This is a genomic window from Cellulomonas sp. P4_A2 (assembly GCF_056402515.1).
Genome location: NZ_JBFUHG010000006.1, coordinates 1 through 55,699, shown reverse-complemented (window position 1 = coordinate 55,699; position 55,699 = coordinate 1). Strand labels below are relative to the sequence as shown.

Annotated in this window: 54 protein-coding genes, 4 tRNA genes and 2 pseudogenes (1 of these 60 cut by a window edge); 24 read left to right on the top strand and 36 right to left on the bottom strand. The window is 73.1% G+C overall.

The features are described from left to right. Together AC1DUE_RS08050 and AC1DUE_RS08045 are read left to right on the top strand one after the other, a co-directional pair. A protein-coding gene (locus tag AC1DUE_RS08050; protein ID WP_477038882.1) for a prolyl oligopeptidase family serine peptidase crosses the window boundary here: on the top strand, positions 1 to 1,656 show its 3' portion. Its footprint begins 489 nt before the window's first position; the window shows 1,656 of its 2,145 coding nt (coding positions 490-2,145); its start codon lies off the left edge, out of view; its stop codon occupies positions 1,654 to 1,656. Beyond that, the gene (locus tag AC1DUE_RS08045) at positions 1,653 to 2,720 is read left to right on the top strand and encodes a mechanosensitive ion channel family protein (RefSeq protein ID WP_477038881.1); all 1,068 of its coding nucleotides are present in this window, start codon (positions 1,653 to 1,655) and stop codon (positions 2,718 to 2,720) included. Before AC1DUE_RS08050 ends, AC1DUE_RS08045 begins: the two co-directional genes overlap by 4 nt. Before the next feature lie 3 nt (positions 2,721 to 2,723). On the opposite strand, the gene AC1DUE_RS08040 is transcribed toward AC1DUE_RS08045, so the two are convergent. Next, complete coding sequence (locus AC1DUE_RS08040; protein ID WP_477038880.1) at positions 2,724 to 3,185, bottom strand: PTS sugar transporter subunit IIA; 462 nt, start codon at positions 3,183 to 3,185, stop codon at positions 2,724 to 2,726. Between the two features lie 23 nt (positions 3,186 to 3,208). After that, positions 3,209 to 3,439: a PTS sugar transporter subunit IIB gene (locus tag AC1DUE_RS08035; RefSeq protein WP_477038879.1), complete on the bottom strand. Its 231-nt coding sequence runs from the start codon at positions 3,437 to 3,439 to the stop codon at positions 3,209 to 3,211. Positions 3,440 to 3,609: 170 nt separating this feature from the next. Between AC1DUE_RS08035 and ptsP the strand changes: the two genes are divergently transcribed. The 5 genes and pseudogenes from ptsP to AC1DUE_RS08010 all read left to right on the top strand — a co-directional run bounded on the left by ptsP (position 3,610) and on the right by AC1DUE_RS08010 (position 9,053). Next, positions 3,610 to 5,301: a phosphoenolpyruvate--protein phosphotransferase gene (ptsP, locus tag AC1DUE_RS08030; RefSeq protein ID WP_477038957.1), complete on the top strand. Its 1,692-nt coding sequence runs from the start codon at positions 3,610 to 3,612 to the stop codon at positions 5,299 to 5,301. Positions 5,302 to 5,324: 23 nt separating this feature from the next. Then, positions 5,325 to 5,708, top strand: coding sequence for a globin (locus AC1DUE_RS08025; protein WP_477038878.1), 384 nt, complete (start codon positions 5,325 to 5,327; stop codon positions 5,706 to 5,708). Next, on the top strand, positions 5,708 to 6,565 hold the full coding sequence (locus AC1DUE_RS08020; RefSeq protein WP_477038877.1) for an acyl-CoA thioesterase: 858 nt from the start codon (positions 5,708 to 5,710) through the stop codon (positions 6,563 to 6,565). The genes AC1DUE_RS08025 and AC1DUE_RS08020 overlap by 1 nt, the downstream gene beginning before the upstream one ends. A 56-nt stretch (positions 6,566 to 6,621) precedes the next feature. Then, positions 6,622 to 7,422 (top strand): annotated as a pseudogene (locus AC1DUE_RS08015) (DNA topoisomerase IB); the annotation flags it as partial. A 95-nt stretch (positions 7,423 to 7,517) separates the two neighbouring features. Further along, positions 7,518 to 9,053, top strand: coding sequence for an SDR family oxidoreductase (locus AC1DUE_RS08010; RefSeq protein WP_477038956.1), 1,536 nt, complete (start codon positions 7,518 to 7,520; stop codon positions 9,051 to 9,053). Here the strand turns inward: AC1DUE_RS08010 and AC1DUE_RS08005 are convergent. The 8 genes and pseudogenes from AC1DUE_RS08005 to AC1DUE_RS07970 form a co-directional block, all read right to left on the bottom strand. After that, positions 9,050 to 9,529 carry an acyl-CoA thioesterase gene (locus AC1DUE_RS08005; RefSeq protein ID WP_477038876.1) on the bottom strand — a complete coding sequence of 160 codons (480 nt, stop codon included), beginning with the start codon at positions 9,527 to 9,529 and terminating at the stop codon, positions 9,050 to 9,052. The genes AC1DUE_RS08010 and AC1DUE_RS08005 overlap by 4 nt on opposite strands. Before the next feature lie 9 nt (positions 9,530 to 9,538). Then, positions 9,539 to 11,164: a GTPase gene (locus tag AC1DUE_RS08000; RefSeq protein WP_477038875.1), complete on the bottom strand. Its 1,626-nt coding sequence runs from the start codon at positions 11,162 to 11,164 to the stop codon at positions 9,539 to 9,541. Beyond that, entirely contained in the window at positions 11,140 to 12,951 is a 1,812-nt protein-coding gene (locus AC1DUE_RS07995) for a GTPase family protein (protein ID WP_477038874.1), read from the bottom strand. The genes AC1DUE_RS08000 and AC1DUE_RS07995 overlap by 25 nt, the downstream gene beginning before the upstream one ends. Positions 12,952 to 13,131: 180 nt before the next feature. Then, positions 13,132 to 14,814: an energy-dependent translational throttle protein EttA gene (ettA, locus tag AC1DUE_RS07990; RefSeq protein WP_477038873.1), complete on the bottom strand. Its 1,683-nt coding sequence runs from the start codon at positions 14,812 to 14,814 to the stop codon at positions 13,132 to 13,134. 171 nt (positions 14,815 to 14,985) lie between these two features. Next, positions 14,986 to 15,504, bottom strand: a complete 519-nt coding sequence (locus AC1DUE_RS07985; RefSeq protein ID WP_477038872.1) for a single-stranded DNA-binding protein — start codon at positions 15,502 to 15,504, stop codon at positions 14,986 to 14,988. Positions 15,505 to 15,635: 131 nt separating this feature from the next. Continuing rightward, on the bottom strand, positions 15,636 to 17,093 hold the full coding sequence (locus AC1DUE_RS07980; protein WP_477038871.1) for a GTPase: 1,458 nt from the start codon (positions 17,091 to 17,093) through the stop codon (positions 15,636 to 15,638). Then, positions 17,090 to 17,701 carry a hypothetical protein gene (locus AC1DUE_RS07975; RefSeq protein ID WP_477038962.1) on the bottom strand — a complete coding sequence of 204 codons (612 nt, stop codon included), beginning with the start codon at positions 17,699 to 17,701 and terminating at the stop codon, positions 17,090 to 17,092. The genes AC1DUE_RS07980 and AC1DUE_RS07975 overlap by 4 nt, the downstream gene beginning before the upstream one ends. A 553-nt stretch (positions 17,702 to 18,254) precedes the next feature. Then, a pseudogene (locus AC1DUE_RS07970) lies at positions 18,255 to 18,464 on the bottom strand (hypothetical protein); the annotation flags it as partial. 81 nt (positions 18,465 to 18,545) lie between these two features. Here AC1DUE_RS07970 and AC1DUE_RS07965 point away from each other — a divergent pair. Beyond that, entirely contained in the window at positions 18,546 to 18,905 is a 360-nt protein-coding gene (locus AC1DUE_RS07965) for a hypothetical protein (RefSeq protein WP_477038961.1), read from the top strand. A gap of 27 nt (positions 18,906 to 18,932) precedes the next feature. Further along, positions 18,933 to 19,005: transfer RNA gene (locus AC1DUE_RS07960), tRNA-Arg, on the top strand. A 32-nt stretch (positions 19,006 to 19,037) separates the two neighbouring features. On the opposite strand, the gene AC1DUE_RS07955 is transcribed toward AC1DUE_RS07960, so the two are convergent. Further along, complete coding sequence (locus AC1DUE_RS07955) at positions 19,038 to 20,069, bottom strand: TIGR03885 family FMN-dependent LLM class oxidoreductase (protein ID WP_477038870.1); 1,032 nt, start codon at positions 20,067 to 20,069, stop codon at positions 19,038 to 19,040. Between the two features lie 57 nt (positions 20,070 to 20,126). After that, the gene (locus tag AC1DUE_RS07950; protein WP_477038869.1) at positions 20,127 to 21,038 is read right to left on the bottom strand and encodes a helix-turn-helix transcriptional regulator; all 912 of its coding nucleotides are present in this window, start codon (positions 21,036 to 21,038) and stop codon (positions 20,127 to 20,129) included. A 181-nt stretch (positions 21,039 to 21,219) separates the two neighbouring features. Between AC1DUE_RS07950 and AC1DUE_RS07945 the strand changes: the two genes are divergently transcribed. Then, on the top strand, positions 21,220 to 23,919 hold the full coding sequence (locus AC1DUE_RS07945) for a glycoside hydrolase family 3 protein (protein WP_477038868.1): 2,700 nt from the start codon (positions 21,220 to 21,222) through the stop codon (positions 23,917 to 23,919). Positions 23,920 to 23,925: 6 nt separating this feature from the next. On the opposite strand, the gene sigJ is transcribed toward AC1DUE_RS07945, so the two are convergent. After that, positions 23,926 to 24,774: an RNA polymerase sigma factor SigJ gene (gene sigJ / locus AC1DUE_RS07940; RefSeq protein ID WP_477038867.1), complete on the bottom strand. Its 849-nt coding sequence runs from the start codon at positions 24,772 to 24,774 to the stop codon at positions 23,926 to 23,928. 99 nt (positions 24,775 to 24,873) lie between these two features. On the opposite strand from sigJ, the gene AC1DUE_RS07935 reads away from it, so the two are divergent. Then, positions 24,874 to 25,503, top strand: a complete 630-nt coding sequence (locus tag AC1DUE_RS07935) for an LUD domain-containing protein (RefSeq protein WP_477038866.1) — start codon at positions 24,874 to 24,876, stop codon at positions 25,501 to 25,503. Here the strand turns inward: AC1DUE_RS07935 and AC1DUE_RS07930 are convergent. After that, the gene (locus AC1DUE_RS07930; protein ID WP_477038865.1) at positions 25,439 to 26,776 is read right to left on the bottom strand and encodes an APC family permease; all 1,338 of its coding nucleotides are present in this window, start codon (positions 26,774 to 26,776) and stop codon (positions 25,439 to 25,441) included. The genes AC1DUE_RS07935 and AC1DUE_RS07930 overlap by 65 nt on opposite strands. 192 nt (positions 26,777 to 26,968) lie before the next feature. On the opposite strand from AC1DUE_RS07930, the gene AC1DUE_RS07925 reads away from it, so the two are divergent. The 4 genes from AC1DUE_RS07925 (at position 26,969) to AC1DUE_RS07910 (ending at position 30,556) form a co-directional block, all read left to right on the top strand. Beyond that, positions 26,969 to 27,157, top strand: coding sequence for a hypothetical protein (locus AC1DUE_RS07925; protein ID WP_477038864.1), 189 nt, complete (start codon positions 26,969 to 26,971; stop codon positions 27,155 to 27,157). Between the two features lie 140 nt (positions 27,158 to 27,297). Next, positions 27,298 to 27,552 (top strand): hypothetical protein, encoded by a 255-nt coding sequence (locus AC1DUE_RS07920; protein WP_477038863.1) that lies wholly within the window; start codon positions 27,298 to 27,300, stop codon positions 27,550 to 27,552. 69 nt (positions 27,553 to 27,621) lie between these two features. Next, positions 27,622 to 28,293 (top strand): oligoribonuclease, encoded by a 672-nt coding sequence (gene orn / locus AC1DUE_RS07915; protein WP_477038862.1) that lies wholly within the window; start codon positions 27,622 to 27,624, stop codon positions 28,291 to 28,293. 13 nt (positions 28,294 to 28,306) lie between these two features. Next, entirely contained in the window at positions 28,307 to 30,556 is a 2,250-nt protein-coding gene (locus AC1DUE_RS07910) for an FUSC family protein (RefSeq protein WP_477038861.1), read from the top strand. Here AC1DUE_RS07910 and AC1DUE_RS07905 read toward each other — a convergent pair. The 3 genes from AC1DUE_RS07905 to AC1DUE_RS07895 all read right to left on the bottom strand — a co-directional run bounded on the left by AC1DUE_RS07905 (position 30,535) and on the right by AC1DUE_RS07895 (position 32,681). Beyond that, positions 30,535 to 30,610: transfer RNA gene (locus AC1DUE_RS07905), tRNA-His, on the bottom strand. The two genes, AC1DUE_RS07910 and AC1DUE_RS07905, sit on opposite strands and share 22 nt — an antisense overlap. A 104-nt stretch (positions 30,611 to 30,714) precedes the next feature. Then, on the bottom strand, positions 30,715 to 31,638 hold the full coding sequence (locus AC1DUE_RS07900; protein ID WP_477038860.1) for an ATP-grasp domain-containing protein: 924 nt from the start codon (positions 31,636 to 31,638) through the stop codon (positions 30,715 to 30,717). Further along, positions 31,635 to 32,681 carry an ABC transporter ATP-binding protein gene (locus AC1DUE_RS07895; RefSeq protein ID WP_477038859.1) on the bottom strand — a complete coding sequence of 349 codons (1,047 nt, stop codon included), beginning with the start codon at positions 32,679 to 32,681 and terminating at the stop codon, positions 31,635 to 31,637. The genes AC1DUE_RS07900 and AC1DUE_RS07895 overlap by 4 nt, the downstream gene beginning before the upstream one ends. A 145-nt stretch (positions 32,682 to 32,826) precedes the next feature. On the opposite strand from AC1DUE_RS07895, the gene AC1DUE_RS07890 reads away from it, so the two are divergent. The 3 genes from AC1DUE_RS07890 to AC1DUE_RS07880 all read left to right on the top strand — a co-directional run bounded on the left by AC1DUE_RS07890 (position 32,827) and on the right by AC1DUE_RS07880 (position 35,345). Beyond that, a complete protein-coding gene (locus AC1DUE_RS07890; protein ID WP_477038858.1) occupies positions 32,827 to 33,501 on the top strand; it encodes an ABC transporter permease in 675 nt (224 codons plus the stop codon). A gap of 1 nt (position 33,502) precedes the next feature. After that, entirely contained in the window at positions 33,503 to 34,270 is a 768-nt protein-coding gene (locus tag AC1DUE_RS07885) for an ABC transporter permease (RefSeq protein ID WP_477038857.1), read from the top strand. Between the two features lie 76 nt (positions 34,271 to 34,346). Beyond that, positions 34,347 to 35,345 (top strand): glycine betaine ABC transporter substrate-binding protein, encoded by a 999-nt coding sequence (locus tag AC1DUE_RS07880; protein WP_477038856.1) that lies wholly within the window; start codon positions 34,347 to 34,349, stop codon positions 35,343 to 35,345. A 49-nt stretch (positions 35,346 to 35,394) separates the two neighbouring features. Here the strand turns inward: AC1DUE_RS07880 and AC1DUE_RS07875 are convergent, their stop codons facing one another. Then, positions 35,395 to 36,855, bottom strand: coding sequence for a dihydrolipoyl dehydrogenase family protein (locus AC1DUE_RS07875; RefSeq protein WP_477038855.1), 1,461 nt, complete (start codon positions 36,853 to 36,855; stop codon positions 35,395 to 35,397). Positions 36,856 to 37,198: 343 nt separating this feature from the next. Here AC1DUE_RS07875 and AC1DUE_RS07870 point away from each other — a divergent pair, with 343 nt between their 5' ends. Beyond that, a complete protein-coding gene (locus tag AC1DUE_RS07870; RefSeq protein ID WP_477038854.1) occupies positions 37,199 to 37,489 on the top strand; it encodes a hypothetical protein in 291 nt (96 codons plus the stop codon). A gap of 66 nt (positions 37,490 to 37,555) precedes the next feature. On the opposite strand, the gene AC1DUE_RS07865 is transcribed toward AC1DUE_RS07870, so the two are convergent. Both AC1DUE_RS07865 and AC1DUE_RS07860 read right to left on the bottom strand, forming a co-directional pair. Beyond that, positions 37,556 to 37,631, bottom strand: a tRNA-Lys gene (locus AC1DUE_RS07865). A 65-nt stretch (positions 37,632 to 37,696) separates the two neighbouring features. Beyond that, positions 37,697 to 37,909 carry a hypothetical protein gene (locus AC1DUE_RS07860; protein ID WP_477038853.1) on the bottom strand — a complete coding sequence of 71 codons (213 nt, stop codon included), beginning with the start codon at positions 37,907 to 37,909 and terminating at the stop codon, positions 37,697 to 37,699. 154 nt (positions 37,910 to 38,063) lie between these two features. Between AC1DUE_RS07860 and bcp the strand changes: the two genes are divergently transcribed. Then, positions 38,064 to 38,531 (top strand): thioredoxin-dependent thiol peroxidase, encoded by a 468-nt coding sequence (gene bcp, locus AC1DUE_RS07855; protein ID WP_477038852.1) that lies wholly within the window; start codon positions 38,064 to 38,066, stop codon positions 38,529 to 38,531. 45 nt (positions 38,532 to 38,576) lie between these two features. Next, positions 38,577 to 38,659 (top strand) — tRNA-Leu (locus AC1DUE_RS07850). Positions 38,660 to 38,736: 77 nt separating this feature from the next. Here the strand turns inward: AC1DUE_RS07850 and AC1DUE_RS07845 are convergent. Further along, complete coding sequence (locus tag AC1DUE_RS07845; RefSeq protein WP_477038851.1) at positions 38,737 to 39,105, bottom strand: thioredoxin family protein; 369 nt, start codon at positions 39,103 to 39,105, stop codon at positions 38,737 to 38,739. Positions 39,106 to 39,248: 143 nt separating this feature from the next. On the opposite strand from AC1DUE_RS07845, the gene AC1DUE_RS07840 reads away from it, so the two are divergent. After that, positions 39,249 to 39,803, top strand: a complete 555-nt coding sequence (locus tag AC1DUE_RS07840; RefSeq protein ID WP_477038850.1) for an NUDIX hydrolase family protein — start codon at positions 39,249 to 39,251, stop codon at positions 39,801 to 39,803. An 11-nt stretch (positions 39,804 to 39,814) separates the two neighbouring features. Next, complete coding sequence (locus AC1DUE_RS07835) at positions 39,815 to 40,441, top strand: Pr6Pr family membrane protein (RefSeq protein WP_477038849.1); 627 nt, start codon at positions 39,815 to 39,817, stop codon at positions 40,439 to 40,441. Here AC1DUE_RS07835 and AC1DUE_RS07830 read toward each other — a convergent pair. Genes AC1DUE_RS07830 through clpS form a run of 7 tightly spaced genes read right to left on the bottom strand, consistent with a single transcriptional unit; the run spans position 40,428 to position 46,193 of the window. After that, positions 40,428 to 42,119, bottom strand: coding sequence for an ABC-F family ATP-binding cassette domain-containing protein (locus AC1DUE_RS07830; protein WP_477038848.1), 1,692 nt, complete (start codon positions 42,117 to 42,119; stop codon positions 40,428 to 40,430). The two genes, AC1DUE_RS07835 and AC1DUE_RS07830, sit on opposite strands and share 14 nt — an antisense overlap. Before the next feature lie 36 nt (positions 42,120 to 42,155). After that, positions 42,156 to 42,776, bottom strand: coding sequence for an RdgB/HAM1 family non-canonical purine NTP pyrophosphatase (rdgB, locus tag AC1DUE_RS07825; protein WP_477038847.1), 621 nt, complete (start codon positions 42,774 to 42,776; stop codon positions 42,156 to 42,158). Further along, entirely contained in the window at positions 42,773 to 43,567 is a 795-nt protein-coding gene (gene rph, locus AC1DUE_RS07820; protein WP_477038846.1) for a ribonuclease PH, read from the bottom strand. The genes rdgB and rph overlap by 4 nt, the downstream gene beginning before the upstream one ends. Before the next feature lie 52 nt (positions 43,568 to 43,619). After that, positions 43,620 to 44,396, bottom strand: coding sequence for an MBL fold metallo-hydrolase (locus tag AC1DUE_RS07815; protein WP_477038845.1), 777 nt, complete (start codon positions 44,394 to 44,396; stop codon positions 43,620 to 43,622). Further along, on the bottom strand, positions 44,393 to 45,208 hold the full coding sequence (gene murI, locus AC1DUE_RS07810) for a glutamate racemase (RefSeq protein WP_477038844.1): 816 nt from the start codon (positions 45,206 to 45,208) through the stop codon (positions 44,393 to 44,395). Before murI ends, AC1DUE_RS07815 begins: the two co-directional genes overlap by 4 nt. Before the next feature lie 17 nt (positions 45,209 to 45,225). Next, on the bottom strand, positions 45,226 to 45,900 hold the full coding sequence (locus AC1DUE_RS07805; RefSeq protein WP_477038955.1) for a DUF2017 domain-containing protein: 675 nt from the start codon (positions 45,898 to 45,900) through the stop codon (positions 45,226 to 45,228). Continuing rightward, positions 45,900 to 46,193 (bottom strand): ATP-dependent Clp protease adapter ClpS, encoded by a 294-nt coding sequence (clpS, locus tag AC1DUE_RS07800; RefSeq protein ID WP_477038843.1) that lies wholly within the window; start codon positions 46,191 to 46,193, stop codon positions 45,900 to 45,902. Before clpS ends, AC1DUE_RS07805 begins: the two co-directional genes overlap by 1 nt. A 62-nt stretch (positions 46,194 to 46,255) precedes the next feature. Between clpS and AC1DUE_RS07795 the strand changes: the two genes are divergently transcribed. Continuing rightward, positions 46,256 to 47,593: a nicotinate phosphoribosyltransferase gene (locus AC1DUE_RS07795; RefSeq protein WP_477038842.1), complete on the top strand. Its 1,338-nt coding sequence runs from the start codon at positions 46,256 to 46,258 to the stop codon at positions 47,591 to 47,593. Between the two features lie 56 nt (positions 47,594 to 47,649). Here the strand turns inward: AC1DUE_RS07795 and AC1DUE_RS07790 are convergent, their stop codons facing one another. From AC1DUE_RS07790 to AC1DUE_RS07755, 8 genes are all read right to left on the bottom strand, one after another. Then, positions 47,650 to 47,802, bottom strand: coding sequence for a hypothetical protein (locus AC1DUE_RS07790; RefSeq protein WP_477038841.1), 153 nt, complete (start codon positions 47,800 to 47,802; stop codon positions 47,650 to 47,652). 236 nt (positions 47,803 to 48,038) lie between these two features. Next, on the bottom strand, positions 48,039 to 49,856 hold the full coding sequence (locus AC1DUE_RS07785) for a DEAD/DEAH box helicase (protein WP_477038840.1): 1,818 nt from the start codon (positions 49,854 to 49,856) through the stop codon (positions 48,039 to 48,041). After that, on the bottom strand, positions 49,853 to 50,284 hold the full coding sequence (locus tag AC1DUE_RS07780) for a DUF3039 domain-containing protein (RefSeq protein ID WP_477038839.1): 432 nt from the start codon (positions 50,282 to 50,284) through the stop codon (positions 49,853 to 49,855). Before AC1DUE_RS07780 ends, AC1DUE_RS07785 begins: the two co-directional genes overlap by 4 nt. Before the next feature lie 84 nt (positions 50,285 to 50,368). Further along, a complete protein-coding gene (gene nagB / locus AC1DUE_RS07775; RefSeq protein ID WP_477038838.1) occupies positions 50,369 to 51,151 on the bottom strand; it encodes a glucosamine-6-phosphate deaminase in 783 nt (260 codons plus the stop codon). Then, positions 51,151 to 52,143, bottom strand: coding sequence for an ROK family protein (locus AC1DUE_RS07770; protein WP_477038837.1), 993 nt, complete (start codon positions 52,141 to 52,143; stop codon positions 51,151 to 51,153). The genes nagB and AC1DUE_RS07770 overlap by 1 nt, the downstream gene beginning before the upstream one ends. A 1-nt stretch (position 52,144) precedes the next feature. Further along, a complete protein-coding gene (locus AC1DUE_RS07765; RefSeq protein ID WP_477038836.1) occupies positions 52,145 to 53,080 on the bottom strand; it encodes a carbohydrate ABC transporter permease in 936 nt (311 codons plus the stop codon). After that, on the bottom strand, positions 53,077 to 54,018 hold the full coding sequence (locus tag AC1DUE_RS07760; protein WP_477038835.1) for a carbohydrate ABC transporter permease: 942 nt from the start codon (positions 54,016 to 54,018) through the stop codon (positions 53,077 to 53,079). The genes AC1DUE_RS07765 and AC1DUE_RS07760 overlap by 4 nt, the downstream gene beginning before the upstream one ends. Before the next feature lie 242 nt (positions 54,019 to 54,260). Then, on the bottom strand, positions 54,261 to 55,595 hold the full coding sequence (locus tag AC1DUE_RS07755; RefSeq protein ID WP_477038834.1) for an extracellular solute-binding protein: 1,335 nt from the start codon (positions 55,593 to 55,595) through the stop codon (positions 54,261 to 54,263). Positions 55,596 to 55,699 lie beyond the last annotated feature (104 nt).

Below are 55,699 nucleotides of genomic sequence, written 5' to 3'. Positions count from 1 at the left end.
GCGACCGGCGACGTCGTCGACGGCCCGATCGACCGTGCCCGCTACTCCCCGGTGGCCTGGCTGCCGGGCGGCGAGGCGTTCTTCTACGTGCGCCGCCTGGCTCCCGAGCTGCTCCCGGCCGACGAGGCCCAGTACCACCGCCGGGTCTGGCTGCACCGGGTGGGCACGCCGGCGGAGCAGGACGTCGAGGTGTTCGGCGACGGCCTCGACCACACCAACTACTACGGCGCCTCGGTGTCGCGCGACGGCCGCTGGCTGATCATCTCGGCGTCCGCGGGCACCGCCCCTCGCACCGACGTGTGGATCGCGGACCTGTCGACGTCGCCCCTGGACGCGCCGGCGTTCGTCGACGTCGCGGTCGGCCTGGACGCGGAGACCGGTGCCTGGGTGGCCCGAGACGGCCGGCTCTACGTGCACACCAACCTCGACGCACCGCGCGGACGTCTCGCAGTCACCGACCCGACGAGGCCCGGGGTCGAGCACTGGACGACGCTGCTCGCCGAGGACCCGACCGCGGTCCTGGAGGACGTCGCGTTCGCGGACGGCGGCGGGGACGACCGGACACCGACCGCCCTGCTCGCCTCGTGGCGCCGGCACGCGGTCTCCGAGGTGTCCGTGCACGACCCGGCCAGCGGCGAGCTGCTGGACACCGTCCCGCTGCCGGGGCTCGGGTCGATCTCGGGCCTGGTCACGCGGCCCGAGGGCGGTCAGGACGTCTGGTTCTCCTACGCGGACCACACCTCCCCGTCGAGCGTCCACGTGCTCGATGCCGCCACGCGGCGCACGACCCTGTGGGCGGCTCCTCCCGGGCTCGTCGCCGACCTGCCGGACGTCGTCGCGCAGCAGATCGACGTGGTCAGCAAGGACGGCACGGTCGTGCGCGCGTTCGTCGTCGCCCTCGAGGACTCCCTCGACGCGACCGGTGTTCCGACGAAGCCCGCCCCCACGATCCTGTACGGCTACGGCGGCTTCCAGATCTCGCTCGACCCCGCCTACTCCGCGTCGACGCTCGCGTGGGTCGAGGCCGGCGGCGTCTACGTCGTCGCCAACCTGCGCGGCGGCGGCGAGGAGGGAGAGCAGTGGCACCGCGACGGCATGCGGGGCAACAAGCAGAACGTGTACGACGACTTCCACGCCGTCGGTGAGCACCTCGTCGCTAACGGTTGGACGACGCCCGAGCAGCTCGCGTGCTGGGGCGGGTCGAACGGCGGCCTGCTGGTCGGCGCCGCGGTGACCCAGCGACCCGATCTCTTCGCCGCGGCGGTGTGCTCGGCTCCCCTGCTCGACATGGTCCGCTACCAGCTGTTCGGCCTCGGCGTCACGTGGACCGAGGAGTACGGCGACGCCGAGGACCCGACCGAGCTCGGCTGGCTGCTCGGCTACTCGCCGTACCACCGCGTGGTCGACGGCACCGACTACCCGGCCACGCTGTTCACCGTGTTCGAGGGCGACACGCGCGTCGACCCGCTGCACGCGCGCAAGCTGGCGGCGGCACTCCAGGCGGCGACCAGCGGTGACGCCTCGACCCGGCCGATCCTGCTGCGCCGCGAGACCGGCGTCGGGCACGGCGGCCGGTCGTTGTCCCGCAGCATCGGGCTGTCGGTGGAGCAGCTGCAGTTCGCCGCAGACCGCACGGGCCTGTGGGTCCGCGCGTGATCACCGCGGACCCGTCCCCGAGCCCCACCTCGCTGATCGACTCCAGCAAGGCACCGCAGACCTGGCAGGAGTGGTTCGTCGGCATCCCCCTGCGCATCATCCTCATCGTCGGCATCAGCTCGATCGCGCTGTGGCTGATCCGCCGATCGATCCGTGGGATCACCAACCGCGTCGCCGACGGCACGCCGTGGCTGGAGCGGGGCATGCTCAAGCCGCTCGGCGACAGCGCGGTCGGCGCCGTGCTCGACAAGGCCAACCCGCTGGCCAACGCGCGGCGGGCCCAGCGCGCCCGCACGATCGGCTCGGTGCTGCGCTCGACCGCCACGATCGTCGTCGGCGGCACCGCGTTCTTCATGATCCTGGACGCGCTGGGCATCAGCCTCGCGCCGTTCATCGCCTCGGTCGGCGTCATCGGGGTTGCGCTCGGCTTCGGCGCGCAGAGCCTGGTGAAGGACTTCCTCACCGGCCTGTTCATGCTCCTCGAGGACCAGTACGGCGTCGGCGACGTCATCGACGTGGGACCGGCCAACGGCACCGTCGAGGCCGTCACGCTGCGCATCACCAAGATCCGCGACGCCGACGGCACCCTCTGGTACGTCCCGAACGGCACGATGCTGCGGGTCGGCAACAAGACGCAGGGCTGGGCGACGGCGGTCGTCGAGATCGACGTCGACTACTTCGCCGACCTCGACCAGGTCCGGTCCCTGCTGGCGGAGGCCGCGGCTCGCGTCGCGGCCGACCCCGTGACCGGCTCGCACATCCTCGGCGAGCCGACGATCACCGGGATCGAGAAGCTCAGCGCCGACGCCGTCACGTTGCGCCTCAAGGTCAAGACGTCGCCCGCGCAGCAGTGGGAGGTCGCCCGCGAGCTACGGATCGCGGCCCGCCAGGTGCTGGAGCAGGCGGACGTGCCGCKGGCCGGCCMGCGGGACCTGATGGCGACGCACCGGGCACTCGTGGCCGAGCGCGACGACGTCCCCGATCCCCACGACACGCCGCTGGACGACATGGTCAACGAGCGCGACGCTCGCAGGGCGGCCTCGGCGGCCCCGTCGGAGGAGTGAGCCTCAAGCCCAGTCGAGCAGCGGGTCCCCGGCGCGCACGGTTCCGCCCTCGGGCACCAGGACGGTCAGCAGGTCCGGGTCGGCCTGCAGGGCGACGACCGGGCAGATGGTGGCCAGCTCGGCGGCGTGCACGTCGACCGGCGACCACGTGATCAGGTGGTCGCCCGCGCGCACGGTCTGGCCGCCCTCGACGTGCAGCGTGAACCCGGAGCCGGCGAGGCCGACCGTGTCGATGCCGAGGTGGACCAGGACGGTGCGCCCCTCGTCCAGCTCGAGCGCGAACGCGTGCGGGTGCAGCGCGCCGATCACGCCGTCGGCCGGGGCGACGACGGTCTGGGTCTGGGTGCGCAGCGGCTCGATCGCCAGACCGGGACCGACCATGCCCTCCGCGAACACCGGGTCGGGCACGGCGGTGACCGGCAGCACGACGCCGGTCAGGGGGCTGACGAGCCGCAGCGTAGCCATCGTCGGGGATACCCGACCGTGGGTCAGCGCAGGGAGTCGAGCTCGGCGGCGAGGTTGTCGGCCTCCGGGCCGACGATCACCTGGACGATGCGGCCCGAGCGCACGACACCGAACGCGCCGCTGGCCTTGAGCGCGCCCTCGTCGACGAGGTGCGCGTCAGTGACCTCGACGCGCAGGCGGGTGATGCAGGGCTCGAGGTCCAGGACGTTCGAGTTACCACCCAGCGCTGCGAGGATCTGCTCTGCCTTGCTCATGGAACTCCTCAGCTCGCGGGCGCGTGCCATTACGCGCGCGACGCCAAGACTAACCCCGCCCACGCGCGACCACGGCCGAAGGGCCCTGGACGGCGCGGCCCGCTGGCGTTCAGGGTCGTGGAAGCCGCACACTGCGTCAGGACGACGAGGAGGTCACGCCGGTGAGTGCCGTGCACGCTGAACACCCCACGGTCATCACCGGCATCGGGGTGAGCCCTGGGCGCGTGGTCGCGCCCGCCGTCCTGATGCCGGACCCGGTCGCGGAGCCACCGTCGGGTCGGCGCCTTCCGCCCGGCACGGACTACGCGGCCGAGGCGACCCGCATCAGCGCCGCGTCCGAGGTGGTGCGCGCCGCGCTCGACGCCGCCGCCGACCTCGCCGAGGGCGAGAGCGCCGACCTGCTGCACGCGACCGCGGCCATCGCTGCCGACCCGAGCCTCGTCGAGGACGCCGAGCAGCGCGTCGTCAACGACCGGCTGGTGCCGGAGCGTGCCGTGTGGGAGGCCGCCGAGGCGGTCGCCGAGCAGTTCGAGGCGCTCGGTGGCTACTTCGCCGAGCGGACGCAGGACATCGCCGACGTCCGCGACCGGCTCGTCGCACACCTGACCGGGCGCCCGGCGCCCGGTGTGCCCGCGCACGAGGAGCCCTTCGTGCTCGTCGCGGCCGACCTCGCCCCGGCGATCGTCGCGACCCTGGACACCGCGCGCGTGCTGGCGATCGTGACCGGGACGGGCGGTCCCACGTCGCACACCGCGATCCTGGCCCGCGCCCGCGGCATCCCGACGGTCGTCGCCGCCAGGGGCGCCGAGGCCGTGGTGCACGCCGAGGGCCTCGTGCTCGTCGACGGGTCCGCGGGCACCGTCACCGTCGACCCCACCGACGAGCAGGTCCGCGCCGCGCGAGCGCTCGGCACGCAGGTCCGCACGTTCGACGGCCACGGCCGGACGTCCGACGGGCACGCCGTGGCGCTGCTGGCCAACGTGGGCGACCCGTCCGACGCCGAGCCGGCCGCGGCCGCGGGCGCCGAGGGCGTGGGACTGTTCCGCACCGAGTTCGGGTTCCTCGGTCGCACCGAGGCCCCGACGATCGAGGAGCAGGTCACCGCCTACCGTCGCGTCCTGGCCGCGTTCCCCGGCCGCAAGGTCGTCGTCCGCACGCTCGACGCGGGTGCCGACAAGCCGCTGCCGTTCCTCACCGACGAGCCGGAGGTCAACCCCGCGCTCGGCGTGCGCGGCCTGCGCACCGCGGTGCGGCACCCCGAGGTGCTCGAGGACCAGCTCACGGCGATCGCCCGCGCAGCCGAGGCCGAGCAGGCCGACGTCTGGGTCATGGCCCCGATGGTGTCGACGGTCGACGAGGCCGAGCAGTTCGTCGCGTCCTGCGCCAAGCACGGGCTCGACGTGGCCGGCGTGATGATCGAGGTCCCGAGCGCGGCCCTGCTGTCCGGGCCGATCCTGGCCCACGCGGCGTTCGCGAGCATCGGCACCAACGACCTCACGCAGTACACGATGGCGGCCGACCGGCTCCTGGGCGCGGTCGCCGAGCTCTCCGACCCGTGGCAGCCCGCCGTGCTGCACCTCGTCGCGACGGCCTGTGCCGGTGGCGCGCAGCAGGGTCGCCCGGTCGGCGTCTGCGGCGAGGCGGCGGCCAGCCCGGCGCTCGCCGCGGTGCTCGTCGGGCTCGGGGTGTCGTCGCTGTCGATGACACCGCGCGCCCTGCCCGACGTCGCCGCGCTGCTCGCCGCCACGTCGCTCGACGAGTGCCGACGACTCGCACAGCTCGCACTCACCGCCTCGACCGCGGCCGACGCGCGAGCCGTCGTGCGTGCGCAGCTGCCCGTCCTGGAGGACCTGGGCCTGTAACCCAGCATGTGAGGATGGGGCCCGTGAGACCCGACTCCTTCTATGCCGCGGTGGGCGGGCACGAGACGTTCGTCCGGCTGGTCGACGAGTTCTACCGGGGCGTGGCCGACGACCCGGTGCTGCGGCCGATGTACCCCGAGGAGGACCTGGGGCCGGCCGCCGAGCGGCTGACGATGTTCCTCGAGCAGTACTGGGGTGGACCGACCACCTACTCCGACCAGCGCGGGCATCCCCGGCTGCGGATGCGGCACGCGCCGTTCAAGGTGAACCCGGACGCCCGCGACCGCTGGCTCCTGCACATGCGCGCCGCCGTGGACACCCTCGACCTGGCCCCCCTGCACAAGGCCGAGCTCTGGGACTACCTCGAGCGTGCCGCGCACTCGATGCTCAACACCTTCGAGGACTGATGACGACAGACCCCATGAGGCCCGTGCTCGACATCCTGCGGCTCGAGGCGACCGGGACCGACGTCTTCACCGGGTCGTCGCTCCCCCAGCCGAGCGGTCGCGTGTTCGGCGGCCAGGTGCTCGCGCAGGCGCTGCTCGCCGCGGGCGCGACGGTCCCCGACGGCCGGCTCCCGCACTCGCTGCACGGGTACTTCCTGCGCGCGGGCGACGTCGCCGAGCCCATCACGTTCGCGGTCGAACGGCTGCGCGACGGCCGGTCGTTCACCGCCCGCCGGACCCACGCGCTGCAGGACGGATCGGCGATCCTGTCGATGATCACCTCGTTCCAGGAGTCGCAGCCGGGCATCGACTACTCCGACCCGATGCCCGAGGGGATCCCCGCGCCCGAGGACGTACCCTCCGCGCTGGACGTGCTCGGCGCGATCGACCACCCCGTCGCCAAGTTCTGGACGCAGGAGGCCGCGTTCGACGTGCGGCACGTGAACGGGCAGATCTACCTGGGCCCCGCGGCGGACGTGACCGGGCAGCAGTCGGTGTGGTTCCGGTCACGCGGCCCGCTGCCGGACGACCAGCTCCTGCACCGCGCGCTGCTCGCGTACGCGTGCGACCAGGTGATGCTCGAGCCGATCCTGCGGCGCTCGGGAAAGTCCTGGGTCACGCCCGGCCTGTCGATCGCGTCGCTCGACCACGCCATGTGGTGGCACCGCGATGTACGAGTCGATGACTGGCTGTTGTACGTGCAGTCGTCGCCGAGCGCGCAGGGCGGTCGCGGGCTGGGCGCGGCCCGCGTGTTCACCCGCGACGGCACCCTCGTCGCGTCCGTCGCCCAGGAGGGCATGGTCCGCTTCCCGGACTGATAGCCATCGCCGCGCTCGGCGAGCGCGACCGCCCGGGTCGGGCGACACTGCCTCGCATGGTCCGCCTGCGTCGTGTCCGCATCGACTCCCCCGGCTGGTCGCGACGCCGCGCCGGTCGAGGATTCGTCTACCTCGATGTCTCGCGGGAGCGGATCGCCGACGAGGACGAGCTCGAGCGGATCCTCTCGCTCGCGATCCCGCCGGCCTGGCGCGAGGTGTGGATCAGCCCCTGGCCGAACGGCCACATCCAGGCGGCCGGCCTGGACGACGCCGCGCGACGCCAGTACGTCTACCACCAGCAGTGGCGGGTTCGTCGCGACCGCCTCAAGCACGACCGGGTGCTGGAGATCGCCGCCCGGCTGCCCGCCGCGCGTCGTCGGGTCCGCCGGGACCTGCAGCTCGAGGGGATGCCGCGGGAGAAGGTCCTGGCGCTCGCCTTCCGGCTGCTCGACCTCGCCTACCTGCGCGTCGGTGGCGAGGGCTACGCGGCACGGCACGGGTCGTACGGGCTCGCGACGCTGCTGCGCTCGCACGTCTCGGCCAGCGACGACCGCGTGCACCTGCGCTTCCCCGCCAAGTCGGGCCAGATCAGGGACACGGTCGTCGAGGACGACGACGTCGCGACCGTGATCCGCTCGCTCAAGCGGCGCTCCGACGACGGTGACGAGCTGCTGGCGTGGCGCGAGGGCGACACCTGGCACGACGTCACGAGCGTCGACGTCGGCGCCTACGTCAAGGAGCTGCTCGGGCCCGATGCGACGCCCAAGGACTTCCGGACGTGGCACGCGACGGTGCTCGCCGCGCGAGGCCTCGCCGACGCGGGGCCCGCCCCCTCGTCGGAGCGCGCCCGCAGGCGGGTGGTCACGCAGGTGGTGCGGGACGTGGCCGACGAGCTCGGCAACACCCCGGCCGTGTGCCGCGCCTCGTACATCGACCCGCGGGTCATCGACCTCTGGGAGCACGGCCAGGCGATCACGCCGACGCGTTCGCAGGTGGTGGCCGAGCGCGAGACCCGCCGCTGGTCGCCGTCACCGGCGTCACGGGGTACGTCGGGGGCCGGCTGGTGCCCGAGCTCCTGGCGGCGGGCTACCGGGTGCGGGCGATCGCGCGGAACCCCGACCGGTTGCGGGGCCGGCCCTGGTACGACCAGGTGGAGCTCGCGCGCGCCGACGCGTCCGACCTCGCCCAGATCCGCGAGGCGCTGGCCGGCACCGATGTCGCGTACTACCTGATCCACTCGCTCGGCTCGGGCCGCAGCTTCGAGTCGACGGACCGCCGCACCGCGCTGACGTTCGCGCAGGCGGCCCGCGAGGGCGGGGTCCGTCGGCTCGTCTACCTCGGCGGGCTCTACCCCGAGGGCGAGGACCTCTCGCCGCACCTCGCGTCCCGCACCGAGGTCGGCGAGATCCTGCTCGCGTCCGGCGTGCCGACGACCGTGCTGCGCGCCGCCGTCATCCTCGGGTCGGGCTCGGCGTCGTTCGAGATGATGCGCTACCTCACCGAACGGCTCCCGGCGATGACGGTGCCGCGCTGGGTGGACAACCGGATCCAGCCGATCGCGATCCGCGACGTCCTGCGCTACCTGGTCGGCTCGGCAGCGATGCCTGCCGACGTCAGCCGCGGCTTCGACATCGGCGGACCCGATGTCCTGACCTACCGCCAGATGATGCAGCGCTACGCGTCGGCCGCCGGGCTGCGGCCGCGCATCATCGTCGGGGTCAAGGTCCTCACGCCCCGGCTGTCGAGCCTGTGGGTCTCGCTCGTGACGCCGGTGCCGTCCGGGCTCGCCCGGCCCCTGGTGGAGTCGCTCGTGCACGAGGTGGTGTGCGACGAGCACGACATCGCCGAGCACGTGCCCGACCCGCCGGGCGGCCTCATCGGCTTCGACCGCGCGGTCCGGCTCGCGCTGCGCCGCGTGCACGACGCGGCGGTCAGCACGCGGTGGTCGTCGGCGGCCGTCCCGGGCGCCCCGAGCGACCCGCTGCCCAGCGACCCGGACTGGGCAGGCGGGTCCCTGTACGTCGACGAGCGACGGATCGAGGTCGACGCCTCACCGGAGGCGCTGTGGCGGGTGCTCGAGGCCGTCGGCGGCGAGCGCGGCTGGTACTCGTGGGGGCTCGCGTGGCGCATCCGCGGCCTGGCCGACCGGCTCGTCGGCGGCCCGGGTCTGCGGCGCGGTCGTCGCGACCCCATGAGCCTGCTCGTCGACGACGCCGTCGACTTCTGGCGGGTGGAGGCGATCGAGGAGGGCGTGCTCCTGCGCCTGCGCGCCGAGATGCGCGTGCCCGGGCTGGCCTGGTTGGAGCTCCGCGTGGAGTCGAGCCGGCCCACCGTGTTCGCGCAGCGGGCGCTGTTCCACCCCAAGGGGCTGCTCGGGCAGCTCTACTGGTGGTCGGTCTACCCGTTCCACGGGATCGTGTTCGGGGGGATGCAGCGCAACATCGCACGCGCCGCCGAGGCCGCGGAGCGTTCTCGGATCAAGGACTAGCCGCGACGGCGGATCGCCACGGGCTCCTCGACGTACGGCTCCCAGGCGGCGCGCTCGTCGGGCCCGATCCGCATCGGCTTGCCGGTCGCGGTGCTGACGAGCACGACCGTGGTCGCGGCGCGCGCGTAGACGACGGGCGGCTCGCCGTCGACCAGCGGGTCGCGCATCTCGTAGCACACGTCCAGGCTCGCCCCGCCGAGGTGGCCCAGCCACATCTCGACGACGACCGGCGTGCGGCGGTAGCTCAGCGGGCGCAGGTACTCGATCTCCTGCCGGGCGACCAGGGTCGACATCTGCGCGGCCGGTCCCGCGTCGAGCACGGCGGTCGGCCAGGGGGCCAGGTCGCCGGCGGGTGCCCGCCAGAAGGCCGTGATGCGCGCCTCTTCGAGGAGCGTGAGCATCGCGGCGTTGTTCACGTGCTGGTACGCGTCGAGGTCGGACCAACGCAGCAGGACGGGGATCTCGAGGCGCGCCATCCCCCGATCCTAGGAGGCCGCCCTGAGCGCGGCGGCACGGCACCGGGCCAGCGCGTCCAGCTCGGCGGCGACGGGCCCGACCACGTGCTCGTCGACCGCCGCGACGACGGACCTCTCCAGGCGACGGCGCACGCCGGCCGCGCGACGACGACCCGCCAGCCGACCGACGAGGCGGCCGAGCCCCGCGACGAGCAGACCGGCCAGCACGCCGCCGACCAGCAGGAGCGTCGGCACCGGGATGCCCCAGCGCATCGGCGTCTCGGGCTGCGGCAGCTTCAGCAGCCCCATCCCGGCGAGCAGCAGGAGCCACACGAGCCCCGCACCGGCGACGACCAGCAGGATCCACTGCAGGAACGCCAGCGCGCGCCACGACCACGGCGTCCGGGACCTGGTGACGGGGACACGGACCACCGTGCGGTCGAGGACGTCGTCGAGGTCGACGGAGGCGGCGCGCGACCGTGCGGCGAGCACCCAGGCGTCCGGGGCGCCCGCGGTCGCGGCGTCGACGTAGCCGCGCAGCGCGATCACGGCGGCGGCCCGGGCGCCGGCCGCGGGCGGCTGGCGCGAGGACCGGACGAGATCGTCGGGAGCGCTGGCTCGACCGAGCCCGAGCCGGCGCAGCGGGTCGGGCCGCAGCTGCGCCACCCAGCGCGTGACGGGCCATCCGGTCGCCGCCCGGGCCGACCGGCGCGTCGACCGACGGACCGCGTCGGTGACCTCGTCGATACCCGCGGCCGTCCCCCACGCCTGCACGAGGGCGCCGCGCGCGGCCGCCTCCCGGCGCGGGTTCGGCGGCGCACCGCACGCGGTCACGAGCGTCTGCGCGGCGGCCCGCGCGTCCGCCGTCAGGCGCTGGGTCGCCGCGAGCCGTCGACGTGCGGCCTCCGCCAGCAGCTCACGCAGCTCGGCGATGCCGTCGCCCGTCGCCGCGCTGGCGGCCAGCACCGTCGCGCCGCCGAGCCCGTCCTCGACCGCCAGCCGGCGCAGGTCCGCGAGCATCGCGCGCTGCTCGTCCGGGGTCAGCCGGTCCGCCTGGTTCAGCACCAGGACGACGACGCTCGCGTGCTCGCGCAACCCGCGCAGGTACCGCGTGTGCAGCGCCGCGTCCGCGTACTTCTGCGGGTCGACCACCCAGACGAGCAGGTCGACCCGGTCGTAGAGGCGTTCCGCGACGGCGCGGTGCTCCGTGACCACCGAGTCGTGGTCGGGCAGGTCGAGCAGCACCAGACCCGTGGCCGACTCCCGCAGGGCCGGGCTCGCGGCGACGTGTCGCTGCCCGACGTCGAGCCAGTCGAGCAGCTCGTCGACGCCGTCCGCGGACGGTTCGGACCGTGCCGGTACGACGAGCGCGACCGGCTCCCCGGTGGTCGGGCGCGTGACGCCTGGGACCGCGATCGGCGCGTCGGCCAGCGCGTTGAGCAGCGACGACTTGCCCGACCCCGTCGCACCGGCCAGCGCGACCACCGTGTGCTCGCCGGACAGGGCGAGCCGTCGCCCGGCGCGGTCGACGACCTCCTGCGCCCGCGCGAGCGCGTCGTCGGGCAGGCGGCCGCGCGCGAGACCGACGGCCTCGTCCAGCGCGGCCACCCGGGCCCGCGGATCGATCCCGCTCACCCGCGCCGCCAGCGGTTCCACCAGCGCACCGGCGTCACGTCCTGCGCAGGCGGCTCGGCCCGACGCGCCCCGACCCCGCGCAGGCTGCCCCGGCCGCCGCGGGTCTCGACGACCGACCAGCTCACGCGCGCCGCCAGCGCCTCCGTCACGCGCTCGACCGAGGCGCGCAGGTCGGAGCCGTCCTGCGACGCCGCGCCGGTCGCGTCGAGCTGCCGCGTGAACCGCGCCGCCTCCTCGTCGAGCAGCGACTGGGCACGCGCCGCGAGCCGCTCGTGCGCCTCACGCGTCAACCGCCGGACGGCCTCGTCGCCGAACACCGCCTCGAGCACCCGCTGCGCGAGGATCGCGGCACCGGCGGCGATGCCGACCTCCGCGCCGGTCAGTCCGCCGGTGGTCGAGAACACCGCGACCATCAGCACCGCGCCGAGCCCGTTCACGCCGTAGGACAGGGCGCGAGCCGTGGTCCGCCGGCCGGCGCCCTCGCTCTCGACGAGGGCGAGCACGTCGCCCTGCCAGCCGCGCACCTGCTCCGCCGTCCGCGAGCGCAGGTCCGCGGACGCCCGGCTGAGGGCGAGGCCGTCGAGCAGGGCTGCGCCGGCGGGGTCGTTGCGCCAGGTGGCGTGCGCGGACTCGGCGGCCTCTTCCGCGGCGTCCTGGATGACCGCCGAGAGCCCGTGCGCCACCGCCTCGACGAGGGCCGGCTCGGGCGTCCGCCGACCGCGCACGAAGCCGACGACCTTGTCGCGCAGCCGCGAGACCCCCTGCTCGAGCGACCGGAACAGCTCGCTCGTCCCGACCACGTCCTGCCAGCGCGCCAGCACCTCGCCGCGCAGCAGGGACCCGTCCGAGGTCGCGTGGGCCACCTGCTCCGCGGCCCCGGCGTACGCACGCTCGATGCCCGCCCGCAGGCGCCCGTCCGCGGCTCGCTGCTCGTCAGCCGCGGTCGCGAGGTCCAGCGTGCGCCGGGCGACGTCCGCGACGGCTCCGTCCCAGGTGGCCGCGAGCGCAGCGGACCGCGTGCCCGGCTCGGTCGCCGTCGCGGTGAGGAAGTCGGCGATCGGCCCGACCGCCGCCTCGGGCAGCAGGCCGTCCTCCAGCGACGTCTCGGGCACGAGCAGCACCTGCGCGGCGGCCAGCCCGGCCTCGTCGAGCATGCGCCGCAGGTCGTCGCCGACCGCCTGCTCGGTGCCCTCGTCCACGCGGTCGAGCACGATCGCCAGGTGCGTCCCCCGGCGGGCCGCGTCCGCCAGCAGCTCCCACGGGACCGCGTCCGCGTACCGCGCGGCGGTCGTGACGAACAGCCACACGTCGGCCGCCGCGAGCAGCTGGGCGGCGAGGACGCGGTTGGCCTCCTCGACCGAGTCGACGTCCGGGGCGTCCAGCAGCGCCAGGCCACCAGGCAGCACCTCGGACGCGACGAGCCGGAGCCCGGCACCCGCCTCCCCGCCGGCGACCCGCGCCAACGACGGCAGCACGCGGTCCGTGCTGAACCAGCGGGCATCCAGGGGGTGGTGGACGAGCACCGGCGAGCGCGTGGTCGGCCGCAGCACGCCCGGGGCGCTCACCTGCGCACCGACCAGCGAGTTCACGATCGTCGACTTGCCCGCGCCGGTCGATCCGCCGACGACCACCAGGACCGGGGCGTCGGGGTCGCGCAGGCGCGGCAGGAGGTAGTCGTCGAGCTGGTCGAGCACGCGGGTGCGGTCGGCCCGGCCGGTCTCCGCCGTGGCGGTCTCCAGCGGCAGCCGGACGTCTGCGACGCGTCCGCGCAGGGTCAGCAGGGCGTCGGCGAGCTCGTCGTGCGCCATCGCCCCGCCTCCTGCCTCGTCGTCGACCCCACACGCCCAGCTCGTCGCGACCCGCGCCGGCGTCAGGATCCCCGATCGGTCGTCGGGACCCCGACTCTGTCGTGCCGCGCCCCTGCGCGCTACCCGGCGGGTGCGACGACGGCCCGCCCGACACGTGGTCGGACGGGCCGTCGTGGGCCGTCAGTCGCGGCGCAGCTTGCGGTAGGTCACGCGGTGCGGGCGGGCGGCGTCCGCACCGAGCCGCTCGACCTTGTTCTCCTCGTAGGAGGCGAAGTTGCCCTCGAACCAGTACCAGTTGGCCGGGTCGTCCTCCGTGCCCTCGTAGGCCAGGATGTGCGTCGCCACCCGGTCGAGGAACCACCGGTCGTGGGAGACCACGACGGCGCAGCCCGGGAACTCGAGCAGCGCGTTCTCCAGGGAGCCGAGCGTCTCGACGTCCAGGTCGTTGGTGGGCTCGTCGAGCAGCAGCAGGTTGCCGCCCTGCTTGAGCGTGAGCGCGAGGTTGAGACGGTTGCGCTCACCACCCGAGAGCACGCCTGCCGGCTTCTGCTGGTCCGGGCCCTTGAAGCCGAACGCGGCGACGTAGGCGCGCGAGGGCATCTCGACGTTGCCGACCTTGAGGAAGTCCAGCCCGTCGGAGACGACCTCGAAGAGCGTCTTCTTGGGGTCGATCCCGCCGCGCGACTGGTCCACGTAGCTGATCGAGACGGTCTCGCCGACCTTGAGGTCGCCGCCGTCCAGCGGCTCGAGGCCGACGATCGTCTTGAAGAGCGTCGTCTTGCCGACGCCGTTCGGGCCGATGACGCCGACGATGCCGTTGCGGGGCAGCGTGAAGCTCAGGCCGTCGATGAGCACGCGCCCGTCGAAGCCCTTCTGCAGGTTGGCGGCCTCCAGGACGATCGCTCCCAGTCGCGGACCCGGCGGGATCTGGATCTCCTCGAAGTCCAGCTTCCTGGTGCGGTCCGCCTCGGCGGCCATCTCCTCGTAGCGGGCCAGTCGCGACTTCGACTTGGTCTGGCGGCCCTTGGCGTTCGACCGCACCCACTCCAGCTCCTCCTTGAGGCGCTTGGCGAGCTTGACGTCCTTCTTGCCCTGGACGGCCAGGCGCTCGCCCTTCTTCTCCAGGTAGGTGGAGTAGTTGCCCTCGTAGGGGTACAGGCGGCCGCGGTCGACCTCGCAGATCCACTCCGCGACGTGGTCGAGGAAGTACCGGTCGTGGGTGACGGCGAGGATGGCGCCGGGGTAGTCCTTCAGGTGCGCCTCGAGCCAGAGCACGCTCTCCGCGTCGAGGTGGTTGGTGGGCTCGTCGAGGAGCAGCAGGTCGGGCTTCTCCAGGAGCAGCTTGCACAGGGCCACGCGGCGGCGCTCGCCACCGGACAGCACGGTGACGTCGGCGTCCGGCGGCGGGCAGCGCAGCGCGTCCATGGCCTGCTCGAGCTGAGCGTCCAGGTCCCACGCGTCGGCGGCGTCGATGGCCTCCTGCAGCACGCCCATCTCGGCGAGGAGCGCGTCGAAGTCGGCGTCGGGCTCGCCCATCAGCACGGAGATCTCGTTGTAGCGGTCGAGCTTGCCCTTGATCTCGGCGACGCCCTCCTCGACGTTGCCGAGGACCGTCTTGGCCTCGTTCAGCGGCGGCTCCTGCTGCAGGATGCCGACCGTGTAGCCCGGGCTGAGGCGCGCCTCTCCGTTGGACGGCTGGTCCAGCCCGGCCATGATCTTCAGGATCGTCGACTTGCCCGCGCCGTTCGGTCCGACGACGCCGATCTTGGCGCCGGGCAGGAAGTTCAGGGTGACGTCGTCGAGGATCACCTTGTCGCCGTGCGCCTTGCGCGTCTTGTACATGGAGTAGATGAACTCAGCCACTGGCTCTTCGTCCGCCTCGGGTGCTCGTGGAGGTGCCCGCCTCGGCCGGGGGCCGACGACTCTGACACTGCTGACCGGCCCCCGCGACGCGATCGGCCGCGCGACTGCCGTGAGCAGTACCCGCGCGGTCCGACCTGCGTCGTCGGGTTGCCGGTGCCCCAGCCTAGGCGATCACCGCACCCCGGCCAGTGCCGGGAGCGTGTCCTCGTCGGCCACGTCGCCGGCCGGCACGAGGTTCGCGTCGGTCTCCTGGTCGACCAGCTCCTCGAGACCGCTGACGTCGGCGGGCTCCTTCGCCTCGTCGGACCCGGCCGCCGACCCGCTCGTCGTCCGCGCGAAGTGGCTGCTGCCGAAGGCCAGGTCGTGGCCGAGCGAGGTGGCCTCCAGGACGAGGGACGTGCGGGGTCCGTTCTCGGAGATCCACTCCTCGGTGGAGAGCCGACCCTGCACGATCACGGGGTCTCCCTTGCGCAGCGAGCGCGCGACGTTGACCGCGGTGGTCCGCCAGACCTTCACGTTGAACCACTCCGTCTGGCCGTCCTTCCACGCGCCGGTCTGCTTGTCGAACCAGCGGCGAGTGCTGCCGAGCCGGAACGTGCTGAACGGGGTGCCGCCGTCGTTCTCGTGGAAGTTGCGCACCTCCGTGCCGATCCAGCCGACCACGGTCAGGTCCAGGGACTGTGTGCTCATCGATGCCTCCAGTGCCGGGCGCCCCGACGGGTGCGGGGCTCGTCCGGCCAGCCTCGACGCGCGACACGGTGCACGGGCACCCGGATACCGGATCCGTGCGACGAGGGCTGAGCCAGGGGGCTGTGGACGGGTCAGCCGCGCGCGGACGCGAGGAGCTCGCGGACCTTGCGGTGCTCGGCGAGCACCTGCTCGGTCGGTACGGCAAGCCGGGCGCGCGAGACGCTCTCGAGCGCCGCTCGACCGTCGCGCAGGACCTGCTCCGAGCGTCGTCGCGCCGCGGCCGAGCGTGCGGCCCGGCCGGCGAAGAGGGCGACGACGGCTCCGACGAGGGCGACGACGGCGGCCACCGGCGCCCAGGTGTTGGCGTCGCCGTCACCCATCGCCGAGCCGACCGCCACCGACCCGAGCACGAGCGCCGCGCCCGCGAGCACGATCGCCAGCACCCCGAGCCCGAGCGCCAGCCCCGACCGGCGCGCGGTGACGCTCAGCTCGGAGATCGCGTCCGCGACCGCGAGCCGCAGCTCGGCCGTCGAGGCGACCCGTGAGCCGATGTCCTGCGCCCACCGCTTGGGCAGCCCGTTCGTGACCGTCTCGAGCCACATCCCGCGGGCCAGGGCGACGGCGTCCTCCTGCACCGCCCCGAAGCCCTCGGCCGGGGCGGTCCCACCGCGGACCGCGGTCGCGACCGAGCTCGCCACCGACGACAGGCCCACCGAGCGCGCGAGCGTGTCGACCGTCTCGCCGAGGGACAGCGTGGCGGGCTCCCGCGTCGCGACCTGCGTCTGGAGGGTGGTGACGGCATCGTTCAGCTCGGCCCCCGCGTGCCTCGCGGCGAGCGACTGCGAGGCCACGACACCCGCGAGCGCCTCCCGCAGGCCCCTGACGCCCTCGCCGGTCGTCGCCGAGGCCGACGTCACCGGGACACCCGTCAGGCCGTCGTCGACGAGCAGGCGTTCGAGGTCGGCGACGAGGGACGGCCGGACGTCGGGCGAGACGGTGTCGACCTGGTTGAGCACGACGACCATCGACGACTCGTGGCCGACGAGCTGACGCAGATAGCCGCTGTGCAGCGCGTCGTCGGCGTACTTCTGCGGGTCGACGACCCACGCGAGCAGGTCCGCCTGCGGGATCAGCCGGTCGACGACCTCGCGGTGCTCGGGAGCGATCGAGTCGTGGTCGGGCAGGTCGAGGAGCACGAGCCCCCGCAGGGACGCCTCCGACTCCCCGTCGAGGAGGCTCTCGCGCGCGATCCGACGCTCGGGCACGACGCCCAGCCAGTCGAGCAGGGCGTCCGCGCCGTTGCCCCAGACGCACGCGGTGATCTCCGACGTGGTGGGCCGGCGCACCCCGACGTCCGCGAACTGCAGGCCGCTGATCGCGTTGAAGAGGCTCGACTTGCCGGAACCGGTGCCGCCGACGAGCGCGACGACGGTGTGGTCGACGCCGAGCGCGAGCCGTTCGCGCACGCCGTCGATCGTCGTCGAGACCCGGGCCGAGGCCTTGGGCGAGACGCGACCGTCGGCGACGGCCAGGGCGCGGTCGAGGGCCTCGACGCGCGCGGTGAGCAGGGCGGTCTCGTCGGTCGTCACGTCAGTCCCTTGAGCACGGCGAGCCTCAGCCGCAGCCGGGAGGCGGCGTCGTCGGCGAGGTCCGGGTCGGCGAGCACCTCACCGACGGCGGCGCGTTCGAGGGCGGCGTGCGCGGCCGCCCGGTCCACGAGGTCGGTGCGCAGCTCGTCGACGGCCCGGTCGCCGGCCTCGTCGATCAGGGACACCAGCAGGTCGCGCGCGTCGTGCACGCCGGACGCGGCGGTGAGCGCGATCGCGGCGAGCCCGTCGTCGCCGAGCGCTCGTTCCGCCTTGCGCCGACGACGTGCGGCCCGCGACGCGTCGGTGGCGGGCTCGACCGCGAGGGCGGCACGCACCACCCGGACGCCCTGCGCGATCCAGGCGCGAGCGGCCTGGTCCGCAGCGGAGCGCCGGTTGCCCACCGCCGCCCAGGACGCGTCGACCGACCGCCCACCGTCGGGACCGTCGGGTGCCACGAGCGCCGCACGCAGGGCATGCTCGGCCTGCCCGCCCGCCGCGGACAGCGTCGCGGTCGCCGAGTTCTCGAGGTCCTCGACGAGCGGCGCGATCCGCGCGGACCGGGCGCGACCGTCGCGCGCCGAGCCGCGCACACGACCCTTGCCGCTCACGATCTTGTCCAGCGGCGCGCCAGCCCGAGTGCCCGCGGTGGTCCGCGACGGCACCTGCGCGGATCGACTCGGCCGACTGGGCGACGGACCGCGCGAGCACGTCGTCGAGCACCGAGCCGATCGCCGCGGCCGCGTCGGCCTGGGCCTGCACGGCGTCCGCGAGCTCGTCGACCCACGGCCGCAGCGCCGCGAGCGAGCCGCGCAGCGTGCGTCCGATGACGGTGCGCGCCTTGTCCGGGCCGGCCAGCATCGCGAGCCAGCGCTGGATCGGCGACACGGACGACGCCGGCAGCAGACCCTCGTGCGGTCCCAGGTCCGGCACCACGAACAGCGGCGACCCCTGCAGCCCGTTCTCCCGCAGGCGCCCGAGCAGGTCGCCGCGGACCGTCGGCAGAGACGCCGGGGGCACCCGGTTGAGCACCATCGCGATCGAGGCGCCTCGCTCCACCGCGCCCTGCAGCACGCGCCACGGCAGCGCGTCGCCGTAGCGGGCGGCCGTCGTGACGAACAGCCACAGGTCCGCGGCCTCGAGCAGCCGGTGCGCCGACTCGCGGTTCGACTCCAGCACCGAGTCGAGGTCGGGAGCGTCCAGCAGCGCGATCCCCCGGACCATGTGCTCGTCGGCGACGACGCTCACGGACTCCAGCACGGGGTGGTGCGAGAGCAGCTCGGTGTCGAGGGGGTGGTGCACGAGGACCGGGCGCCGGGTGGTCGGTCGCAGCACGCCGGCCGTGCTGACCTCGGCTCCGACCAGGGAGTTCACGAGCGTCGACTTGCCCGCACCCGTCGACCCCGACACGACGACGACCGCAGGCGCCGACAGCTCCGTGAGCCGGGGCACGAGGTGCTCCCCGAGCTGGTCGACGAGTCGGTCCCGGGACGCGCGGGCGACCTCGATGCCCTCGATCTCCAGCGGGAACCCGGTCTTCTCGACGTCCCGTCGGAGGTCCTTGACGGCGTCCAGCAGGGACGTCTGCGCGAGCGGGCGGGCGAGGATGTCGCGCGGGTCGTCCGCGACATGGCGCGCGGAGCCGACCAGTGGCTGCGCGTACTGCGCGGGCTGCACTGGAGCCGTGCCGGGCTGCGCGCTCACGCGACCATTGTCCCGGTGCGATCTGACCTGGCAAAACGCCACGCGGTTCCGAATCCGGGCGGTTCGTCCGCCCGACGTCCCCGCGCCTGCGACCTGCACGTCGCCGATTAGGCTGTGCCAGGCGTGCACGCACGCCCGGCCCCCGTAGCTCAATGGATAGAGCAACGGCCTTCTAATCCGTAGGTTGCAGGTTCGAGTCCTGCCGGGGGCGCCTACGCACGGCCGCGACGACACCGTTCCGGCTCACGCGGCCACCTGCTTCAGCTGGGGCAGGAGGTGCTCGGCCGCCATGTCGACGAACGCGTCGAGGGCCGCGCTGCGCGGCGTGCTCGTCGGCGCGGCATCGTCGTGCTTGTCGTCGCTCGGACGCGGGTCCGTCGCCACCTGGTGGAGGTAGACCGCGTCGAAGCCGATCGCGACCAGCTCGCTCAGGCGGTCGGCGAGGCGCGCCGGGTCGTGGTCGACCAGCACGCTGCGACGCACGGCCTCGTCGCTGACGTGCTCGCCCGCTGAGTCGAACGCCTCCGGGGTGTCGAGGTCCCAGGCGACCGGCGGTCCGAACACCTGGTTGCGCCACTGCTCACGCGCCACCTCGAACGCCGTGCGCTCGTCGGGCGCCCAGGAGACGTGCACCTGCAGCGCGATCTCGCCTCGACCGCCCGCGTCCCGGTACTCGTGCACCACCCGCTCGAGGATCTCGGGGCTCTGGTTCACCGTGACCAGACCGTCGGCCCAGCCGGCGTGGGCCCGTGCGGTCGCGGGCGTGACCGCGGGGCCGATGAGCAGCGGCGTCTCGTGGGGAACCGTCCAGAGCTTCGCGCGGTCCACGGTGACCAGGCCGGTGTGCGTGACCTCCTCGCCGTCGAGCAGGGCGCGGATGACGTCGACGCACTCCCGCAGACGCGCGTCCCGCTCGGCCTTGGCCGGCCACCGGCCGCCGGTGATGTGCTCGTTGACGTTCTCCCCCGAGCCCAGCGCCACCCAGAAACGTCCGGGGAACATGGCCCCGAGGGTCGCGACCGCCTGCGCGATGATCGCCGGGTGGTACCTCTGGCCGGGGGCGTTCACCACGCCGAACGGCAGCCGCGTCGTCGCCATCGCGGCCCCCAGCCAGGTCCATGCGAAGCCGGAGTGCCCCTGCCGGACCGACCAGGGCGCCCAGTGGTCGGAGCACATAGCGGCGTCGAAGCCCGCCTGCTCCGCGCGCTGGGTGGTCGCCAGGAGCGCAGCGGGATGGACCTGCTCGTGCGAGTTGTGCAGTCCGACGATGGTCATGGGGATCGGTTCTACCCGGTTCGTCGCGTACCGGCACGGTGAGCGGCCGGGTGCCCGTCACTCGGAGAGGCGACCGGTCAGCTCTCGACGCCTGGGCTCCGGCACCAGGCTGCCGCTCCCGTCGTTCGCCACGAGCCCGTGGTCCGCTGCGAGCTGCGCCATGCGCCGCTGGGATGGCGACCGCGGAGCCGCCGCGTGCACGACCATCCGCTGACCGGGGTCCTCGGGCAGCGGGACGGAGTGTGCCTCGAGGGTGAGGCGCCCGACCGTCGGATGGTTGATCTCGCGCACGCCCGACGTGTCTGCTGCCACGTCGTACGCCGCCCACCGACGGCGGAAGTCCGGGCTCCGCGCGGTGAGCTCGTCAACGAGCGCACAGAGCCCGAGGTCTGACGGCGCGCGCCCTGAGCTCCCGCGCAACAGGGACGCCGTGAGGTCGGCCATGGCGTCCCAGTCGCTCCAGAAGGTCCACGCACCCGGGTCGCAGAAGATGTAGCGCGCGTGGTTCACGGGTCGCGCCGGGCTCTCGTAGAGGGGCAGGTAGAGAGCGCGCCCGAGGTCGTTGGCGGCGAGCACGTCGAGCCTGTCGTCGACGACGCAGCACGGCAGGTCCGTGGCATCGAGCCACTGCTGCACGAAGGGACGCACGGACTTGGTCCGTGGCGCACGAGAGTCCGCCCGGTTCGTGGCCGGTGGGGAGCGCAGCAGGTCGGCCAGATGGTCGCGCTCGACGTCGTCGAGCCGCAGCGCCTGGGCGAGGTTCGCGAGGACCGACTCGGAGACCCCCGCGACGACCCCTCGCTCCAGCCGTCGGTAGTACCCCGTGCTGATCCCGGCGAGGCTCGCCACCTCGTCCCGCCGAAGGCCCGCGACACGGCGGGCGCCCCCGGGCGCGGAGAGTCCGGCGCGCTCCGGGGTGATGCGTGCCCGACGCACCATGAGGAACTGGCGCAGCGCTTCGTTGCGCATCCCCCGATGCTGGCCCCGGCGACCGGTACCCGCCAGGCGAGCCGCCCCCGAGGGGGGACCAAGGTTGGGCCCCTCTCGGGGGTCGACGCCCGCGCCGCGACGGGGGTCTCATCGGCAGTGACCAGACCGTGACCGGGACCTTCCCCGGAATGCGGACCGTCCTCGACGTGGAGGGCCTGTCATGACGCCGGAGCTGATCTCGCGGGGAGCGCGCAGGGCACGACTGGCGATCGCCGCAGCGAGCGCGACCGCCCTGGTCATCACCCTCCAGACGGGCCTGCCAGCCGCGGCGGCGCCCGGCGACCCGTGGATGAACACCGCCTTGTCACCCGACCAGCGCGCCGTGCTGCTGCTGCAGGCGATGACGCTGGAGGAGAAGGTCGAGCTCATGACGGGCGACCAGGGTGCCGGTCCGGCGGCGTTCTACAGTGCGCCCATCGAACGTCTGGGCATCCCGGAGCTGAGCATGGCCGACGCCACCGCCGGCATCGCGTCCCGCGGGTGGCTGCTCCCCGCGACCGCCGACAGGGCGACCGCCATGCCGACCAACCTGGCGCTCGCGGCGACCTGGGACCCGGCGAGGGCCCGCGACTATGCGGGGGTCGTGGCCGACGAGGCCCGGCAGACCGGTCACGAGGTGCTGCTCGGCCCCAACTCCGACCCGACCCGCAACCCGTTCTGGGGGCGGCAGGCCGAGTCGGCGAGCGAGGATCCGCAGCTCAACGCCGCGATGGTGGTGCCCTTCGTGCAGGAGGTGCAGGCCCGCAACGTGATCGCCGACCTCAAGCACTACACCGCCTACACGCAGGAGACGTTCCGCGGCGGGCTGCAGAACTCGGTCGTCGACGAGCGGACGCTGCGCGAGGTGCACACGGCCGCGTACGAGGCCGCCATCACCCAGGCCGACCTCGGCTCGGTGATGTGCTCGTTCAACAAGATCAACGGTGTGTACTCCTGCGAGAACGAGTTCACGCTCAACCAGATCCTTCGCGACCAGCTCGGCTTCCAGGGCTTCGTGCTCACGGACTTCGGGGCGATCCACTCCACGGAGGCATCGGTCGTCGCCGGGACGGACATGGAGACGGGCACGCGGGCGTTCTACGGCGACGCGCTGCTCGCCGCCGTCGACGAGGGCCGCGTCCCGGTCGAGCTGGTCGATCGGGCGGTGCTGCGGATCCTGCGCACGATGTTCGCCATCGGCATCTTCGACAACGACTACACGCCGACGGCGATCCCCGTCGCGGAGCACGGCGCCGTGGCCCGCGAGGTGCAGGAGGACGCCATCACCCTGCTGAAGAACGACGCGGACGCGCTGCCGATCGACGGCGACGCGATCGACTCGATCGCCGTCGTGGGCGCCGACGCGACGATCCCGTCGACGCTCGGCGGGTCCGCGTACGTCCAAGCGACGTACGAGGTGTCGCTGCTCGATGCCATGCGCGAACGCGGACGGGACCTCGGCGCGCAGGTGCGTTACGCCCAGGGCAATGACCCGGTGAACGGGGCGAACATGATCGAGACGGCCGACATGACCGCCGTGCCGTCGTCCGTGCTGCGACCCGAGCGCGGGATCGGCGACGGGCTCACCGCCCGCTACTACCCGAACGCGGACTGGTCCGGCGCCCCCGGCCTGACGCGCACGGAGCGGCAGGTCGCGTACGACGTCGGGTTCATCGGCGGGTCACCCGCCTTCGCGAGCCTGTACGGGTCGCAGGTGCAGCCGACGCCGATCCTCGCCGGAGCCGGCCCCGCGGGCGGTGGCGACCAGTCGGTCCGGTACACGGGCAGCCTCGTCGCGCCCAGCACGGGCGCCTACGTCCTCGGTGCTACCGGGTGGGGCGACGCGCGCGTCTACCTCGACGACCAGCTCGTCGTCGACATGACGGGCGCCGATGGTCGTCGCGACGTCCGCTCGCAGCCGCTCCAGCTCCAGGCGGGGCAGGAGTACGGCCTGCGGGTCGAGTACTCCCAGGACCACCCGCTGGTCGGCCTGCAGCCCGGCACGTTCCTCCTGCAGTGGTCCGCGCCCGCCGACGCCCTCCCGCCGTCGGTGGCCGAGGCGGCAGCGGCAGCAGCCGCCAGCGACGTCGCCGTCGTCTACGTGCGCACGTACGAGAGCGAGGAGCGGGACATGGTCTCGCTGAAGCTGCCGCAGAACGCCGAGCAGCTCATCCGAGCCGTCGCGGCCGCCAACCCGAAGACCGTCGTGGTGGTCTCGACCGGCACCGGCGTGACCATGCCGTGGGTCGACGCCGTGCCGGCACTCGTCCAGAACTACTTCGGCGGGCAGGAGGAGGGCCACGCACTGGCCGCGATCCTGTTCGGCGACGAGGATCCGTCCGGCCGCCTGCCCGTCTCCTACCCGCGCAGCGAGGACGCCCTGCCGGAGGGCGTCCAGAACCCGTGGCTCGACGACGAGAACGTCGAGCTCACCGAAGGTCTGGACATCGGCTACCGCGGCTACCTCGCGGCCGGGGTGGACCCCCGGTTCGTCTTCGGGCAGGGGATGTCGTACACCCAGTTCGCCATGGACCGGTTCCGTGTCGGGAACGTCCTGCGCACGACCGGGGGCCAGGACACGATCGACGTGCGGCTCCGGCTGCGGAACGTCGGAGACCGCGACGGGACCGAGGTGGTCCAGGTGTACCTGGGTCCGCTCCCGGGCGTCGACTCCCCGCCGCGCAAGCTCGCGGGCTTCGCCAAGATCGAGCTGGGCGCCGGGAAGCGCGAGCAGGTGAGGATCGAGCTGGACCGACGCGACTTCTCCTACTGGGACGCCGACGCCGACACGTGGGTCACGCCCACCGGCCAGGTCGAGGTCTACATCGGACGATCGGCCCTCGACGTCGAGCTCGCCGGCACCGTACGGGTCCGCGACTGACGCGGCTCACGCCCACGGGCGGAGCTTGTCCGGGTTCCGGACCGCCCAGATGTTCATGATGCGCTCCCCGACGACCCGGAACGCGAACACCGTCAGGATCACGCCGTCGAGCTGCGCGACCAGACCCGGCTGACCGTTGACCGTGCGCTCGACGAGCCGCACGTCGGGCGCGACGCGGCCGATCTGCACCTGGGCACGGGCGATGGGTTCTGCCCCCACGATCGGCTCGACCACAGTCGGCGCCAGCCCGCCGCCGTCGGCGACGAACGTCGCGGACGGGTCCAGCAGGCCGATGAGCGCGGCGACGTCCCGGGCCTCCCAGGCCTGCTTGAACTCACGCACGACGCCGGCCTGGACCGACCGGGGTGCGGCCTGCGAGGAGCGCAGCCTGCGGCGTGCCGACGAGGCCAGCTGCCGGGAGGCCGCGGGCGTGCGGCCGACGATCTCGGCCACCTCCGCGAACGGGTAGCCGAACACGTCGTGCAGGATGAACGCGACGCGCTCCGCGGGGGTCATCGACTCGAGCACGACGAGGAACGCCATGCTGATCGACTCGTCGAGGGTCACGCGGTCGGCCGGGTCGGCGACGGTGCCGTCGGGAAGCGGCTCCGGGATCCACTCGCCCACATAGGTCTCGCGCCGCACGCGGGCCGAGCCGAGCAGGGTGAGGCAGAGGCGGCTCGCGACGGTGGTGAGCCAGGCGCCGGGCGACTCGATCGCGTCCTGCTCCTGCGGCGTCATCGCGAACCAGCGGGCGTACGCCTCCTGGACCACGTCCTCGGCGTCGGCCAGCGAGCCGAGCAGGCGGTACGAGACGTTGATCAGCTGGCGCCGCTCGCGCATGACGTCGTCCACTCTCACCCTCCTCCGACCGGACAGCCCCCCGAAACGTCAGGCCTCACATTCTGCGCGGCTCCGTGGTCGTACTCACGACACCGACCCACGGGAGACACGATGACCACGAGCACCGCAGCAGGCCCCTTCACCGAACCGGCCTCCGACCACAGCCTCGAGCGGGCCGCCGAGGCGCTGACCGCGCACGGCTTCGCGGTCGAGATCCTCGACGACGTCGCGGCAGCGCGGGTCCGCATCGCCGAGCTCGTCCCCGACGGATCGAGCGTGTTCACGGGCGCGAGCGAGACTCTGCGGCTGTCCGGCATCGACGCCGACCTCAACGCGAGCGGCCGCTACCTGGCGGTCAAGCCGCTGATCCTGGCCATGGACCGCAGCACGCGTGCCGACGACATCCGGCGGCTGATGTCGACCCCCGACGTGGTCGTGGGGAGCGTCGCCGCGGTCACCGAGACGGGCTCGCTCGTGGCCGCGTCGGGCACCGGGAGCCAGCTGCCCGCCTATGCCGGCGGCGCCGCGCACGCCATCTGGGTGGTCGGCGCGCAGAAGGTGGTGCCGACCCTCGAGGTCGCCCTGCGGCGCGTGCACGAGCACGCGCTGCCGCTGGAGAACGAGCGCGCCATGGCGGTCTACGGGCAGCCGAGCGCGGTCAGCCGGCTGCTGGTCCTCAACGCGGAGCTGATCCCGGGGCGCGGGACGGTGCTCCTGCTGCGCGAGGCGATCGGGTTCTGACCGGGTCGAGCGCGCGTGAGCGCCGGACCCGGCCGACCCCGACCGCGACGAGCCCGAGGGCCACCGGCACCACGAGGTGCCACCCGGCGAGCGCGGCCAGGACGAGCGCCAGGACGAGCGCGACCACCCCGCACCACCAGCCGGCGCTCCCCCGCTCGAGCAGCCGGACCGCGGCGGCCGACCCGAGCGCGTAGACCGCGACCATGCAGCTCGTGTGCACGAGCACGAAGGGCTCGAGGTCGCCACCGGTGGCCACGACCAGCGTGAAGTACGCGAACGAGAGCACCGCGACGACGAGCAGGGCGCGACGCGGCACCCCGCCGGGCTGCGCGCCGTCGGCCACCCAGCGCGGCAGGTCCCCGTCCCTGCCCAGCGACGCGCCCAGCTTGGCGAACGCGCCGAAGTAGGCACCGAGCACCCCGAGCGTGACGATGCCCGCGACGAGGGCCACCGCGACGCGCCCGGCACCGGGCAGCCCGACGTCGACCAGGTCCATCAGCGGCACGTCCGACACGGAGTCGCCGAGCGCCGTCACGGCGACGTACTGCAACGACAGGTAGGCCACGCCGACGACGACCAGGGCGATCGCGGTGGCGCGCGGGATGGTCCGCCGCGGGTCGCGGAACTCCCCCGCCAGGTGCGTCACGGCCTCCCAGCCGGCGAACGCCCAGACGAACAGGCTCGCGGCCGCACCGACCCCGGACCAGCCGTGCGGGAGGAAGGGCCGCAGCTCCGCCGGGTCGGACGCCGGCAGCGACACGAGCACGACCAGGACGACGAGCACGACGAGCAGGCCGGTCAGCACGAGCTGCACGGGTCCGCTCAGCCGCAGCCCGACCGCGTTGGTGACCAGCGGCGGGAGCAGGAGCAGGGCGCCGACGACGTACACCTGCGTCTGCGACCCGCCGAGCATCGCGACGACGTACTGCGCCCCGACGAGCGCGACGACCGGCGCACCCACGCACACGCCGAAGAAGAACCAGTAGCCGGTCGCGCGCGCCGAGGTCGGTCCGAGCGCGAGCCGGACGTAGGTGGCGACGCCACCGGAGTCGGGATGCCGGGTCGCGAGCGCGGCGAACGTCGCGGCCAGGGGCACGGACACGGCCAGCACGCCCGCGACCGCGAGCAGCGACCCGGGTCCGGCGGCGCGCACCGCGAGCGTCGGGAGCAGCAGGATCCCCGTGCCGAGCACCGCCGCGACGTACAGCGCAGAACCCAGGAGCAGCCCGATGCGGCCGGTCTGGACCTCGGCCGGTCGCGTCTCGGTGGTCACAGCACGATCTTGGCGTCGACCGCCGACACGCGACACGTGGCAGACCGTCGTCGGCCGTCCAGATCCCGCCAGCCGCGACATGCCGGGAAAAAGCCGTGACCGACGCCACACGACCGTGGTCGAGTAGGTCTCACACCAACCACATCGACCCGGGCAACCGCCCTGGTCGAACCATGCCCGGAGGAGATTCCTGTGCATCCCACCAGCACGTTCGAGCTGCACCGTCACGAGTACGGTCAGCGCCTGGCCCGCTCCCACCAGGAGCGCGTCGTCGAGGCCGCGCACGCGGCCAGACAGCCGTCCGAGAACACGCGGCGACCTCCAGATCCGCCGCGCGTCCTGACCAGCCCCTCGTTCGCCGGGGCGGTCGGCGCGCACTGAACGAACCGCACCAGCACTGTCCCGGCGCGGGTCCCACGACCMGGGGCCCGCGCCGTGCCATGTCCGCCGTTCCCTGTCCCGCACCGTTCGTCGTGCCACGATGACGCCATGCCCGCCGCGACGTCCCGAGTCCCCCGCTGATGGGCCGGCACGCCTCACCGGAGCCGGAGCCGGTCGCCGCACCGGAACCCGCTCGCCGCGCACACACGGTCGTCGTCTGGGTCGAGCGCGTCCTGCTCGGGCTCGCAGCGGGTGCCGGCATCCTGGTCGTCCTGCACTGGGCGGGAACGTCGTGGGTCGCCGCCGCCTGGATAGCGGCGCTGTTCGCGGTCGTCGTCCCCGTCGCGGCCTGGCTCGCGGGGACCGTGCCCGGCCGCGAGCACCACCACCGCTAGGGCCGCCCACGGTCCCCACCTGGGAATGAGTTGGCGCGCGACGTCGTCGCGAGCCCTAGGCTGGCCAGCGTGACCAGCCCGACGACGCCCGCAGCCGCCCCCACCGGACACGAGAGTGCCGACCGCATCGTCTGGATCGACTGCGAGATGACCGGCCTGGACCTGGGCGCCGACGCGCTGGTCGAGGTGGCCGCGGTGGTCACCGACTCCGAGCTGCGGGTGCTCGGCGAGGGCATCGACGTCATCATTGCGCCGCCGCCCGAGTCGCTCGTGCAGATGAACGACTTCGTCCGCGCGATGCACACGACGTCCGGCCTGCTCGAGGAGCTCGCCGGCGGCACCACGCTCGCCGACGCGCAGGAGCAGGTGCTCGCGTACATCCGCGAGTGGGTCCCGGAGCCGGGCAAGGCCCCGCTGGCGGGCAACTCGGTGGGCACGGACAAGACGTTCCTCGACCGCGACATGACCGAGCTCGTCGGCTACCTGCACTACCGCGTGATCGACGTGTCGTCGATCAAGGAGCTGGCCCGCCGTTGGTACCCGCGTGTGTACTTCGCGTCGCCCCGCAAGAACGGTGGCCACCGCGCGCTCGCCGACATCCTGGAGAGCATCGACGAGCTGCGGTACTACCGGGCCGCGCTGCTCCCGGCGCAGCCGGGCCCCGACTCGACCGCGGCCAAGAAGATCGCCGCGGAGATCGTCGCCACGTCGGTGAAGGGCGCTCTGCTGTCCGAGGGCTGAGGGGGGTGGGCCTGTGCGCGACTGGTTGCGCCGGCACGACCCGGAGGGCTATGCCCTGCACCGCGCCCTGCGCGTCGCCCTGCTCACCATGGTCGTCCTGGCGATCACCGACCTCGGCATCGGTGACAGCCAGCTGACGACGTTCGCGGTCTTCGGGACGTTCGCGCTCCTGCTGTTCGCGGACTTCCCCGGCAGCCGGTCGCAGCGGCTCGTGTCCTACGTCTCGCTGTTCGTCGTCGGCCTGGTGCTCATCTCGGTCGCCACGCTGGCCTCGCGCTCGGTGTGGCTGGCGACGACGTCGATGCTGGTCGCGGGCACGCTCATCGTGTTCGCCGGTGCCACGTCCGCCGCGATCGCGTCCGCCAGCCGCTCGCTGCTGCTCCTGTACGTCCTGCCGGTGACCGTGCCCGCCGACGTGTCGGACCTCCCGCCCCGGCTGGCCGGCTGGGCCGTCGCCGCCGCGCTCGGCATCCCGGCGGCGCTGTTCCTGTGGCCGCCGCAGGAGCACGACCGGCTGCGGGAGGGTTCCGCGGCAGTCGCCTCGGCCCTCGGGCTCCGGCTGGATTCGTTCGTCGGCGAGCACGGCCCTTCCGACGAGGCGTCCGTGACCGGCGCGTTCGCGAAGCTGCGCCGCGCGTTGCGGGCCACCACCTACCGGCCGGTGACGCTCACGACGGGCAGCCGGCTGCTGCTGCGGCTCGCCGACGAGCTGGAGTGGCTCCACCAGCTCGTCCGCGTCTCCGACCCCGCGGCCGTCGCCGGCTGGCCGCCGTGGACGCGGCGCGTCGTCGGCTCGTGCGCGCGCGTCCTGCAGGCGTCGGGCGACGTCCTCGGGCCGCGCACCGGCCCCGCGGCACGGAGCCGCCTGGACGACGCGCTCGCCGACCTCGACGAGCACCGGCGCGCGGCCGTCGACGAGCTGGCGGACGAGCTCAGCCACGGCGTGCCGCTGACCCCCGACCAGCTGGACCACCACACGCAGCGTGCCCACGCCTGGGTGTACGCGACCGACCTGATCGGCCGGACCGCGGCCGCGTCCGCCGCAGCCGACGCCCGACCGATGGTCGACCGGATGCTCGGCCGCGGGTCGACGCCGCTGGCCACCGGGCCCGTCCAGGCGGCCGGCCGGATCGCCGCCCAGCAGTTCCACCTCGACTCGGTGTGGATGCAGAACAGCCTGCGCACCGGGGTGGGGATGGCGACCGCGGTGCTCGCGGTGCAGCTGAGCCACGTGCAGCACGGCTTCTGGGTGGCCCTCGGTGCCATGTCGGTGCTGCGGACGTCGGCGCTCGCCACCACGTCGACCGTCCTGCGCGCCCTGCTCGGCACCGTCATCGGGTTCGCGATCGGCGGCGTGCTCGTCGCGATCGCCCCGACCGGCCCGGTCGCCCTGTGGGTCCTGTTGCCGATCGCCGTGCTCGTCGCCGCGTACGCCCCGAACACGGTCTCGTTCGCGGCCGGTCAGGCCGCGTTCACCGTCACGGTCGTCGTGCTGTTCAACATCCTCGACCCCGTCGGCTGGAAGGTCGGCCTCGTCCGCGTGCAGGACGTCGCCATCGGCTGTGCCGCGGCCCTCGTCGTCGGGCTGCTGCTCTGGCCCGGCGGCGCCGCGGCCCGCGTCCGGCGCGCGCTGGCGGACGCCTATCGCTCGACGGCCGACCTGCTGCACGCGACCGTGCACGCGACCGTCACCGAGCCCCTGGGCGCCCCCGCGGACCGCCACGGTGCCCAGGCGGCCGCCGCGCGGCTCGACAGCGCGCTGAGGCAGTACCTCGCCGAGCGCGGGGTGCGGCCGGAGGGGCTCGAGACCGTCACGGCCGTGATCAACGGGGTGGGCCGGCTGCGCCTGTCCGCGGAGGCGATCGACCAGCTCACACGGCCGCGGTTCCCGGTGACCGGCCGCGACGGCGACATCGCGGCGCTGCTCCTCGGGCGGTCCGCCGGGACGCAGGGCTGGTACCACGGCATCGCGACCGCGCTGGAGCAGCAGGGGTCACCGGTGCCCGACCCGCTGCCCGCCGACACCCAGACGACCGTCGTGGAGCTCCTCGGGCAGACCCGCGGACCGCGCGCCGACCCGGTGGCGCGCCGCGAGCTCCAGCTGGCGTGGGTCGGCCTGTTCCTGGACGACGCCGCGAGCCTGTCCGGGCGTCTCGGCGGGCCGGTCGCGACCCTGTGCCTCGGCGCGAGCCCGGGAACGGCGACGGGCGCCGACCACGAGATGGTCGACGCCCGACGCGATGGGGTGGCTAACGGGACTTGAACCCGCGACCCCCTGGACCACAACCAGGTGCTCTACCACCTGAGCTATAGCCACCACGATCCCCCGACGCGTACGCCGGGGCGTCCAGAAGTGTACCCGAGCGGCCGCCGTGTTCCGGCATCCGTTTCCCGGGCCTCGGCACACCGGCCCAGGACCGCTCAGAGACGGGCGCTGATCGCGTCGGCGAACCGCTGCGCCGAGCCGTCCGCGTGCGCGAAGAACAGCGACGGCTCCGTGAGCTCGACCTCGAGGACGACGGGCGCGCCGTCGTCGTCGGGGATCAGGTCCACGCGCGTGTAGAGCAGCGGTCGGTCGACGCCGGGGATGACGTCCGGCAGGGCGGCGACGACGCGGTCGGCGAGCTCGCGCTCGGCGTCGCTGGCGTCCCGCGCGGTCATGATCTCCTGGCGGTACAGCTCGTCGGCCAGCCGCTCGCGGTAGGGGCCGTCCAGCAGGGCGCCCTTGCGCACCGAGTGGCTGAACACGCCGTCCACGTAGACCAGCGCGGTCTCGCCGGCCGTGTCCACGTTGCGCAGGTAGCGCTGGATCATCACGCGCCGGCCCACGCCGAGCAGGTTCTTCGCGTGCGTGATCGCCATCGACCGCTGCTGCGTCACGCCCGCGTCGTACCGGCCGGTGTCGCGCGAGCCCGCGCTGACGGTGGGCTTGATGACGAAGTCGCCGAAGGCCGGGAACCGCGTGTGGATGGCCCGCGAGTCGAAGTTGCGCTCCGGGTCCAGCCAGATGGTCGGCACGATCGGCAGGCCGGCGTTCTCGAGGTCGCGCAGGTACTGCTTGTCGATGTTCCAGCCGACCACCGTGGCCGGGTTCAGCAGCGTGCTCGTGCGCTCGACGCGACGGGTCCAGTCGGCGAACTGCGCCGCGCGCTCGGTGTAGTCCCACGTCGAGCGGATCACCACGTGCGTGTAGGTGCCCCAGTCGACCGTCGGGTCGTCCCAGACGACGGCGTCGACGGCGATCCCCTGTGCCGCGAGCGCATCACGCAGCGAGTGGTCGTCCTGGTCGAGCTCGGGCAGCTCGCCGCAGGTCGCGAGGGCGAGGCGGGCAGTGGTCGGCGTCACGAGCGCACTGTACCGACGGGGGCATCAGCGTTGTCAGTGACCTGCGTCTCGTCGGGCTGGTCGGCCGTCACGCGATCGAGGGCCCGGACCACGGTCGCGGGCGTCGCGCTGCCGACCACCTGGCCGTGCTCGTCGACCACCGCCACCGTCTGCCTCGAGCCGACGAACGCGTGCAGGACGTCGCCCAGCTCGGACCCGACCGCGATCGTCTCCCCGCTCGCGCCGTCGGCCACGGGGTCGAGGTCGGCGAGCTCGAGGCGGCCCAGCGCCAGCAGGCGAGCCGTCCGCCCGCGCCCGACCAGGTCCGCGACGGCGGGCGAGGCGGGGCGGGCCACGATGTCCAGCGGGGAGGCCAGCTGCTCGATGTGGGCGCCCGTGCTCAGCACGGCCACGCGGTCGGCCATCCGCACGGCCTCGTCGATGTCGTGGGTCACCAGGATCACGGTGATGCCCAGGTCTCGCTGGATCCGGGCGAACTCGGTCTGCAGCCGTCTGCGGCCCACCGGGTCGACGGCACCGAACGGCTCGTCCATGAGCAGGACGGGCGGGTCCGTGGCGAGCGCCCGGGCGACGCCTACGCGTTGGCGCTCGCCGCCCGACAGCTCGTGCGGGTACCGCCGCGCGTAGCGGTCCGGCGGCAGCCCGACGAGGTCGAGCAGCTCGTCGACGCGCGCGGCCGTGCGCTTGCGGTCCCAGCCGAGCAGGCCCGGCACGGTGGCCACGTTCTGAGCGACGGTGCGGTGCGGGAACAGCCCGACGTTCTGGATCACGTAGCCCATCCGCCGGCGCAGCTTCACCGGGTCGACGCGCGTCACGTCCTCGCCCTCCAGCAGGATCCGCCCCGACGTCGGCTCGACCAGCCGGTTCGCCATCCGCAGCGTCGTCGACTTGCCGCAGCCCGACGGGCCGACGAGCACGAGGACCTCGTGCGGCCGCACCGCGAGCGTCAGGTCGTCGACGGCGGACGCGGCAGCGCCGTCCTTCGACCGCGCGTCGTAGACCTTGCGCACGTGCTCGAAGCTGATCGCCGGTTCGTCTGCCACCCCAGGGACGCTAGTCGGTGCGTGTGACACGCGCAGGACCGATCACGACCGCTGCTCGGTACCGAGCACGGACCGGACTCGATGCCGGGCACCCAGGACCGGCTCACCGCTGCAGGTGTCGGTGCCTCCACCTAATGTCAGGTCCATGCTTTTCGCCGAGGCTCCACCCAACCCGTGGTTCTCCTGGCAGTACATCGAGCGCAACAGCGCCGACATCGCGCGGTACCTGGAGCAGCACGTCTCCCTGACGCTCGAGGCCGTCGCCATCGCGTTCGTGCTCGCCCTGCCCCTGGCCGCGCTCGCGCACCTGCGCCCGCGGCTCGCCGGCCCCGTGCTCGGTGTCGCGGGCGTCCTGTACACGATCCCGTCGCTGGCGCTGTTCGCCGTCCTCGCTCCCTACACGGGGATCGGGCGGACCACCGTGCTCATCGGGCTCGTCTCGTACGCGCTCCTGGTCCTCACGCGCAACATCCTCGTGGGCCTGCAGGGCGTGGACCCGGCGGTCCGGGACGCCGCGCGCGGAATGGGATACGGGCGCGGGCGGTTGCTGCTTTCCGTGGAGCTGCCGCAGGCGTTGCCGAGCATCGTCGCAGGTCTGCGCCTCGCGACGGTCACCACGGTCGCGCTCGTGACCGTGGGCGTGGTCGTCGGGTACGGCGGGCTCGGGCAGCTGATGTTCCGGGGCTTCCGCAGCAACTACCACGCGGAGATCATGACGGCGACGGTGCTGTGCCTCCTGCTGGCGCTCGTGCTCGACCTCCTCATCGCGGGCATCGGGCGACGGCTCACGCCGTGGTCCCGCGTCGAGAGCCCGGTGTGACGTGGACGTCTTCCAGGAAGCCCTCGCGTGGCTGAACGACCCGTTGAACTGGACGGGCCGCAACGGCGTCATCGCGCTCACCAAGGCACACATCGTCGTCTCGGCGCTGGCGGTGCTGCTCGCGGCCGTCGTCTCGCTGCCCCTGGCGCTCTGGCTGGGCCACCGCCGACGCGGCGCGAAGGTCGGCGTCGTCGTCGCCAACACGACGCGCGCGCTGCCCACGCTCGCCCTGCTCACACTGCTGGCCGCCACCGGGCTGTTCGGGAACACCGCGACCGTCCTGGCGTGCGCCGTGTTCGCCATCCCGCCGCTCCTGACCAACACGGTGACCGGGCTCGGCGACGTGGACGCGGACGTGCGCGACGCGGCGCGCGGGGTCGGCATGTCCGGCGCGCGCAGCCTGTGGGCCGTCGAGGTCCCGCTCGCGATCCCGTTGATCGCGGCCGGCCTTCGGACCGCATCCGTGCAGGTCGTGGCCACGGTGCCGCTGGCCGCCCTCGTCGGCGGTCGCAGCCTCGGCTCGATCGTCGTCGAGGGTTTCGGCATCCAGAACTACGGGCAGGTGCTCGCGGGCGGCCTGCTCGTCGCGGCGCTCTGCCTGATCGTCGAGGGCGTCCTCGCGCTCGTCCAGCACCTGGCCACCCCACCCGGGCTGCGCTCGCTCGCCCGTCAGACCTCCACCACCAGCACACGGACCCGGTCCCGCCGGTCATCACCGGTTGCCGAGCCCGTCACCAGCGGTTCGAATGGCCCCAGCCCATCCCCCTGACCACACCGGTGACGGAATCCCCTGTCACCCTCCGGGAACCCTCCCTCCCCCCGCACCACAGCCCGAGGAGAGCACCATGCGAGCATCCCGCTCCGCCGCCCTTGTCCTGATCGCCGCAGCCACGCTGGTGCTCAGCGCCTGCGGGGACCCCGGCTCGGGCGGAGGCGAGGCCGAGCCGTCGGCGCCGGCCTCCGCCGTCGCCATCTGCGACCCGGTCCCCGGCGACAAGCTGGTCGTCCTCACGGACGACAAGGGCCTGCAGAACGCCGACAACATCATCCCGGCCGTGAACAAGGCGGCCGCCGACGCCAACCCCGCGATCATCGAGGCGCTCGACTCGGTCTCGGCAGCGCTCGACACCGACAAGCTCATCCAGCTCAACAAGGCGGTCGACATCGACCGGCGCACGTCGAGCGACGTGGCCAAGGAGTTCGTCGAGACCGAGAAGCTGACCGCTGCAGACCCCGCCGCCGGCACGGGAACCTCGCTCACGATCGGCGCGGCCAACTTCTCCGAGAGCACGACCCTCGCCGAGATCTACGCGGCGGTGCTGCGCACGGCCGGGTTCGACGCGGCCGTGCAGACGGTCGGCAACAGGGAGACCTACCTGCCGGCGCTGCAGGACGGCACGCTCGCGGCCGTCCCGGAGTACGCCGCCACGCTCGCGGACTTCCTCAACGGCCAGGCGAACGGTTCTGACGCGCCTTCGGTGGCCTCCCCCGACGTCGACGCCACGGTCGCGGCCCTCACGCCGCTCGCCGAGGCGGCCGGCCTGACGGTCGGGAAGCCTTCGGCAGCACAGGACCAGAACGCCTTCGCGGTGACCGACAAGTTCGCCGCGGACCACGGCGTCAAGACGCTCAGCGACCTCGCCGAGACCTGCGGTGGGCTGATCCTCGCCGGACCGGCCGAGTGCCCGGAGCGTCCGTTCTGCCAGCCGGGTCTCGAGGAGAAGTACGGACTCCAGTTCGCGGACTTCAAGTCCTACGACTTCGGCCTGATCGGTCAGGCCGTGCTCAAGGGCGAGGCCACGATCGGCCTGGTGCTCTCGAGCGACGGCGCGCTCGCGGGCTGAACCACTCGGACGGGCGGGTCGGAGCACCTCCGGCCCGCCCGTCCGGCGTCTAGAGGCCGGCCGTCTCCAGCAGGCGGAGCCACACCTCGCTGACGGTCGGGTAGGACGGCACGGCATGCCAGAGCCGGTCCAGCGGGACCTCGCCGACGATCGCGACGGTGGCCGCGTGCAGCAGCTCCGCGACCTCGGGCCCGACGAATGTCGCGCCGACGATCACACCCCGCGCGTCGTCGACGAGGATCTGCGCGTGACCGGCGTAGTCGGGCGCCAGGACGTACGCCCCGGCGACGTTCGCGATGTCGTAGTCGACCACCCGGACCTCGAGGCCGCGGTCGCGCGCGGTCTTCTCGGTCAGTCCGACCCACGCCACCTCGGGTCGCGTGAAGACGACCTGCGGGACGGCGGCGTCGTCGGCACTCGCGCGGTAGCGGCTCCACGGGGCGGCGTTCCCCTCGTCGGCCGCGGACAAGCTCGTGTCCTCGTGCGTGGCCTCCGTCGCACCGAACCGGGCCGCGATGACGTCTCCGACGATGCGGGCGTCGTACTTGCCCTGGTGGGTCGTCGCGGTCCGCCCGGACACGTCGCCGACCGCGAACAGCCAGCCGCCGTCCACGCCGGTCGCCTGCAGGCGGTCGTCGACGGCGACTGCCTTGCCGGGGGTCAGCCCGACGGTGTCCAGCCCGATGTCGGAGGTGCGCGGCCGGCGACCGGTCGCGACGAGGACCTGGTCGACCACCAGGTCGGCAGCGCCGTCGAGCTCCAGGTGCACCCCGTCGTCGTCGCGTCGCGCCGACCGCGTCTCGGTGCCGAACAGGACCGTCACACCGAGCGTCCGCAGCCCGTCGACGACCGCCTCCGACGCGAACGGCTCCGCCGGGACGAGCAGCCGGTCGCCGCGCACGATCAGGGTGACCTCGCTGCCGAAGTCCGCGAAAGCGGTGGCCATCTCGACGCCCACGACCCCGCCCCCGAGCACGGCCAGCCGCGCCGGCACCTGCTGCACCGACGTCGCCTCGCGGCTCGTCCAGGGCGACACCTCGGCGAGCCCGTCGATGTGCGGGAACACGGGCTCCGAGCCGGTGGCGACGACGACCGCCTTGCGGGCGGTGACGCGCGTCGGCCCGTCGGCGGTCTCGACGACGAGCTCACGCGGACCGGTCAGCCGCGCGTGGCCCCGCAGAAGCGTGATCCCGGCGCCCTCCGCCCAGCCGACCTGCGACCCGTCGTCCCAGTGGTGCGTCACGTCGTCGCGGGTCGCGAAGGTCGCGGAGACGTCGACGGAGCCGATCTCCCCCGCACCGGGCACGGAGCGCGCGGCGGCCAGGACGGCCCCGGGGCGCAGCAGCGCCTTGGACGGCATGCACGCCCAGTACGAGCACTCGCCGCCGACGAGCGCATGCTCGACCATCGCGACGCTCAACCCGGTGCGACCAGCGCGATCGGCGGCGTTCTCGCCGACGGCGCCGGCACCGATCACGACGACGTCGAACTCCTGACCCTGCACTGCCATCGACCGCTCCGTCCGTAGCCCATCGGTGCGCCCATCGTCGCCCGGGACGTACCCGCACGCACGACGGGCCCTCCCCGCGACCGCCGGTTCGACCGCACGGGCGTACTGTCGAGGGAGTCCCGGATCGAAGGCCCTCAGCTCGACCGCCCGCCGTCCGGCACCACCGGAAGAGGGCCCCGTGCCCGATCGCAGGACCCGAGGACGACCGAGGGCAACGCCGCCGTTGCCTGGACTCCGCGTCCCGCCGGCACGCGGCCCGAGCCCCTCGGGCCGACCTGAGCCCGTGCCCGGACGCCACGTCTCATAGGCCGTCGGGCCACATCCACCGATGGAGGAGAAGAAGATGCAGAACACACCCGAAGACGACCGGAGCACCGAAGCGTCGAAGATGCGCTCGGACCGGCTGCGGAACTCGCCGACCGACCCCGGACCCGAGCCGCCGGAGACGACCGAAGCCGCCAAGATGAGCTCCGACGGACTCTCGACGAGCGACGGCGCCTACCCGGCCGACACCACGGACGAAGCCGAGAAGATGGAGTCCGACCGTCTTGCCGGGTCCGGCCCGCACGCCGCGGAGCCTCCCGCCACCACAGAGGCCGAGAAGATGAGGTCGGACCGCGGCCACCGCGCGTGAGGGCCCTCCTGAGGGCCAGCGCATAGCGAAGGGCCCCGCACCACTGGTGCGGGGCCGTTCGGGGGGTGGTGCGCCATCAGGGACTCGAACCCCGAACCCGCTGATTAAGAGTCAGCTGCTCTGCCAATTGAGCTAATGGCGCGCGGAGAGAAAGTTACCAGGCGACATGCCCGGACAGCCAATCGGATACCCCGGTCGTGACGACCGTCACGGCTCGGGATCGGCCGCGGGCGCGGAGCCCGTGTCCCGCTCCCACCAGGCGACGTCCGGCAGGCCCTCGGCCTCGAGGATCTCCGTCGACGTGGACTCCGGCGTGACGAGGTCGACGAGCAGCGCCAGAGGCACGTGCTCGGCGAGCAGGTCCTTCACGGGCTGCGTGGTGTCGTCCTCCGCCGGGACCGAGGTGTCGTCCTCGCTCATGGTCGACCTCCTCCGTCGTCGTCCTGGTCGTCCGTCCTGCACCATGCCATCACCCCGATGCGCGAGGAGCAAGCCGCGGCGACCCCGAGCCCGCCCAGGGCCGGTCCGACGTACGATGACGACGCATCCGCCGTCCCGTCCGTCAGGAGACCACGTGCCCCGCCTCACCGTCGGCGACCTCGCGCCCGACTTCACGCTGCAGACCGCCGACGGAGGCAGCGTGACGCTCTCCGACCTGCGCGGACAGCACGTGATCGTCTACTTCTACCCGGCGGCCATGACGCCGGGCTGCACCACCCAGGCGTGCGACTTCCGGGACAACCTGGCGTCGCTGCAGTCCGCCGGGTACGCCGTCGTCGGCGTCTCCCCCGACGACCTGCCGGCGCTGGCGAAGTTCGTCGAGGCCGAGCACCTCACGTTCCCGCTGGCGTCCGACCCGGACCGCTCTGTGCTCGAGGCGTGGGGCGCGTGGGGCGAGAAGTCGCTGTACGGCAAGACGGTGACCGGCGTCATCCGCTCGACCGTCGTCGTCGACCCCGAGGGCCGCGTCGAGCTCGCCCAGTACAACGTGAAGGCCACCGGCCACGTCGCCAAGCTACGCAAGGACCTCAAGGTCGCCTAGAACAGGGTGCTGGCTCGTCGTTCTCTGACGGGCCCAGCCCCGATCGCGGGAGTGGTGAAATGGCAGCCACGCCAGGTTTAGGTCCTGGTGCCCGAGAGGGCGTGCGGGTTCGACTCCCGTCTCCCGCACCGCACATCCCGGCCTCGAACGACGAAGGGCCGGTCGCTCCGCGAGGAGTGACCGGCCCTTCGTTCGCCGACGACCGTCAGGCGGTCGTGGACTTCGCCGCGATGGTGGCGCGGACCTCGTCCATGTCCAGCGCCTGGATGGCGTCCACCACCTGCGCGAGCGCGGGGGCGGGCAGCGCACCGGCCTGGTTGAACACCAGGATCCCGTCGCGGAAGCCCATCAGCGTGGGGATGGAGAAGATCTGCAGCTCCGTGGCGAGCTCCTGCTCGGCCTCGGTGTCGACCTTCGCGTGCACGATGTCCGGGTGCTCGTCCGAGGATGCCTCGAACACGGGCCCGAACCGCTTGCACGGTCCGCACCACTCGGCCCAGAAGTCGATCAGGACGATGCCGTTGTCCTGGATCGTCGGGCCGATGGACGTACCCGTGAGCTCAATCGTCGCCATGACGTTCCTCCAGTCTCGATTACCGAGTGGTAGAGCGTTCCCTCGGCGTCCACTATTCCCTCTCCCCCGTGATGCGCACCTCACGGCGTCCAGCGCAGCGCGCCGACACGCGGCGCGGGCCGTGCGCGGGGTAGACATGGGAGGTGACTGCTTCCGCCGAGTTCCCCCGGGGACCCGAACGCCCCGCCGGCTGGCTGAGCCCTGACGACATCTCTCGCGTCCGCTCCCAGCTGCCGATCCTGTACATCGACGCGATCCCCGTGCGGGTGGACGACTCCGGGGACGTGGTCTCCGTCGGTCTGCTGCTGCGGGTGACCTCCGAGGGCGTCATGTCCCGAGCGCTGGTGTCCGGCCGGGTGATGTACCACGAGCGGGTGCGGGACGCGCTGGTCCGGCACATCGAGAAGGACCTCGGGCCCGTCGCGCTGCCGCAGATCCCCGCCTCGCCGCAGCCGTTCACCGTGGCCGAGTACTTCCCGACGCCGGGCGTCACGCCGTACCACGACCCCCGCCAGCACGCGGTCTCGCTCGCCTACGTGGTGCCCGTGCTCGGCGACTGCCGCCCGCAGCAGGACGCGATCGACCTCGCCTGGATGACGCCCGAGGAGGCGTGCGCCGAGCAGATCCAGTTCGAGATGAACGGCGGCCAGAACGTCCTGCTCCGGCAGGCGATGGCACACGTGGGTCGGCTGCAGTGACGCGGGCCGTCGTGGCGCGGGTCCTCTACGGGATCGTCGCGCTCGCGGCGTTCACCGGGATCGTCATGGAGACGGTCGCGGCCCTGACCTCCGACGACCCCGGCTTCAAGTTCGTCAACATGGTCTCCTTCTTCACGATCCAGTCGAACTTCCTGGCCGGCCTCGCGGCCCTCCTCCTGGCGCTGCGTCCCGACCGGCGCGGTCGCGTCTTCGACGTGCTCTTCCTCGACGGCCTGCTGTGCATCGCGGTGACGGGGATCGTCTTCCACGTCGCGCTCTCCGGGCTGCGCGACCTCACCGGCGCCGGAGCCGTGTCCAACTTCCTCCTGCACACGCTCGTGCCCGTCGGGTTCGTGGTCGCGTGGCTGGCGGTGGGGCCGCGCCCCCGGTTCTCCGTCGCGACGGTCGGCTGGTCGGTCGTCTATCCGCTGGCCTGGATCGCGTACACGTTCGCCCGCGGCGCCGTCACCGACTGGTACCCCTACCCGTTCCTGAACGTGTCGGTGATCGGCATGGGCGAGGCGCTCCTGCGCACCGGCATGGTCGCCGTGGTGTTCCTCGTCCTCGCGTTCGTGGCGCTCGGCATCGAGCGGCTGCTTCCGGCGTCCCCCCAGGTGCCGGTCCTCACCCCAGCGTGAGCTCGGGCCAGTCGGACAGGTCGGCCCGCATCCGGCGGTCGTGGGTCGCGACGACGACCGCGGCGGACGTGACCCGCAGCGCGGCCGTCAGCTCGTCGACCAGCCCGACGGACAGGTGGTTGGTCGGTTCGTCGAGGATCAGCACGTGCGGCGCGGCCAGGACCGCGCACGCGAGGTCGAACCGGCGGCGCTGACCCACCGACAGCTCGCGCAGCGGTCGGTCCAGGTCCTCCTCGGTCAGCAGCCCCTGGGCGGCGACGGGGACCAGCCGGGCCGGGTCGAGGACGCCCGCCTCGAGCAGCGTCAGGGCGTGCCGCGCGTAGGCCTCGAAGCCCGTGAGCTCCTCGGGCGGACCGGCGACGTACGCACGCTGGGCGGCGGCCGTCGCGTGCTCCGTGGGCCCCTCCTGCGCGAGCACGCCGAGCCGGACGCCCGGCGCGACCATGCGCACGCCCCGGTCGAGGTCCAGGGTCCCCGCCAGCGCTGCGAGCAGCGTCGACTTGCCGGAGCCGTTCGGGCCGGTCACCAGCAGACGCCCGCAGGCGGGCACCTCGATGCGCAACCCCGGCAGGTCGAGCCGGTCGCGCACCCGCGGCGCCCGGACCTCGAGCAGCGGACCCGGTCGCGGGTCGGGCGGCAGGGACGGCAGGTCGGGGAACGACAGCTCGAGCGGTGGCGTCGGCACCTGGACGGCCTCGGCCTCGAGCTTCTGGATGAGGCGGTCGGCGGCCTTCACGTGCCCGCGGGCGCGGGTCGCGCGGCGGTTCTTGTCGGAGCCCTTGGGCGGTCGCCACTCGTCGGAGAGGTTCTCGTACGTCGAGTCCAGCCGTTCGGCCAGCGCGATCGCGCGCTTGCGCTCCGCGCGGTAACGGCTTCGCCAGCGCCGGACCATCTGGGACTTGAGGAACCGGTAGTCCGAGTACCGCGTCGCCCCGTACAGGGCGGGCCGGCCGTCCATCGACGGGTCGAGGTCGAGGATCGCCGTCATGACATCGTCGAGCAGGCGACGGTCGTGGGTGACGATGACGATCGCGCCGGCCCAGTCGCGCAGGCGCGAGGTCAGGTAGTCGATCCCGCCCGCGTCCAGGTGGTTGGTCGGCTCGTCGAGCAGCAGGACGTCCGCGCGCTCCCCGATCCGGCACGCCAGCCGCACGCGGTAGCGCTCCCCCACGCTCAGCTCGTCGAGCAGCAGGTCGGGGTCGCGCGGTGCGCCGAACCGCGTCAGCGCCTCGTCGACGCGACGGTCGGCGTCCCAGCCGGCCAGGTGCTCGTACCGCGCCACCGCCGCGGTGAGCCGGCCCAGGTCGCCCGTCTCGTGGTCGAACGACGCGATCGCCGCCTCGAGCTCGGCCGAGACCGCCCGCACCCCCGACAGCGACTCCTCGACCAGCGCCCCGACGGTCGCACCCTGCTCGACGGTGAGCTCCTGGTCCACGACGGCGAGCGTGCCGACCCGCCGGACCGAGCCGCCCTGTGGGTCCAACGTGCCCGCCAGGATCCGCAGCAGGGTCGTCTTGCCGGCGCCGTTCTCGCCCACCACGCCCACCCGGTCGCCGACGCTGACCACGAGGTCGATGCCGTCCAGGACGGAGCGGCCGGGGTAGCCGAAGGTGACCGACGACGCCACCAGCTGGGCCGCACCCACGACCGCGGTCTCGACCTCGGCGCTCTCAGACACCGGCCCGGGTCCCTCCAGGCGCGCCCGCCATCCTCGTCATCCGCCCAGCACGCGGACCAGGGTGGGCACGAGGGCGCGGAACGCCGTCCCGCGATGGCTGATCGCGTTCTTCTCCTCGGGAGTCAGCTCGGCGCACGTCCGCGAGTCCCCCGCCGGCACCAGGATCGGGTCGTACCCGAACCCGTGGGAGCCGCGCGGGGCCGTGGCCAGCGTGCCCTCGAGCGCGCCCGTCTCGACGTGCTCGAAGCCGTCGGGGGTGACCAGCGCGGCGGCGCAGACGAAGCGCGCGCCACGGTGCTCGGGCGCGATGTCCCCCAGCTGCGCGAGCAGGAGGTCGAGGTTGGCCTGGTCGTCGCCGTGCCGGCCGGCCCAGCGCGCCGAGAAGATCCCCGGCGACCCGCCGAGCACGTCGACGCTGAGCCCGGAGTCGTCGGCCACGGCGGGCAGGCCGGTGAAGGCGGCGAGCGCGCGGGCCTTGATCAGCGCGTTCTCCGCGAACGTCAGGCCGTCCTCGACCGGCTCGGGCGCACCGACGTCGCGCGCGCCGACCACCGAGGCGGGGTCGAGCCCGGGCAGCACGGGAGACAGGATCGCTCGCAGCTCGCCGACCTTGTGCGCGTTGTGCGTGGCGAGCACCAGGCGGGTGCTCGAGGTCATCGGACCGCGCGCGTCGCCGAGCCGTCGCCCGGAGCCTGCGCCAGGGCAGCGGTCTGCAGCGCGGTCAGCTGGGCGGTCCCGGCGACCGCGAGGTCGAGCAGCGCGTTGAGCTCGGCGCGGTCGAACGGGGCGTGCTCGGCGGTGCCCTGGACCTCGACGAACGTGCCGGAACCGGTGACCACGACGTTCATGTCGGTCTCGGCTCGCACGTCCTCGACGTACGGCAGGTCGAGGACGGGCAGCCCGTCGACGATGCCGACGCTCACGGCGGCGACCGAGTCCCGCAGGACGACCTTGTTCTTCGAGACGTGCCCCTGGGCGACGGCCCACGCGACGGCGTCGGCCAGGGCGACGTAGGCGCCGGTGATCGAGGCGGTGCGGGTGCCGCCGTCGGCCTGGAGCACGTCGCAGTCGAGCACGATCGTGTTCTCGCCGAGCGCCGAGACGTCGATGATCGCCCGCAGCGAGCGGCCGATCAGGCGCGAGATCTCGTGCGTGCGCCCGCCGACGCGGCCCTTGACGGACTCGCGGTCGGAACGGCTGTTCGTCGCGCGCGGGAGCATCGAGTACTCGGCCGTGACCCAGCCCTCGCCGGAGCCCTTCTTCCAGCGCGGCACCCCGGGCGTGAACGACGCGACGCACAGCACCTTGGTGCCGCCGAACTCGACGAGCACGCTGCCCTCGCCGGCCTCCAGGAAGCCGCGGGTCAGGGTGACCGGGCGGAGCTGGTCGGGGGCGCGGCCGTCGGCGCGCACGCCGGGCACGGTGGAGGCAGAGGTGGCAGAAGTCATGCGGACGAGCGTAACCGCGCGGTCCGACAGGGACGGTTCACGTCCAGGTCCGCTACAGGACGTGGACCGCGCCCGGACGCGCCAGCTCGATCGGGCCGCCGTACACGGCCGCCGCCTCCGCCTCGGTCACCGCGGGATCGTTCCAGGCCGGGATGTGCGTGAGCACGAGCCGCCGGGCACCCCCGCGCGCCGCGGCCTCGCCGGCGCGACGACCGGTGAGGTGGATGCCCCGCAGCTCGTCGTCCCTGCCCTCCACGTACGCCGACTCGACGAGGAGCAGGTCCACGTCCGCGGCCAGGGCGTCCAGGCCCGGGCACTCGTCGGTGTCGCCGCTGTAGGAGAGCGTGACGGACCCGTCGGAGACGTCGGACGGCCCGGTGACCCGGACGCCGAACGCCGGGATCGGGTGCTCGACGGGGATGGGCGTCAGCGTCAGGGGCCCGACGACCACGTCGGAACCTGCCTCCCACGACGCGACCACGAACTGCTCGCTCGGGCTCTCGCTGCCGCACAGCTGCGCGAGGCGATCGGCGGTGCCGACCGGACCGTAGACGGGAACGGGCGGCAGGGCACCGGCGGGGTCGTACCGCCGCAGCACGTGCAGCACGGCGAGGTCGGCCACGTGGTCGGCGTGCAGGTGGGACAGGCCGATGGCGTCCAGGGCCGTCGGGTCGCCGTACCGCTGGAGGGCGCCCAGGGCGCCGTTGCCGAGGTCCAGCAGCACGGTCCAGGTGCGCCCGTCGGCATCGTCGGCCTGCACGAGGTACGCCGACGCGGCCGAGTCCGCGCTCGGGAAGGACCCGGCGCAGCCCAGGATCGTCAGCCTCATCGCAGGGCTCCGCGCGGCTCGACGGCCTCGACCTCGGGGCCCAGGAACCGGCGGGCGAGCTTCTGGAACGCGACGGGGTCGCCCGTGGCGAGGAACCGGTGGCTGGGCGCTCCTGCGGAGAGGTCGCGCTCGAGGTCGTGCGCCACGAGCGTGCGGTACACGTCCTTGGCGGTCTCCTCGGCGCTGGACACGAGCGTGACGTCCTCGCCCATGACGTAGGAGATCGCGCCCGTGAGCAGCGGGTAGTGCGTGCAGCCGAGCACGAGGGTGTCGACGCCGGCCTCGCGGACCGGGTCCAGGTACTCGTGCGCGAGCGCGAGCACCTCCGGGCCCGAGGTGATGCCCGCCTCGACCAGCTCGACGAACCGGGGGCAGGCCTGCGTGGTCAGCTCGACGCCCGGCGCCACGGCGAACGCGTCGTCGTACGACCTCGACTCGACGGTCGACTTGGTCGCGATGACGCCGATGCGGCCCGTCCGGGTGGCCGCGACCGCGCGCCGGGCGGCCGGCAGGATCACCTCGACCACCGGGATGCCTCGTCGCAGCGTGTACCGCTCGCGGGCGTCGCGCAGCATCGCCGACGACGCCGTGTTGCAGGCGATGACGAGCAGCTTCACGCCGGCGTCCACGAGGTCGTCCATCACCTCGAGGGCGTGCGCACGGACGGCCGCCAGCGGCTTGCTGCCGTAGGGCGTGTTGAGGGTGTCGCCGATGTAGATCGTGGACTCGTGGGGCAGCTGGTCGAGGATCGACCGCGCCACCGTCAGCCCGCCGACACCGGAGTCGAAGATCCCGAGGGGGGCGTCGTTCACGCGGCCGAGCCTATCCGCTACCCGGCCGGTGGCCTGCCCGGCGGGGTGTTGCGTCCGCCACCCGGCGCGCGCAGGTCCGCGAGCAGCGCCTCGACGAGCGACTCCTGCAACCAGCTCAACGCACCGTAGACCGCGACGAGGTAGCGCCGGGTCGCGGGGTCGAGGTGGTCGGCGTCGGCCTCGTCGAGGTCCGCCGTCGGCGAGGTCAGCAGCTGGTCGTACAGGCGCTCGGCCTGGTCGTCGGTGCGGATCTGGAGGCGCTCGGCCAGGACGAGCCGCAGGTCCGTCAGCGCCGCCGCGACGTCCTTGGCGTCGTCGGGCGCGACCACGAACGCGTCGGCGCGCTGCCCGGCGGTGGGAGTGGTCAGCGCGGTCCAGAGCCGGCTGAGCCGGGCGACCTTGCCCGCACGGATGTCGTCCTCGGTCAGGCGGCGGAACTCGGCGGACACCTCGGGGTCGTCGCGCGACGCGTCCGGCAGCAGGCGCCGGACGGCGGGGTCGGTCGGCGGCGCGACGTTGTCGAGCTGGATCCGCGGCGAACCGTCACCCGGCACGGTCGCGGCGGTCTCCTCGTCGATCCGGCCCGCACCGAGCAGCTCGGCGACGTCCGCGACGAGGGCCGCGATCACGCCGCGCTCGTCGTCGTCCAGGCGCGCCACGTACATCCCGCGGCGCCGCCGGAACGCCCGCATCACTGCCCGCTTCGCTGGAGCGTGGCCCACAGGCCGAACTCGTGCATCGCCTGCACGTCGACCTCCATCGCCTCGAGGGATCCGGTGGACACCACGGCGCGTCCCTGCTGGTGGACCTGCCGCATCAGCTTCTCGGCCTTCTCCCGCGGGAAGCCGAAGTACGACTCGAACACGTACGTCACGTAGCTCATGAGGTTCACGGGATCGTTCCAGACGATCGTCACCCACGGATCGGCGACCGCCGTCTTCTCCTGCGCCTCGACACTCTGGTCGGGAAGGGTCTGCACAGGCACGAGGCCCACTGTAGGTGCGTCGGCGACGTGCGCGGATGTTCTCCGCTGCCTACGTTGGCCGCATGACCCCTGGTCCGAGCACGGCCCTGCTCACCGACCGCTACGAGCTCACGATGCTGCAGGCCGCGCTCGCCGACGGGACCGCTCACCGCCGCTGCGTGTTCGAGGTCTTCACGCGCCGCCTGCCCCCGGGGCGTCGGTACGCGGTGCTCGCCGGGACCGGTCGCGTGCTCGAGGCGATCGAGCGGTTCCGGTTCGGCAAGGAGGAGCTCGACTTCCTTGCCGACGAGCGCGTGGTGGACGACACGACGCTCTCCTACCTGTCCGGCTACCGGTTCGGCGGGTCGGTCGTCGGGTACGCCGAGGGCGAGACGTTCTTCCCGTCGTCGCCGGTCATGGTCGTCGAGGGCACCTTCGCCGAGGCCGTCCTGCTGGAGACGCTCGTGCTCTCGATCCTCAACTTCGACTCCGCCGTGGCGTCGGCCGCGTCCCGGATGACCAGTGCGGCGGTCGACCGGCCCGTGCTCGAGATGGGTTCACGACGAGCGCACGAGGAGGCTGCGGTCGCGGCGAGCCGGGCCGCGGTCGTCGCCGGCTTCGCGGGGACCTCCAACCTGGAGGCGGGACGGCGGTACGGGTTGGCGACGATCGGGACCGCCGCGCACGCCTTCACGCTCCTGCACGACGACGAGCGGACCGCCTTCGAGACGCAGGTCGCGTCGCAGGGCGTGGGGACGACCCTGCTCGTCGACACCTACGACGTGCGGCGCGGCGTCGAGAACGCCCTGGCCGCCGCGGGGACGGCCCTGGGAGCCGTCCGGCTCGACTCCGGCGACCTCGGCGTCCTGGCGCACGAGGTGCGGCAGCAGCTCGACGCCGCGGGTGCGCGGGACACCAAGATCATCGTGACGTCCGACCTCGACGAGTACGCGATCGCGGCGCTCGCCGTCGCGCCGGTCGACAGCTACGGCGTCGGCACGTCCGTGGTCACCGGGTCGGGGGCGCCGACGTGCGGGATGGTCTACAAGCTCGTCGCTCGCGAGGGACCGGACGGCTCGCTGGAGCCCGTGGCGAAGGCGTCGCGGTCCAAGACCAGCGTGGGGGGCCGCAAGGCCGCGGCTCGACGGCTCGACGCCGAGGGCCGGGCGGCGGAGGAGGTCCTGGTCATGGGTCCGGACGACGAGGTCCGTGGGTGGCGGTCCGACGACGCGGACCTGCGGGCGCTGCACGTCCCGCTCGTCACCGCCGGGGTCGCAGACCGGGCCTGGACGGGGGCGGACGGCGTCCGGGCCGCCGTGGGTCGGCACCGGGCCTCGCGGGACGAGCTGCCGCGGGGGGCGAGGCGCTTGTCCGCGGACGAGGCCGCGGTGCCGACGGTCACGGTGCGGGTCGGGGGCTGACGCCCGGCCGACCCACGACCGGGCGGGTCGTCAGACCCGCCCGAGCCGGGCGATCGCTACACGCGCGAACGGCCGCGGCCGACCAGGGCGAGGATCAGGCTGACGACCAGCACGGCGATGCCGATCCAGATGAGGAACGACCCGACGCCGGCGAAGCCGAGGATGAGCAGGATGACACCGATGATGATGAGGATGAGCCAGCCGGGCATGGTGATGCCCCTTTCGTCAGAAGCGCCGATCCGGCGAGCGGGGGTACCCGGGCCGTTCGGCGACGACAGAACGCTGCCAGGGACGAGGGTCGTCGGCACGCCGAACGCCAAGTTGCGCGACCGGCCGTCGCTGCTATGTGGTCACGCGTCCAGGGCTGTGACCTGCGGTTTTACGCCCGACTAGCGACGTCCACGATTCGAGACGGGGGTTGCGGATTCCTCACCCGAAGAGGTGATCACTTCTTCCCGACGAACCAGCCGCGCACCATGGCGACGCGCGCGGTCAGCTGGTCGGGGTCGGCGAGGGCCACCTCCGGACCCCCGCAGCGGCGGCGCAGCTCGTTGTGCACGGACCCGTGGGGCTGGCCGCTCTTGCGCGCCCACGCCCCCACCAGCTGCGACAGCTCCTTGCGCAGCTCGGCCTGCTTGCGGTGGTCCATCGGCGGCGGCTCGTCGGCGGGCGCCTTCTTGCGGCCGTTCAGCTGGTCGGCCTGCCTCTGGCGCAGCAGGGCGGACACCTGGTCGGCGTCGAGCAGTCCGGGCAGGCCGAGGAAGTCGAGCTCCTCGTCGGACCCCATCTCCGCGCCCGTGCCGAACTCGCCGCCGTCGAAGAGCACCCGGTCGAACGACGCCTGGGCCTCGAGCGCCTCGAACGCCCCCTGCTTGCCGTCCGGCCCGATCTCGTCCGGGCCGTTGCGCTCCGCGTTCGCCGCCTCCATCAGGGCGTCCTCGGGGTTGAACCCCTCGCCCATCTCCTCGGCGGTCTTCGGGCGGTCCAGCGCGTGGTCACGCTCGAGCTCGAGCGTGTTGGCGAGTGCGAGCAGCTGCGGGACGCTCGGCAGGAACACCGAGGCGGTCTCGCCCCGGCGCCGCGCACGCACGAACCGGCCGACGGCCTGGGCGAAGAACAGAGGCGTCGCCGTGCTCGTCGCGTAGACGCCCACCGCGAGGCGCGGGACGTCGACGCCCTCGGAGACCATGCGGACCGCGACCATCCACCGCGAGGTGCCCGCGGAGAACTCGTCGATCCGGTCGCTCGCGCCGTCGTCGTCGGAGAGCACGACGGTCGGCGACCTGCCGGTGAGGCGTGCCAGGTGGCCCGCGTAGGCGCGTGCATCGGTCTGGTCGGTCGCGATGACCATGGCGCCGGCGTCCGGGACGGTGCGCCGGACCTCGGTCAGCCGGCGGTCCGCCGCGGCCAGCACGCTGGGGATCCACTCGCCGTTCGGGTCCAGGGCCGTGCGCCAGGCCTGCGCGGTGATGTCCTTGGTGAGCGGCTCCCCCAGCCGGGCGCTCATCTCGTCGCCCGCCTTGGTGCGCCACCGCATCGAGCCGCTGTAGGACAGGAAGATGACCGGACGCACGACGTGGTCGCGCAGCGCGTCGCCGTAGCCGTACGTGTAGTCGGCGACGCTGCGCCGGATGCCGTCGCGGTCGCGGTCGTAGCGCACGAACGGGATCGCCGCGGTGTCGGAGCGGAACGGCGTGCCCGTGAGCGCGAGCCGGCGGGTGGCACCCTCGAACGCCTCGCGGACGGCGTCGCCCCAGCTCAGCGCGTCACCTCCGTGGTGCACCTCGTCCAGGATGACGAGCGTCGGCGCTGCTGACGTGCGCGCCGCGTGCAGAGCCGGCTTGCTGGCCACCTGGGCGTAGGTCACGGCGACGCCGTCGAACCCGTGCCCGTGCCGGCCCTGCGCGTTGCTGAAGTTGGGGTCGAGCGTGATGCCGACGCGCGCCGCGGCGTCGGCCCACTGGCGCTTGAGGTGCTCGGTCGGCGCGACGACGGTCACCCGTCGCACCACCTTCGCCTCGAGCAGCTCGGTGGCGATCCGGAGCGCGAACGTCGTCTTTCCCGCACCGGGCGTGGCGACCGCGAGGAAGTCCCGCGGGTTGCTGACCCGGTACTGCTCGATCGCCTCCGCCTGCCACGCACGCAGCTTGTCGGCCGTGCCCCAGGGCGCACGGCTGGGGAACGCCGGCGGCAGCTGTGACGCGGCGGACGACGACGCGTGGTGGGTGGACGGGACGACGGACGGGCGCGGGGCGGCCGTCACGAGCCGCCGCTGGTCGAGCCGGTGAACCGCGCGTCGCCGCCCGAGCCGGAACCGCCGGAGCCCGAGCCGGGGTTGCGACCGAAGCCCCAGCGGCGACCGCCGGACTTGCCGCCGCCCTCGCCGCCGTTGTTGTCGCCGTCCTGCGGCTCGCGCAGACCCTCGTAGATCTCCTTGCAGACCGGGCAGACCGGGAACTTGTTCGGGTCCCGGCCGGGGACCCAGACCTTGCCGCAGAGGGCGATCACGGGCTTGCCGCTGATCGCGGAGTCGAGGATCTTCTCCTTGCGCACGTAGTGCGCGAACCGCTCGTGGTCGCCGGGTTCGACCTGCTCGGTCGTCTCCTCGCGCTCCAGGACGCTGGTCGACGTCCCCTGGTCCGGACCGGACGGGTCGTCTGGTGCGGACGGCATCGGGAACGGCTCACTCATGGCGTCGAGTGTACGTGGCGGATCCGACAACGCCGGGGGCCGACCGGCCGTCGACGGCGTCCCGGGTGGGCAACATCACCCGCGTCAGAGGCCCTGCCACTGCGGCTTGGAGCGGTATGTCTCGCGGTAGTAGTCGGCCAGCTGCAGACGGCTCGCCGCGGCGTCGTCGACGAGGACGGTGACGTGCGGGTGGTGCTGCAGGATCGTCGCCGGCCACATGGCGCTCACCGGGCCCTCGACGAGCTGGTGCACGGCCTCCGCCTTGCCCTTGCCGGTGGCCAGGAGCACGAGGTGCCGGGCGGACATGATCGTCGCGAGCCCCTGCGTCAGGCAGTGCGTCGGCACCTTGTCGAGGTCTCCCCCGAAGAACCGGGCGTTGTCCTCGCGCGTCTGCCGCGTCAGGGTCTTGATGCGGGTCCGGGACGCCAGCGACGAGCCGGGCTCGTTGAACGCGATGTGCCCGTCGGTGCCGATCCCGAGGAGCTGCAGGTCGACGCCGCCGACGTCCGCGATCGCGTCCTCGTAGGCGCGACAGGCCACGACGAGGTCGTCGGCCAGTCCGTCGGGCCCCTGCACCGCACCGTCGGCGAAGTCGACGCGGGAGGCGATCTCCTTCTCGATGACGTTGCGATAGCGCTCGGGGTGGCCGGCCTCGAGACCGACGTACTCGTCGAGCATGAAGGCCCGGGCACGCGCGAACGACAGGCCGTCCTGCGTGTGCCGTCGAGCGAGCTCGTCGTAGACCGCGAGCGGGCTCGACCCGGTGGCCAGGCCGAGCACGGAGTCGGGCTGCGCGCGCACGAGCTGCTCGATCGCGTCCGCGGCCAGACGTCCCAGCTCCGCGCCGGGACCGATGACGACCTCCATCAGAAGTACTCCCCTCGTCCGAGCAGTGCCGCACCGACCGCGCCCACCGGCACGTCAGCGGGAGCCAGGCTCACGCGTCCGGGCAGGCTCATCGACGCGAGGAACGGCGACGCCTCCGCCTGCCGCTCCAGCTCGCCGCGCACGGCCCGCAGCAGCGGCTGGCCGAGCGCGCTGACGCCGCCGCCGATCACGACGAGGTCGACGTCGGCGGTGAGCACGAGGATGCGGACCGCGGAGGCGACCGCCCACGCGAAGCGGTCGCGCACCTCGATCGCCTGCGGGTCCCCGTCCGCGGCCGCGGTGAACAGCTCGGCGGGCGCGGGACGGCCGAACCGGCTGGGCCAGGCGATGTCGAGCGCCGACCCGGACGCGTACTGCTCCAGGCAGCCGAGCTGGCCGCACTTGCACGGCAGGCCGTCCGGAACCAGCGTCAGGTGGCCGATCTCGCCGGCGCCCCCGTGCGAGCCGCGCCGCAGCCGGCCCTCGAGCAGCAGCCCGGCGGCCAGGCCCGTGCCGAGCGCGAGGAACGCGATGTCGTGCACCCCCGGCTCGCCCGTGCCCTGCGCACCGTCGACCGTGTGCGCGGCGCCGACGACGGCGACGGTGAGGTCGTTCTCGACCCGGACCTGCACACCGAGACGCTCCGCGACGATCGACGCGAGCGGGGTGCTCTCCTCGATGCCCAGGTTCACGGCGTGCTCGACCAGGCCCTTGTCGGCGTCGACGACCCCGGGCAGCCCGATGCCGACACCCGCGAGCTCGGACACCGGCAGACCCATGCGGCCCGCGAGGTCCTCGACCACCGCGACCGCGACGTCGACCAGGCCCTGCACACCCTTCGTGGTGGCGAGCCGGACCTGGTGCCGCACCACGCCGTCCCCGTCGAGCGCGACACCGAGCACCTTGGTGCCGCCGATGTCGAGCCCGACGGACCACGGGCGCGGCCCGTCGTCCGACGCCCTGAGTGGAGTCGGGATCCCCTGCGTGCTCACGTCAGCCCTTCACCGCTCCGGCGACCAGCCCGGACGTCATCTTGTTCTGGACGAACAGGAAGAAGACGATCACAGGAATCGCGATCAGTGCCGAGCCTGCCATCACGACGCCCCAGTCGGTCGCACGGTTCGACTCGACGAGGCCCTGCAGCCACAGCGGCAGCGTGTGCTCGGTCGGGTCGGTCATGACGACGAGGGCGAGGGTGTACTCGTTCCAGGCCTGCAGGAACCCGTACACGCCCGCGGCCACGAGGCCGGGAGCGAGCAGCGGGAAGGTGATCCGGAAGAAGGCGGCGGTGCGCGACAGGCCGTCCACCATCGCCGCCTCCTCGAGCTCGATCGGCACGCCGGCCACGAAGCCGCGCAGCATCCAGATCGTGAAGGGCAGGATCGCCGCCGTGTAGACGATGGCCAGGCCGATGGCCGTGTTCACCAGGTTCCAGCCGTCGAGCATCCGGTACTGCGAGATGAAGAGCCCCTCCGCGGGGATCATCTGCACCACGAGGATCGTCAGGATGAACGCCTTGCGACCGCGGAACCGGAACCGGCTGACGGCGAGCGCGGCGAGGAACGCGAAGATCAGGGCGGCGACGAGGACGATCACGACGACCGTCAGCGAGACCTTCATCGCGTCCCAGAACGACGGGTCGTTCCACACGCGGCGGAAGTTCGAGATCGTCCCGTCGAGCGGGAAGAACGTCGGCTTGCTGGTCTGCAGCTTGTTCAGCGGCAGGAACGCGCTGTTGACCATCCAGTAGATCGGGAAGACCCAGGCGATGGCCACGACGACGGCGACGATCCCGAGGACGCGGCGGCCCGTGCGGGTCTGGGCACGACCGGACTCGGTCGTCTTGACCCGGGCCTTGCGCTTGGCGACGGGGACGACGGGAGCTCCCTGCGGCGCCGGGGCGGGCGCTGGGGTGGCGACGGTGCTCACAGCTCGTCCTCCTTCAGCATCTGGCGGACGTAGAAGCCGGTCAGGCCGAGCGTGATGACCAGCATGATCGTGGCGAGCGCTCCCGCCTTGGAGAAGTCCCCTGCGTAGGAGTAGATGAGCGTGCCGAGCAGGTTCGTCTCGTGCGTGGGCGCGCCTGCACGCTGCAGGACGTAGATCTGGGTGAACACCTTCATGTCCCAGATCACCTGCAGCAGCAGCACGATCGACAGGACGGGCCGGATCATCGGGATCGTGATGTTCCAGAAGCGCTGCCGCTGGGAGGCGCCGTCGAGCTGCGCGGCCTCCATCGTCTCCTCGGGGACCTGCAGCAGGCCCGCGTAGACGGAGAACGCGACGAACGGCACCGACATCCAGACGACGATCACGGTGGCGACGAAGTAGAAGGACAGCGGCTCGATGATCCACGAGTGGCCGGCCATGTCGTCGGCACCGAAGACGTTGGCGAGCACGTAGTTGACGACGCCGTACTGCGAGTCGAAGAGCCACTGCCAGACCGTCATGGACGCGAGGACCGGGGTGCCCCAGGCGAGCAGGAGGGCGACCATCAGGGTCATCCGGGCGCCGCGGCTGACGCGCTGCATGAGCACGGCGAACGCGATGCCGATGACCATCGTGACGGCCGCGTTCACCAGGCAGAAGGCGATCGAGCGACCGATCACGGCCCAGACGTACGGGTCGGAGAGGAGCTCCTGGTAGTTCTTCAGCCCGACCCACTCGGCGGGGGCTCCGAACTGCTGCTTGAGCCCGTACTCCTGGAACGAGGTGATGAACTGCCGGATCAGGGGGTAGCCGAGGGCGACGGCGATGACGATGCCGGCCGGGACCAGCAATCCGTACACACCGACGTTGCGGCGCTTACGACGTGGGAACACGGGCGGGGTGCCGTCGTGCTCGACCACGGGGGCAGTGGCTGCCATGGAAGAACTCCTGTCTGGTGGCGCGGCCGGGTCCGCCTGCGTCGGCAGGCCCGACCGCACCCGGATCAGGGGGTCGTCCGCACTGTGTCGAGCTACAGCCCGGACGACGACCAGTGATCAGTACAGCAGTGGTGTGTGCTGTGCGTCGTGTTTCCGGAACGGCCGGGTCGAAGGCCCTCCGACCCGGCCTGAGGCCCGACCGGCCCCCTCCGCTCCGCAGCAGCGAGGGCCGGCCGAGGTCATCAGTTGAGCGCGGCCTCGATCTGCTTGTCAGCAGCGGCAGCGGCCTCCTTGACGTCGGCCCCCGTCGCGAGCTGCTGGAAGAAGTCCTCCAGGATGCGGTCGCCCTCGACGGTGGCCCAGTTCTCGGCGGCCGGCGTGAGCTTGGCGTTCAGCGCGGCGGCGACAGCGGCCTTGGCGTAGACGTCGTCGCCCATGGAGGCGGCGTAGTCCGTGTTGCCGGGGATGAGGCCGTTGCTGCCGAGCATGTTCTGGAACTCCTCCGTGAAGATGATCTTCAGGAGGCTCTTGGCGAGCTCCGGGTGCTGCGACTTCGCGGCGACGGCGATGTTCGAGCCGCCGGCGAAGCCGTTCGCGTAGGAGCCGGCCTCGATGCCCGGGAGCGGGAAGACGCCGGTGTGCTCCTCGTTGCAGGCCTGCTGCTCGGTGCGGAGCGCCTTGGCGGCGTCCGACTTGTCGTCGGGGTCGACGCCCTTGTTGCACTGGGGCAGGTCGATGCTCCACCGGGCCCAGGTGGGCGCGGAGAACATGGCGGACTGGCCCTGGTTGAACGGGACCCACGGCTCGTTCGAGTCGCTGTCGGCCGGAGCCTTGGTCGCCGTCTTGAACAGCTCCTGGACCTGCTCGAGGCCCTTGATGGAGTCGGGCTCGGACAGGGCACCCTTCCAGGTGTCACCGTCCTTGACCGCGAAGTTGCCACCGTTGGTGTAGAGCCACGCGGCGCCGTTGTACCAGTCCTGGCCCGGGAGCCAGAAGCCGGAGCCCGCGGGGTTGGCGGCCTGCAGCTTCTGCGCGACGGTCGTGAACTCCTCGAGCGTGGTGGGCACCTCGACGCCCGCCGCGGCGAACGCGTCCTTGTTGTAGAACACGGCACGCGCGCCGGAGTAGTAGGGAGCCGCGTAGAACTTGCCGTCCGCGCTACCCGCGTCGACGAAGCCGGGGAGCAGCTTGTCGCCGCCCAGCTCGTCGTACATGTCGGTGATGTCGGCGAAGGCGCCGGCGTACGTGAAGGTCGGCGACTGCGTGTTGCCGATCTCGACGACGTCCGGGGTCTGGTCGGCCGACGACAGAGCGGTCTGCAGGCGCGGGACGAGCCCGTTCCAGTCCTGCTCCTCGATGACGAGCTTGGAGCCCGGGTTCTCGGCCTCGAACGTCGTCGTGAGGTACTCACGCAGCGCGTCCGGGGTGTCGGTGCCGTTCAGCCAGAGCTTGATCGTCGCAGCCTCGGGCGTGCTGGCTGCCGACGAGGTGTCGTCCGATGCGTCGTCGCCGTTGCTGCAAGCGGCGAGCGCGAGCGTGGCCGCCACGCCGACGGCCGCGAAACGTAGGATCTTCACGTTGGGGTTCCTCCCGTGAGCGAGACGAGCGCCGAGCGGCGTCGCCGGGGGTTTCTTCTGACGTGCAGTGGGCCGGCTGGGGGTCCTCACGAGACCCCCAGCTG

Excerpts from the sequence above, each read along its gene's own strand:
- AC1DUE_RS08040 (WP_477038880.1), bottom strand. The coding sequence starts at position 3,185 with ATGGCTACGCTGCGGCTCGTCAGCCCCCTGACCGGCGTCGTGCTGCCG.
- AC1DUE_RS08035 (WP_477038879.1), bottom strand. The coding sequence starts at position 3,439 with ATGAGCAAGGCAGAGCAGATCCTCGCAGCGCTGGGTGGTAACTCGAAC.
- AC1DUE_RS08020 (WP_477038877.1), top strand. The coding sequence starts at position 5,708 with ATGACGACAGACCCCATGAGGCCCGTGCTCGACATCCTGCGGCTCGAG.
- AC1DUE_RS08005 (WP_477038876.1), bottom strand. The coding sequence starts at position 9,529 with ATGGCGCGCCTCGAGATCCCCGTCCTGCTGCGTTGGTCCGACCTCGAC.
- AC1DUE_RS07995 (WP_477038874.1), bottom strand. The coding sequence starts at position 12,951 with ATGGCGCACGACGAGCTCGCCGACGCCCTGCTGACCCTGCGCGGACGC.
- AC1DUE_RS07985 (WP_477038872.1), bottom strand. The coding sequence starts at position 15,504 with ATGAGCACACAGTCCCTGGACCTGACCGTGGTCGGCTGGATCGGCACG.
- AC1DUE_RS07955 (WP_477038870.1), bottom strand. The coding sequence starts at position 20,069 with ATGACCATCGTCGGACTGCACAACTCGCACGAGCAGGTCCATCCCGCT.
- AC1DUE_RS07950 (WP_477038869.1), bottom strand. The coding sequence starts at position 21,038 with ATGCGCAACGAAGCGCTGCGCCAGTTCCTCATGGTGCGTCGGGCACGC.
- AC1DUE_RS07945 (WP_477038868.1), top strand. The coding sequence starts at position 21,220 with ATGACGCCGGAGCTGATCTCGCGGGGAGCGCGCAGGGCACGACTGGCG.
- AC1DUE_RS07935 (WP_477038866.1), top strand. The coding sequence starts at position 24,874 with ATGACCACGAGCACCGCAGCAGGCCCCTTCACCGAACCGGCCTCCGAC.
- AC1DUE_RS07920 (WP_477038863.1), top strand. The coding sequence starts at position 27,298 with ATGGGCCGGCACGCCTCACCGGAGCCGGAGCCGGTCGCCGCACCGGAA.
- AC1DUE_RS07890 (WP_477038858.1), top strand. The coding sequence starts at position 32,827 with ATGCTTTTCGCCGAGGCTCCACCCAACCCGTGGTTCTCCTGGCAGTAC.
- AC1DUE_RS07880 (WP_477038856.1), top strand. The coding sequence starts at position 34,347 with ATGCGAGCATCCCGCTCCGCCGCCCTTGTCCTGATCGCCGCAGCCACG.
- AC1DUE_RS07875 (WP_477038855.1), bottom strand. The coding sequence starts at position 36,855 with ATGGCAGTGCAGGGTCAGGAGTTCGACGTCGTCGTGATCGGTGCCGGC.
- AC1DUE_RS07870 (WP_477038854.1), top strand. The coding sequence starts at position 37,199 with ATGCAGAACACACCCGAAGACGACCGGAGCACCGAAGCGTCGAAGATG.
- AC1DUE_RS07860 (WP_477038853.1), bottom strand. The coding sequence starts at position 37,909 with ATGAGCGAGGACGACACCTCGGTCCCGGCGGAGGACGACACCACGCAG.
- AC1DUE_RS07845 (WP_477038851.1), bottom strand. The coding sequence starts at position 39,105 with ATGGCGACGATTGAGCTCACGGGTACGTCCATCGGCCCGACGATCCAG.
- rdgB (WP_477038847.1), bottom strand. The coding sequence starts at position 42,776 with ATGACCTCGAGCACCCGCCTGGTGCTCGCCACGCACAACGCGCACAAG.
- rph (WP_477038846.1), bottom strand. The coding sequence starts at position 43,567 with ATGACTTCTGCCACCTCTGCCTCCACCGTGCCCGGCGTGCGCGCCGAC.
- AC1DUE_RS07815 (WP_477038845.1), bottom strand. The coding sequence starts at position 44,396 with ATGAGGCTGACGATCCTGGGCTGCGCCGGGTCCTTCCCGAGCGCGGAC.
- AC1DUE_RS07805 (WP_477038955.1), bottom strand. The coding sequence starts at position 45,900 with ATGCGGGCGTTCCGGCGGCGCCGCGGGATGTACGTGGCGCGCCTGGAC.
- AC1DUE_RS07795 (WP_477038842.1), top strand. The coding sequence starts at position 46,256 with ATGACCCCTGGTCCGAGCACGGCCCTGCTCACCGACCGCTACGAGCTC.
- AC1DUE_RS07790 (WP_477038841.1), bottom strand. The coding sequence starts at position 47,802 with ATGCCCGGCTGGCTCATCCTCATCATCATCGGTGTCATCCTGCTCATC.
- AC1DUE_RS07780 (WP_477038839.1), bottom strand. The coding sequence starts at position 50,284 with ATGAGTGAGCCGTTCCCGATGCCGTCCGCACCAGACGACCCGTCCGGT.
- nagB (WP_477038838.1), bottom strand. The coding sequence starts at position 51,151 with ATGGAGGTCGTCATCGGTCCCGGCGCGGAGCTGGGACGTCTGGCCGCG.
- AC1DUE_RS07760 (WP_477038835.1), bottom strand. The coding sequence starts at position 54,018 with ATGGCAGCCACTGCCCCCGTGGTCGAGCACGACGGCACCCCGCCCGTG.